This is a genomic window from Alkalibaculum sporogenes, assembly GCF_009362815.1.
GTDB lineage: Bacteria > Bacillota > Clostridia > Eubacteriales > Alkalibacteraceae > Alkalibaculum_A > Alkalibaculum_A sporogenes.
The window spans coordinates 57,672-112,484 of sequence record NZ_WHNX01000011.1; the positions used below are offsets into that span (position 1 = coordinate 57,672).

General features: G+C 32.4%; 47 protein-coding genes, 1 pseudogene and 1 other annotated feature. Of the genes and pseudogenes, 12 read left to right on the top strand and 36 right to left on the bottom strand.

What is annotated here, in order from left to right; genetic code table 11:
• Nucleotides 1-88 precede the first annotated feature (88 nt).
• From rpsB to GC105_RS08630, 8 genes are all read right to left on the bottom strand, one after another.
• Nucleotides 89-853, bottom strand: coding sequence for a 30S ribosomal protein S2 (rpsB, locus tag GC105_RS08595; protein WP_152803713.1), 765 nt, complete (start codon nucleotides 851-853; stop codon nucleotides 89-91).
• Nucleotides 854-1,107: 254 nt separating this feature from the next.
• Nucleotides 1,108-1,896 (bottom strand): GTP-sensing pleiotropic transcriptional regulator CodY, encoded by a 789-nt coding sequence (gene codY, locus GC105_RS08600; protein WP_152803715.1) that lies wholly within the window; start codon nucleotides 1,894-1,896, stop codon nucleotides 1,108-1,110.
• Between the two features lie 25 nt (nucleotides 1,897-1,921).
• Complete coding sequence (gene hslU / locus GC105_RS08605; RefSeq protein ID WP_152803717.1) at nucleotides 1,922-3,319, bottom strand: ATP-dependent protease ATPase subunit HslU; 1,398 nt, start codon at nucleotides 3,317-3,319, stop codon at nucleotides 1,922-1,924.
• An 11-nt stretch (nucleotides 3,320-3,330) separates the two neighbouring features.
• A complete protein-coding gene (gene hslV / locus GC105_RS08610) occupies nucleotides 3,331-3,861 on the bottom strand; it encodes an ATP-dependent protease subunit HslV (RefSeq protein WP_152803719.1) in 531 nt (176 codons plus the stop codon).
• Nucleotides 3,862-4,545: 684 nt separating this feature from the next.
• A complete protein-coding gene (locus tag GC105_RS08615; RefSeq protein WP_152803721.1) occupies nucleotides 4,546-5,937 on the bottom strand; it encodes an MFS transporter in 1,392 nt (463 codons plus the stop codon).
• 740 nt (nucleotides 5,938-6,677) lie between these two features.
• Entirely contained in the window at nucleotides 6,678-9,320 is a 2,643-nt protein-coding gene (locus GC105_RS08620) for a glycoside hydrolase family 3 protein (protein ID WP_152803723.1), read from the bottom strand.
• 125 nt (nucleotides 9,321-9,445) lie between these two features.
• Nucleotides 9,446-10,534, bottom strand: coding sequence for a DNA-processing protein DprA (gene dprA / locus GC105_RS08625; protein ID WP_152803725.1), 1,089 nt, complete (start codon nucleotides 10,532-10,534; stop codon nucleotides 9,446-9,448).
• 1 nt (nucleotide 10,535) lies between these two features.
• On the bottom strand, nucleotides 10,536-12,074 hold the full coding sequence (locus GC105_RS08630) for a YifB family Mg chelatase-like AAA ATPase (RefSeq protein ID WP_152803726.1): 1,539 nt from the start codon (nucleotides 12,072-12,074) through the stop codon (nucleotides 10,536-10,538).
• A 430-nt stretch (nucleotides 12,075-12,504) separates the two neighbouring features.
• Between GC105_RS08630 and GC105_RS08635 the strand changes: the two genes are divergently transcribed.
• Entirely contained in the window at nucleotides 12,505-13,896 is a 1,392-nt protein-coding gene (locus tag GC105_RS08635) for an MFS transporter (RefSeq protein ID WP_152803729.1), read from the top strand.
• Nucleotides 13,897-14,377: 481 nt separating this feature from the next.
• Here GC105_RS08635 and GC105_RS08640 read toward each other — a convergent pair whose 3' ends face one another.
• The 8 genes and pseudogenes from GC105_RS08640 to GC105_RS17235 form a co-directional block, all read right to left on the bottom strand.
• Complete coding sequence (locus GC105_RS08640; protein ID WP_193708338.1) at nucleotides 14,378-14,692, bottom strand: hypothetical protein; 315 nt, start codon at nucleotides 14,690-14,692, stop codon at nucleotides 14,378-14,380.
• Nucleotides 14,693-14,838: 146 nt separating this feature from the next.
• Nucleotides 14,839-16,809: a methyl-accepting chemotaxis protein gene (locus tag GC105_RS08645; protein ID WP_246169799.1), complete on the bottom strand. Its 1,971-nt coding sequence runs from the start codon at nucleotides 16,807-16,809 to the stop codon at nucleotides 14,839-14,841.
• A 906-nt stretch (nucleotides 16,810-17,715) separates the two neighbouring features.
• Nucleotides 17,716-17,871 carry a DUF2812 domain-containing protein gene (locus tag GC105_RS17715; RefSeq protein WP_425481527.1) on the bottom strand — a complete coding sequence of 52 codons (156 nt, stop codon included), beginning with the start codon at nucleotides 17,869-17,871 and terminating at the stop codon, nucleotides 17,716-17,718.
• Nucleotides 17,872-18,099: 228 nt separating this feature from the next.
• Nucleotides 18,100-19,326, bottom strand: coding sequence for an NAD(P)/FAD-dependent oxidoreductase (locus GC105_RS08655; protein ID WP_152803735.1), 1,227 nt, complete (start codon nucleotides 19,324-19,326; stop codon nucleotides 18,100-18,102).
• Nucleotides 19,323-19,778, bottom strand: a complete 456-nt coding sequence (locus GC105_RS08660) for a 4Fe-4S dicluster domain-containing protein (protein ID WP_152803737.1) — start codon at nucleotides 19,776-19,778, stop codon at nucleotides 19,323-19,325. The genes GC105_RS08655 and GC105_RS08660 overlap by 4 nt, the downstream gene beginning before the upstream one ends.
• Nucleotides 19,779-19,810: 32 nt before the next feature.
• Nucleotides 19,811-21,700 (bottom strand): anaerobic carbon-monoxide dehydrogenase catalytic subunit, encoded by a 1,890-nt coding sequence (gene cooS, locus GC105_RS08665; protein WP_152803739.1) that lies wholly within the window; start codon nucleotides 21,698-21,700, stop codon nucleotides 19,811-19,813.
• Nucleotides 21,701-21,783: 83 nt separating this feature from the next.
• On the bottom strand, nucleotides 21,784-22,191 hold the full coding sequence (locus tag GC105_RS08670; RefSeq protein ID WP_152803741.1) for an RrF2 family transcriptional regulator: 408 nt from the start codon (nucleotides 22,189-22,191) through the stop codon (nucleotides 21,784-21,786).
• A gap of 147 nt (nucleotides 22,192-22,338) precedes the next feature.
• Nucleotides 22,339-22,636, bottom strand: a pseudogene (locus GC105_RS17235) (DDE-type integrase/transposase/recombinase); the annotation flags it as partial.
• Nucleotides 22,637-22,908: 272 nt separating this feature from the next.
• On the opposite strand from GC105_RS17235, the gene GC105_RS08675 reads away from it, so the two are divergent.
• Nucleotides 22,909-24,096, top strand: a complete 1,188-nt coding sequence (locus GC105_RS08675; protein WP_152803743.1) for an HD-GYP domain-containing protein — start codon at nucleotides 22,909-22,911, stop codon at nucleotides 24,094-24,096.
• 118 nt (nucleotides 24,097-24,214) lie between these two features.
• Here the strand turns inward: GC105_RS08675 and tyrS are convergent, their stop codons facing one another.
• Nucleotides 24,215-25,438 carry a tyrosine--tRNA ligase gene (tyrS, locus tag GC105_RS08680; protein WP_152803745.1) on the bottom strand — a complete coding sequence of 408 codons (1,224 nt, stop codon included), beginning with the start codon at nucleotides 25,436-25,438 and terminating at the stop codon, nucleotides 24,215-24,217.
• A gap of 64 nt (nucleotides 25,439-25,502) precedes the next feature.
• Nucleotides 25,503-25,732: a binding site (T-box leader), on the bottom strand.
• 89 nt (nucleotides 25,733-25,821) lie between these two features.
• Nucleotides 25,822-26,352 (bottom strand): TetR/AcrR family transcriptional regulator C-terminal domain-containing protein, encoded by a 531-nt coding sequence (locus GC105_RS08685; protein WP_152803747.1) that lies wholly within the window; start codon nucleotides 26,350-26,352, stop codon nucleotides 25,822-25,824.
• Nucleotides 26,353-26,678: 326 nt separating this feature from the next.
• On the opposite strand from GC105_RS08685, the gene GC105_RS08690 reads away from it, so the two are divergent.
• Nucleotides 26,679-27,353, top strand: a complete 675-nt coding sequence (locus tag GC105_RS08690) for a DUF421 domain-containing protein (protein ID WP_207706964.1) — start codon at nucleotides 26,679-26,681, stop codon at nucleotides 27,351-27,353.
• 214 nt (nucleotides 27,354-27,567) lie between these two features.
• On the opposite strand, the gene GC105_RS08695 is transcribed toward GC105_RS08690, so the two are convergent.
• Both GC105_RS08695 and GC105_RS08700 read right to left on the bottom strand, forming a co-directional pair.
• Nucleotides 27,568-29,058, bottom strand: coding sequence for an MATE family efflux transporter (locus tag GC105_RS08695; protein WP_152803751.1), 1,491 nt, complete (start codon nucleotides 29,056-29,058; stop codon nucleotides 27,568-27,570).
• A gap of 164 nt (nucleotides 29,059-29,222) precedes the next feature.
• Nucleotides 29,223-29,660, bottom strand: a complete 438-nt coding sequence (locus GC105_RS08700; RefSeq protein WP_152803754.1) for a MarR family winged helix-turn-helix transcriptional regulator — start codon at nucleotides 29,658-29,660, stop codon at nucleotides 29,223-29,225.
• A gap of 239 nt (nucleotides 29,661-29,899) precedes the next feature.
• Here GC105_RS08700 and GC105_RS08705 point away from each other — a divergent pair, with 239 nt between their 5' ends.
• Together GC105_RS08705 and GC105_RS08710 are read left to right on the top strand one after the other, a co-directional pair.
• Nucleotides 29,900-30,832 (top strand): family 2A encapsulin nanocompartment shell protein, encoded by a 933-nt coding sequence (locus GC105_RS08705; RefSeq protein WP_152803756.1) that lies wholly within the window; start codon nucleotides 29,900-29,902, stop codon nucleotides 30,830-30,832.
• Complete coding sequence (locus GC105_RS08710; RefSeq protein ID WP_152803758.1) at nucleotides 30,819-32,150, top strand: cysteine desulfurase; 1,332 nt, start codon at nucleotides 30,819-30,821, stop codon at nucleotides 32,148-32,150. The genes GC105_RS08705 and GC105_RS08710 overlap by 14 nt, the downstream gene beginning before the upstream one ends.
• 129 nt (nucleotides 32,151-32,279) lie before the next feature.
• On the opposite strand, the gene GC105_RS08715 is transcribed toward GC105_RS08710, so the two are convergent.
• Nucleotides 32,280-33,680, bottom strand: coding sequence for a C40 family peptidase (locus GC105_RS08715; protein ID WP_193708339.1), 1,401 nt, complete (start codon nucleotides 33,678-33,680; stop codon nucleotides 32,280-32,282).
• 361 nt (nucleotides 33,681-34,041) lie between these two features.
• Between GC105_RS08715 and GC105_RS08720 the strand changes: the two genes are divergently transcribed.
• Entirely contained in the window at nucleotides 34,042-34,647 is a 606-nt protein-coding gene (locus tag GC105_RS08720; protein WP_152803762.1) for a class I SAM-dependent methyltransferase, read from the top strand.
• A 65-nt stretch (nucleotides 34,648-34,712) separates the two neighbouring features.
• Here GC105_RS08720 and GC105_RS08725 read toward each other — a convergent pair whose 3' ends face one another.
• The 3 genes from GC105_RS08725 to GC105_RS08735 all read right to left on the bottom strand — a co-directional run bounded on the left by GC105_RS08725 (nucleotide 34,713) and on the right by GC105_RS08735 (nucleotide 35,566).
• The gene (locus GC105_RS08725; protein WP_152803764.1) at nucleotides 34,713-34,949 is read right to left on the bottom strand and encodes a hypothetical protein; all 237 of its coding nucleotides are present in this window, start codon (nucleotides 34,947-34,949) and stop codon (nucleotides 34,713-34,715) included.
• Between the two features lie 100 nt (nucleotides 34,950-35,049).
• Nucleotides 35,050-35,361, bottom strand: coding sequence for a YbjQ family protein (locus tag GC105_RS08730; protein WP_152803766.1), 312 nt, complete (start codon nucleotides 35,359-35,361; stop codon nucleotides 35,050-35,052).
• The gene (locus GC105_RS08735; RefSeq protein WP_152803768.1) at nucleotides 35,342-35,566 is read right to left on the bottom strand and encodes a hypothetical protein; all 225 of its coding nucleotides are present in this window, start codon (nucleotides 35,564-35,566) and stop codon (nucleotides 35,342-35,344) included. The genes GC105_RS08730 and GC105_RS08735 overlap by 20 nt, the downstream gene beginning before the upstream one ends.
• 232 nt (nucleotides 35,567-35,798) lie before the next feature.
• Between GC105_RS08735 and GC105_RS17465 the strand changes: the two genes are divergently transcribed.
• Nucleotides 35,799-35,933, top strand: a complete 135-nt coding sequence (locus GC105_RS17465; RefSeq protein WP_281350101.1) for a hypothetical protein — start codon at nucleotides 35,799-35,801, stop codon at nucleotides 35,931-35,933.
• A 96-nt stretch (nucleotides 35,934-36,029) separates the two neighbouring features.
• On the opposite strand, the gene GC105_RS08740 is transcribed toward GC105_RS17465, so the two are convergent.
• The 5 genes from GC105_RS08740 to GC105_RS08760 form a co-directional block, all read right to left on the bottom strand.
• The gene (locus tag GC105_RS08740) at nucleotides 36,030-36,770 is read right to left on the bottom strand and encodes an ABC transporter permease (protein ID WP_152803770.1); all 741 of its coding nucleotides are present in this window, start codon (nucleotides 36,768-36,770) and stop codon (nucleotides 36,030-36,032) included.
• Between the two features lies 1 nt (nucleotide 36,771).
• Nucleotides 36,772-37,680 carry an ABC transporter ATP-binding protein gene (locus GC105_RS08745; RefSeq protein WP_246169801.1) on the bottom strand — a complete coding sequence of 303 codons (909 nt, stop codon included), beginning with the start codon at nucleotides 37,678-37,680 and terminating at the stop codon, nucleotides 36,772-36,774.
• A gap of 12 nt (nucleotides 37,681-37,692) precedes the next feature.
• Nucleotides 37,693-38,484 carry a MerR family transcriptional regulator gene (locus GC105_RS08750; RefSeq protein WP_152803772.1) on the bottom strand — a complete coding sequence of 264 codons (792 nt, stop codon included), beginning with the start codon at nucleotides 38,482-38,484 and terminating at the stop codon, nucleotides 37,693-37,695.
• A gap of 517 nt (nucleotides 38,485-39,001) precedes the next feature.
• Nucleotides 39,002-39,340: a hypothetical protein gene (locus tag GC105_RS08755; protein ID WP_152803775.1), complete on the bottom strand. Its 339-nt coding sequence runs from the start codon at nucleotides 39,338-39,340 to the stop codon at nucleotides 39,002-39,004.
• A gap of 1 nt (nucleotide 39,341) precedes the next feature.
• Nucleotides 39,342-40,625 (bottom strand): DUF1576 domain-containing protein, encoded by a 1,284-nt coding sequence (locus GC105_RS08760; protein ID WP_152803778.1) that lies wholly within the window; start codon nucleotides 40,623-40,625, stop codon nucleotides 39,342-39,344.
• Between the two features lie 320 nt (nucleotides 40,626-40,945).
• On the opposite strand from GC105_RS08760, the gene GC105_RS08765 reads away from it, so the two are divergent.
• Nucleotides 40,946-42,412, top strand: a complete 1,467-nt coding sequence (locus tag GC105_RS08765; RefSeq protein ID WP_152803780.1) for an alanine/glycine:cation symporter family protein — start codon at nucleotides 40,946-40,948, stop codon at nucleotides 42,410-42,412.
• A gap of 47 nt (nucleotides 42,413-42,459) precedes the next feature.
• On the opposite strand, the gene GC105_RS08770 is transcribed toward GC105_RS08765, so the two are convergent.
• The 3 genes from GC105_RS08770 to GC105_RS08780 all read right to left on the bottom strand — a co-directional run bounded on the left by GC105_RS08770 (nucleotide 42,460) and on the right by GC105_RS08780 (nucleotide 46,924).
• The gene (locus tag GC105_RS08770) at nucleotides 42,460-43,173 is read right to left on the bottom strand and encodes an alpha/beta hydrolase (protein WP_152803782.1); all 714 of its coding nucleotides are present in this window, start codon (nucleotides 43,171-43,173) and stop codon (nucleotides 42,460-42,462) included.
• Nucleotides 43,174-43,385: 212 nt separating this feature from the next.
• Nucleotides 43,386-45,473 carry a glutamine synthetase III family protein gene (locus tag GC105_RS08775; RefSeq protein ID WP_152803784.1) on the bottom strand — a complete coding sequence of 696 codons (2,088 nt, stop codon included), beginning with the start codon at nucleotides 45,471-45,473 and terminating at the stop codon, nucleotides 43,386-43,388.
• A 275-nt stretch (nucleotides 45,474-45,748) separates the two neighbouring features.
• Nucleotides 45,749-46,924, bottom strand: coding sequence for a cation:proton antiporter domain-containing protein (locus GC105_RS08780; protein ID WP_152803786.1), 1,176 nt, complete (start codon nucleotides 46,922-46,924; stop codon nucleotides 45,749-45,751).
• A gap of 349 nt (nucleotides 46,925-47,273) precedes the next feature.
• On the opposite strand from GC105_RS08780, the gene GC105_RS08785 reads away from it, so the two are divergent.
• From GC105_RS08785 to GC105_RS08795, 3 genes are read left to right on the top strand one after another with little or no spacing between them, the layout of a single operon-like run.
• Nucleotides 47,274-47,477 (top strand): 4Fe-4S binding protein, encoded by a 204-nt coding sequence (locus tag GC105_RS08785; RefSeq protein WP_193708340.1) that lies wholly within the window; start codon nucleotides 47,274-47,276, stop codon nucleotides 47,475-47,477.
• Complete coding sequence (locus GC105_RS08790; protein ID WP_152803790.1) at nucleotides 47,474-48,079, top strand: 4Fe-4S binding protein; 606 nt, start codon at nucleotides 47,474-47,476, stop codon at nucleotides 48,077-48,079. Before GC105_RS08785 ends, GC105_RS08790 begins: the two co-directional genes overlap by 4 nt.
• Nucleotides 48,051-48,329 (top strand): ArsR/SmtB family transcription factor, encoded by a 279-nt coding sequence (locus tag GC105_RS08795; protein ID WP_152803792.1) that lies wholly within the window; start codon nucleotides 48,051-48,053, stop codon nucleotides 48,327-48,329. Before GC105_RS08790 ends, GC105_RS08795 begins: the two co-directional genes overlap by 29 nt.
• 61 nt (nucleotides 48,330-48,390) lie before the next feature.
• Here the strand turns inward: GC105_RS08795 and GC105_RS08800 are convergent, their stop codons facing one another.
• From GC105_RS08800 to GC105_RS08815, 4 genes are all read right to left on the bottom strand, one after another.
• Nucleotides 48,391-49,518 (bottom strand): AI-2E family transporter, encoded by a 1,128-nt coding sequence (locus GC105_RS08800; protein ID WP_193708341.1) that lies wholly within the window; start codon nucleotides 49,516-49,518, stop codon nucleotides 48,391-48,393.
• Between the two features lie 363 nt (nucleotides 49,519-49,881).
• Nucleotides 49,882-50,730 (bottom strand): thiamine pyrophosphate-dependent enzyme, encoded by an 849-nt coding sequence (locus GC105_RS08805; RefSeq protein WP_152803796.1) that lies wholly within the window; start codon nucleotides 50,728-50,730, stop codon nucleotides 49,882-49,884.
• Nucleotides 50,717-52,420: a 2-oxoacid:acceptor oxidoreductase subunit alpha gene (locus GC105_RS08810; RefSeq protein WP_152803798.1), complete on the bottom strand. Its 1,704-nt coding sequence runs from the start codon at nucleotides 52,418-52,420 to the stop codon at nucleotides 50,717-50,719. Before GC105_RS08810 ends, GC105_RS08805 begins: the two co-directional genes overlap by 14 nt.
• A gap of 85 nt (nucleotides 52,421-52,505) precedes the next feature.
• Nucleotides 52,506-52,991: a ferritin-like domain-containing protein gene (locus tag GC105_RS08815; RefSeq protein WP_152803800.1), complete on the bottom strand. Its 486-nt coding sequence runs from the start codon at nucleotides 52,989-52,991 to the stop codon at nucleotides 52,506-52,508.
• 446 nt (nucleotides 52,992-53,437) lie between these two features.
• Between GC105_RS08815 and GC105_RS08820 the strand changes: the two genes are divergently transcribed.
• On the top strand, nucleotides 53,438-54,523 hold the full coding sequence (locus tag GC105_RS08820) for a GerMN domain-containing protein (RefSeq protein ID WP_152803802.1): 1,086 nt from the start codon (nucleotides 53,438-53,440) through the stop codon (nucleotides 54,521-54,523).
• Nucleotides 54,524-54,813 lie beyond the last annotated feature (290 nt).

Below are 54,813 nucleotides of genomic sequence, written 5' to 3' on the forward strand. Positions count from 1 at the left end.
CTTATAACAATTTTTATATAAAAAATGAATCACTATACGATAAAAAGAAAGAAGCAAGGTATTATAACCTGACTTCTCCCTCAGTTGACTACTTTAATGTAGAAGCAGCTATATCTTGTTCAGAAGAAACTTCTTTTTCTTCTTTAATTACAGAGGATTCTTCGATTATAGCACCTTGTTTTGCTTCTAATACTGAATTTGCCATAGCCTCAGTTAAAAGATTAACTGCTCTGATAGCGTCATCATTACCAGGGATTATATAATCTATTTCGTCAGGATCGCAATTTGTATCTACAATTGCAACTACAGGAATACCAAGTTTTTGAGCTTCCATTATTGCGATTCTTTCTTTTTTAGGATCAACTACGAAAAGCGCTCCTGGGAGTTTTTTCATATCCTTAATTCCGCCTAAAAACTTTTCTAACTTATCTCTTTCAGATTTAAGTTTGATTACTTCTTTTTTAGGAAGAACTTCAAATACTCCATCAGCTTCCATTGCTTCTAATTGATGTAATTTTTTGATTCTTTTGCTTATAGTATTGAAATTTGTTAAAGTACCACCTAACCATCTGTGATTAACGTAGAATCCACCACAACGAATTGCTTGGTTTTTAATAGCTTCTTGTGCTTGCTTTTTAGTACCTACAAATAAAATTTCTTTTCCTTCATCAACTACATCTCTTATAAATTCATAAGCTTTATCGATGAGTACTACAGTTTTTTGTAAGTCGATAATGTAAATTCCATTTCTTTCTGTGAAGATATATGGAGCCATTTTAGGATTCCATCTTCGTGTTTGGTGGCCAAAGTGTACACCAGCTTCTAATAATTGTTTCATTGATACATATGCCATTTTTAATACCCTCCTAGGTTTTTCCTCCATCTAAGTCATCTGCTACACTTACCATTACGGCACCATGTGGAACATCCTTAAGATGTGCGTTCTATTTGCATTAGCAATTTTAACATAGTTTTCTACTCAAAGCAAGAAAAAAAAGCTAATAGCTATTAGTAACTAGCTTTTTTAGATATACTTTGGGTCTTATCATTTTAAAATAAGTGTTATGTGAAACTCACTGATAAATTGTACACTCTATACGATTACTGCTAATTTAAGGCCTTATCTAATGTTTGGATAAGCTGGTTATTTAGTATTTTAATAAAAGTACCTTTCATTCCTAATGATCTTGTTTGAATTACACCTGCACTCTCTAATTTCCTTAGTGCATTTACAATAACTGAACGTGTTATACCAACTCTATCGGCTATTTTACTTGCAACTAACATACCCTCGGTACCATTTAATTCTTTGAAAATATGCCCCATAGCTTCTAGTTCAGAATAAGATAAAGTGCTAATAGCCATTTGAACAACATTTTTATGTCGAGATTCTTGTTCTAAATCACGATTTTTTATACGCATCATTTCCATACCCACAACAGTTGCAGATACCTCTGCCACAACTAAATCTTCTGTAAGAAAACTATTTTTAAATTTAGAGAGTACTAAAGTACCAAGTCTTTCTCCTCCTGCATTTATGGGAACATATGTAGAATATCGATTTCCATCAAATGGACATCGAATAGTACTATCGTACACACATAAAGGATCGATTTCTTTTTTATTAGATAAAGTCTCAGCATATAGATTAATTATATTTGTGAAGCTTTCGGGAAACATAGTTCCCTCAGCTTCTAATGTAGATATGTTTAATTCACAAGTGAATGTTTTTGTAAAGGAATGACCAAGTAACTTGCCATCTTTATCTGCAATATATACATTGCACTCCATTACTTCACTTAGAATATCACTTAGTCTTGAAAATGTTTGTGAGTCATTTCCTGACAATTGCAAAACTTTATTTACTTTTCGTATTTTTTCTAGAAGTATTAACATTTTATTTTATGATACCTCCAATTTATTATAAAATATACTTTCTCATGTCCTTGTAATGATTCGCTTTATTGAAAATAGTTTTTACATAATCTACTGTAATAGCAAACTCATCTTGATCATAATCTGGAGCAAAATATGAAATTTCTTCAACCAATTTTTCTATAACAGTATGAAGTCTTCTAGCGCCAATATTTTCTTGTTGTTCATTGAGATACATGGCAATATGAGATATTTCTATAATAGCATCTTCATCAAAAATAAGCTCTATATTTTCTGTTTTTAAAAGTTGCTTGTATTGTTTTATAACTGCATTTTCTGGCTTGGTTAAAATACTAATAAAGTGTTCTGATGTTAAATTAGTTAAGTTTACACTTATAGGAAATCTGCCTTGAAGTTCTGGAATTAGATCCGAAACTTTACTTACATGAAATGCACCTGCTCCAATAAATAATACATGATCTGTATTTACAGGTCCATACTTAGTTGTAACAGTTGATCCTTCTACAATTGGAAGAATATCACGCTGTACACCTTCTCTAGATACATCTGGACCACTTTTATTTCCTTGCCCAGCTATCTTATCTATCTCATCTAAAAATATAATTCCATTTTCTTCTGCTTCTCTTATACCTTCAGAAATTACTGTATCCATGTCTATTAAGTTTTGAGCTTCTTGTTGTATTAATATTTCTCTTGCTTCTTTAATCGGAAGTTTTCTTTTTTTAGTCTTCTTTGGCAAAATACCACCAAGCATATCGTTGATATTCGCAGACATATCATCTGTGTTCATTCCCGCTAAGATACCTATAGGTGACGATGAATTATCTTCAATTTCTACTTCAACAATTTCATTTTCTAATTCGCCATTTTTAAGTTTTTGGGCCATGCTTTTTTGCTCTTCTTTTATTACTTCGATATTCTCATCAGAAGTGTTAACTTCATCTGTATCATCATCATCGTTATTGAATAACATATCGAAAGGATTTTTGGTTTTTTTATTTTTTTTAGGCATTGGTCTTAATAATTCTATAATTCTATCTTCAGCATTCTCTTTTGCCTTACCTTTTACATTTTCCATGTGTTTTTCTTTAACATTTCTAATTGATGTATTGACTAGATCACGCACCATAGATTCAACATCTCTTCCAACATAACCTACCTCTGTAAATTTTGTAGCTTCTACTTTGACAAAAGGTGCATCTACTAGTTTGGCTAGTCTTCTAGCAATTTCAGTTTTTCCTACACCTGTAGGTCCAATTAGAATGATATTTTTAGGCGTAATTTCTTTTTGCATTTCTCTAGGCAATTTACTTCTTCTGTATCGATTTCTAAGAGCAATTGCTACCACTTTTTTAGCCTCTTCTTGGCCGATAATATATCTATCAAGTTCTTGGACAATTTGCCTTGGAGTTAAATTATTCATAGTCACACTCCTTATAATTCTTCTACTATTATATTAGCATTAGTATATACACAAATTTCTGAAGCAACTTTCAAACCTTCATAAGCAATCTCTCTTGCTTTTAAATTAGAATGAGCAAGTAATGCTCTTCCAGCAGAAAGTGCATAATTACCGCCAGAACCGATTGCCATAATACCATCATCGGGCTCTATTACCTCACCATTACCAGATATTAAAAACATATTGTCTTTATCCATTACAATTAAAAGAGCTTCTAGTTTTCTAAGCACCTTATCAGATCGCCATTCTTTTGCAAGTTCAACTGATGCTCTAAGAATATTTCCTGAGTATTCTTCTAGTTTTCCCTCGAATTTTTCGCTTAGAGTAAAGGCATCGGCGACTGAACCTGCGAATCCTAATAATACTTTATCGTTAAATATTCTCTTTATCTTTTTTGCAGAATTTTTCATAACTGTTTTTTCACCCATAGTCACTTGACCATCTCCAGCTATTGCACATTCTCCATCTTTTCTAACTGCTAAAATAGTGGTAGCATGAAACATAAAATTCACCTCATTTAATTATTAGTTTTAAGCCTAACATACTTTAGTTTAATTGGCAATAAGGAGTCGATACATAATGTTAAGGCCTATTTTGGTCATTCTAATGACTGGTTTTTGACCAAGTTTATTCTATAGTATGCTTTTGATCTAAGATTGATGTTATCAAAGCATTAAATAACAAAATAATAACTACTTTGACAAAATATTATAAGCAATTTTAAGATTTAATAAAAGAAACGCGAACATATAGTATTGTAGAGGGATACCGCGGAAAGTATTTTTTTTCTATGATGTTTAAAAGTTGCTTTAACACTTATTTTTTGCTGGAATCGAAGACTCAAAGTGAAGTACAAAGATTGATGGATTGCAGAATTGTTTGGAGAAGAATTATTTTGTAGTTGTTTGAGGTTACTCTTACAGATGGTGTGACTAAATTTCAAAATCCCATCATACTTAAATACACAAATCAAGGTATAATGAGTACTAATATCTTTTACCGTGATCCATACAGTTCTTGGCAAAATGCTTGAAAAGAATCATGAATACATCCCTGCTTGCTCAAATGAATAGGATTATTACTAAAGTAACAATCCTATTCGAAAAAACAATGATAATGGCTTTCAAATAATAGCAAAATATTAGAATCTCCAGAGGATATATGTATGTTTTATAAAACAATTAATATTATTCAGTGGTTATTGCTTTAGAAGTTTTTAATTTAGCCTCATTTTCTTTTGCGTACCTTTCACAGTCACTGTCTTTCAACTTATATCCAAAGAATAAAATTCCAGCTGCAATGAGCGCTAATACTCCCGGAAGCCCACCGAATAAATACATAAATTTAGTCGCAAATTCCGCAGTTGGTATCATGCCCGGAGTATACCCAATTAATGCGAGTCCGTATGCACCAAGCGCACCACCCAATGCCATGCCAATTTTGATAGGCATATTGCCCATGGCCAAGGCAACAGCTCTATTATCTTTATTGGTTTTCCAATATCCGTATTCGCCGCAATCTAGGAAATACAATTGCCCAAAACTCATAAAGAAGTACATACCCACCGTATAAGCACATGCTAAGATAATATAGATCGCGAAAGAGTTGGCTCCGAAAAATGCAATACCGAAGCACATGACTGCATATGTTAGCATTCCGACGACCATAGCAGTTTTTTTGCCTAACTTGGTACCAACTTTAGGGCCGATGAGACTACCCACAAATCCGAAAATTCCCGTAATGGTCATAGCTAGTGCCATTAGTGTTAAATTGCCAAGAACAAACATAAAGTAGAAGGCCATAATCGCCATGACAACTTGACCTGCCGTTTGGAATAATATCTGACCTAATAAAAGTATTAACAATTGTCCATTGGTAAAGACAGATTTGACCATATCGCCCAGCGTGACTACTGGCATACCTGGAGCATTTTTCAGTTGACCCTGATCGTAGGGTTTGGAAACATTGATAATCAGTGTTGCGCCTATGAAGAAAATTATAGCTCCAGTGGTTGCTACAATAGAAAAGGCGTAGGTAGGACCAACAATTGGTGTAATTAGATCGACTGCAGGAAGTGCCGCAGCAGAAATAACAATCGCACCTATTGCTGAAAATTGAGCGTTTCGAAATGAGAGTCTGTTACGATCTTCAAAGGATGGCCCTGCAATCATTGAAATAACTCCGAATTGTGCTGGAGCCAAATAATCCATTGATCCATGCAATCCTAAATATCCCACAAAAACTATAATAACACGTGCAGCCATTGGAAGTGCAGTTGTGTTTAAAAATTGCATGATGATACCCACAAGAACGACCCAACGAAGAATTTTAAACCAAGAACGGTATTTCCCGCTTTTCATTTTTGTTCTTTCGATGACTCCTCCAGCTGTTAGTCCAATAAAAAAATCAATGATTCGCGCTACCAAAAGAATCGTTCCCATCAGTGCTGCGCTCATCCCCAGATGTTCAGTCATAAAAAGTGTAATATACATCATTGGGACCATGATACCAAGCATTAATGTGAATCCATAACTACCAAATTTGTTGACTTCAGAATTAGTAAGTTTTTCTCGTTCCATAATATATTCCTACCTTTCAATTTTTTCTAATTTGATTTACTGCTATATTTTTTGAACCAAATTAGTATCTAATGAACTTCTCAGATCGATTAAATTAGTCCTTTAAATAAAAGCTTGTGCACAGCTTTTATTTTGCAAGATGAAAGTATCTATAGATAAAAATATGTATATGGATAATTAACTATCCCTAGATAATTGATTAAGTGGTACCACGATCACTGAATGCAAGACAATTATATATATGACGCTATTTACAAAATTATTCGTGTAAATTTCTAATATATATCACGGTTCAAAATGATAATCATGAAACCCACAGATTGTGATACAAACTTTTTAACTTCCTGAATATATAGTGGAGTGGTGTATTTTAATACATAGAAATTTCCCTCATATCACTTGTGATATGAGGGAAATATTTTTAGTCTCTTTTTTAAAAGTGTCCTTGACATAGAGGTCATTTTAAATTCCCCTTATGTACCTTTCTAGATTGTAACCCTGTCATCTTCGATTAATCTTTCAAATCGTCCATTTTTTTATGAGCTAAATCAGTTATCCCTGCCCAAATTATATAGATTATTATGCACCTGTCTATCACGTTGAATGGTTGGAAATGCTACTTCGCTATATATTCTACTATGAAATTCGCTTCAGAGTAAGATAGGTATATCTATGTAAATAAAACACGCTGCTAGTTGACACAAGGTAGGTTTTGTATCCCAGGCATTACTCAATGCAACTTACTGTTTTTTTACATTTACTGCATAAGGAAGTTCTGTAAATTGCTCACTATATGGCTTTGCTCCCTTGTACTGATGGCTTCGCATGATAATATTTAGAATGTGCTTCGCACATGCCTGAAGATCTCCAAGATTCAACTCACCAGATTGTACTCCTGCTATAATGCTATCAATATCATTGTCACTACCTGGCATAATCAAATCATTACCTGCATAGATGCACATCGTAGGTGATGAAATATCATATTTATTTTTCTTTCCTACCCCGCCAAATAACATATCCATATTTTGAGTAGTAAACCAATCAGTCATCACAATACCTGCAAAGCCCCATTCGTTTCTGGCAACTGTAGTCAATAAATCACGGCTATTTGCTGTGTGGATACCATTTAGAAGGTTATAAGAAGACATAATGGACATTGGTTGAGCTGTTTTTATTGCAATCTCAAAACTCTTAATATAAATTTCTCGTAGAGCCCTCTCGCTAACGTGGGAGCAACTAAGGAAGCGGTTATTTTCCTGATTATTCGCTGCAAAATGCTTAATCGTTGTTCCAATACCAGCAATGGATTGTGCTCCCTTTGTACTAGCGGCTGCACACATACCGCTTAATAGAGGATCCTCAGAATAATACTCAAAGTTGCGTCCGCAAAGTGGATTTCTATGATTGTTCATACCTGGTGCCAACCAAAGTGTAACATGCATTTCTTGCATTTCCTTGCCTACGATATATCCACACTCTTCAATCAGTTCCATATCCCAGGAAGATGCCAGTAAAGTAGCAATCGGTATAGCGGTACAGTATTGATAATAATGGGTGCCTTCTATCTCTTCTCCTACTTTTCTGATGTCCTTACCCTCCGTAGTAAAAGCACTTGACTCAGATAAGATCACGCCATCATCAGAAGCTACAAAATGTGGAACAAGTCGAAGTCCAGCAGGACCATCTGCTAGAATCACCTCATTAATATTACGGTCTTCTTTCATAATGGTTGTTGTATCACCGGCAGCACCAGGAACAGTGATTGAAGAAGAACCTACTGCGGACATAATTTCTAAACCTTTGGCTGTACCACAGCACAAATTCGCCATTTCCTCTACGGTAAGCTGTGCTGTAAGTTCATCCAGGGTGTATTTTCCGGAGATAACTTCATCCATTGTAATTTTGTGATTTGCGTTCATATCTATTAAAGCATCATTTGCCGGATGATATTCAATTATATTACATGAAAAATCTACTGATGAAAGAGTAATAACAGGTGCCCCTTCCTTTTCTGATACTTCCCCGTCGTAGGAATAGGATTGTATGCCAGAGATGCTCATATCTTTTACTGGATTTTCGTCTTTGAAAAGATTCATGACTTTTTCTGTCATTACTTCTTTATCGAGATTAATCTTTGCTACAACCTTAGTACTTCTTGAGCTGTTACCAACACGAATATAGTAACTACCTGCTTCCATAATCCAAGCAGATTTTTCCTCACTATAGGAAGCCATAGATGTAGTTTTAAAAGAAATAATTAAGGTTTCACTATCACCAGGTTTAAGCATGGAGGTCTTTCCAAATGCCGAAAGCTCTTGGTACGGTTTTTCCAGATGTTCTTGAGGAGCAGAACTATAAATTTGAACTACTTCCCTTCCCGGGTTCTCAGAGCCTGTATTGGTCACTTTAACTGCCACTGTAACCTCGTTGGAATCCGCCTTAACATCTTCTACTTGTATTTGAAACGTTGTGAGTGCTAAGCCATATCCAAAACAATAGGATGGGGTAATGTTAAAGGTATCAAAATAACGATATCCTGTGAAAATTCCTTCAGTATAATATTCATCATCCGTATTACCGTCATTACTGCTAAAGCCTTCGGAGGATGAATACTCGTTATAATTTTCTGCCCAAGTGGCCGTCAGCTTTCCTGAGGGAATAGTCGCTCCAACAAGCATATCAGCTACCGCATATCCTCCGATATTACCTGATTGGCTAATCAATACTAATGCATTAATGCCTGGGATGCTCTTTAATACTTTAGTATCAATAACACCTCCAACATTTAATAATACGATAAATTGTTCAAATTTCTCAGAAAGGTAAATTATAATTGATTTTTCATCTTCTGTGAGAAGATAATCCCCTTCTTTTTCACTACGATCAGCGCCTTCGCCAGAGTTTCTGGCAAGGACATAAATTGCAGTATTTGTATCAGCACTTTCTACATCTGATTCTTTAACCATGGGGAGCGGAGGTTCACTGAAAGGATTTGACATTCGGAGAGCAAAAGCAGGTACTCCCACTTCTTTTGCATCCTTCTCTAACTTTGTCCAATATTGAGTAAATGCATTGTGATAAATCTTCTCATATCTCTCAATCCATTTCTTTGATGTTACAGTATAACCCACTGCTTCCAGACCTTGCTCGATATTTACAACACTTCTAGAATTCACATCTCCAGATCCGGTTCCGCCTTTGATAGTTTTGCGTGCACCATTTCCATAGAGTGCAATATTTCCAATCTTTTTTTTAAATGGTAGAACACCATCATTTTCAAGTAACACCATACATTCAGCAGCCAGTTTACGTACTCTGATCATATGCTCAATTTCACGATTAGATACATCATTCTTTGTTGTTGCATAAAATTTTGCCATTTAATTTCCTCCTAGAATTATAATTCGTAATTGTTTCAGTGTCATTTTCCTTCCAAATGACACTATAAATATCGTTCTATACTTTATATATATTTAATTTTATTACTTTTAAGTAATAAAATTTACTATTTGACAAAATAATTACCCTTATAAATTACAATCTTATTCTTTATCTCTAAGGTGGTAAGCAAATAATTAATAGATTTTATAGGTAGATTGAGCTTTTGATGTAGTTTGTCTGAATCCCAATATCCCATTTTTATAAGTTTTAATATTTGTATCTCTTCATTTGTTAAATTTGTTAAATCAGTAACTTCTTTTTTTCTATCACTAGCCGAAAACATAGGAAATATATCTTCTAATATATCATTACAAGATGTTATTATCTTTGCACCTTCCTTTATAAGCAAATTTGTTCCTTTACTATTTGTATTATTTACATTACCAGGCAGTGCATAAACTTCTCTTCCCTGTTCTAAAGCATATTTAGCAGTAATTAAAGAACCACTTTTACAGGCTGCTTCTATAATAACAGTACCAAGAGAAAGTCCGCTGACAATTCGATTTCGTCTAGGAAAATTATAATTGATCGGCTTTGTTCCAGGTGGAAATTCAGACATAATAAGACCAATTTCAGTAATTTGTTTATATAGATATTTATTCTCTTTTGGATAAATAATATCTATACCATTTCCTAAAATTGCAATAGTTTTACCTTTAGCTTTTAAGGCTCCAACATGAGCCATAGAATCAATACCTCTAGCTAATCCGCTTACAATGGTAATATTCTTTGAAGCCAAATCTAGGGCAATTTTCTCACTAGATTTAAGTCCATAATACGAAGCATTTCTAGAACCTACAATAGAAATGCAGTTATCGAATATGGAATTTGAGATTTTTCCACGATAATAGATAATTGGTGGAGGTAAATGTATGTTTTTTAATATAGGAGGATATTGTTCATCTTGAATAGTTATATATTCTATATTTTTGTTTTTTAGGGTATCTAAATGCTGTTCAAGTAATAAATTACATTTACTCGATTTAATTTCTTCGATATTTTTATCATCTAATACAGGACACGCCGACAGTTGATCCTCGCTACATTGGTATAAAGATTCCATATTATCAAAATAATCATATAAGTCGTAGTAGTTTTTTACAGTAATAGTTTGTAGTAAGTTTATCCATAAAATATATTCTTTTTCTTTCATATTAATAAATCTCCCAGTATTTTCTATCTAAATTTCTATACTGTAAAGCTTCACCAATATGTACTTCATTGATTTTTTCTACTGTCTCTATATCTGCTATAGTTCTAGCGAGTTTAATGATTCTATGATATGCACGAGCGCTTAAATTCATATTTTCAAAGGCATTTCTCATTAAAGATTCTTCGCTTTTTCCTAAATGGCAATATTTTTTTATTTGGCTAGCAGATAATTGAGAATTGAAATATATACCAGCATTTTTATAACGTTCTAATTGGATATCTCTAGCCTCATTTACGCGACTACGGATATCATTAGAAGATTCACAAACCTCAATGTTTTGGAGATCGTCAATCTTAGTCTGCTTAACTTCAATATGTATATCAATTCGATCTAACAAAGGTCCAGATATTTTACTAAGATAATTTTTAATTTGGCGAGGAGTACATTGACAATTATGATCTTCATCAGAGTAGTACCCACATGGACATGGATTCATGGATGAAATCAACAAAAAAGACGCAGGATAGGTTATAGAGGCAGTGACTCTAGAGATATTAACGATATTATCTTCCATTGGTTGACGAAGCACTTCTAGCGCACTTTTTTTAAACTCTGGCATTTCATCTAAAAAGAGCACACCTAAATGAGACAAAGAAACTTCTCCTGGCTTTGGAAAAGTGCCTCCACCAATTAATGAAATAGTGGAGATTGTATGATGAGGACTTCTAAAAGGCCTTTCTGTTACGAGAGGTTGTCCTTTTAATAAACCCGAAATACTATAGATTTTAGTAACTTCTAGTGATTCTTCTGGAGTTAGTTTGGGCAAAATAGTAGCAAATCTTCTTGCTAGCATAGTTTTACCTGATCCTGGAGGACCTACCATAATCATATTGTGATAACCTACAGCTGCAATTTCCATAGCTCTTTTTACACTTTCTTGTCCTTTTACTTCATTAAAATCTACAGAGTGTTCAGGAACAAGGCTAAGGATATCATCTATATCTGTTACATACGGATCTATATCTGTTTTACCTGCAAAATATTCTATGACTTGATAAATGTGTTTTGCTGGAAGTACATTTATGCCACCTACTAAGGAAGCTTCCATAGCATTTTCTTGAGGAACAATAATTGTCTTGAAATTATTATCTCTAGCAGCTAATACCATTGGTAGTATTCCTTTGACCGGGCGAATATTACCCTTCAAAGATAATTCTCCAATTAATACACAATCCCGTATAGGTAGAACTGGAACTAGACTCTCAGAAGCACAAAGAATGCCTATTGCAATAGGTAAATCATAATAAGCACCTTCTTTTTTTATGTTTGCAGGTGCAAGATTTATGGTTATTTTTCTCATAGGGTATTTAAAACCATTATTTTTAATGGCGGAAAAAACCCTTTCTTTTGATTCTTTAATTGCAGTGTCAGGTAACCCGACTAAAGCATATGTGGGAAGACCACTAGAGATGTCAACTTCAACTTCTACAATAATTCCATCGATACCATTTATAGAACAGCTATAAATATTAGATAGCATATGTATCACCTCTAAATACAATTGTACCAAAATAACCCAAATGTTGCTATAATATATGGTATATTTTATAAGATTTATAGGTTAAGTGTTATATCTGATTAACTGTACAATATATCTTTGAGTTCTTATTTGTCTAAATAACTCGGATTATAATACATTTTGAAATAAATTGAACAAACATAAGTAAATACTAAATTGTATAAAAAAAAAGCTTTTCAGTTTTGCTCTTTTCTGCTAGAATGTAAATGTACTTAAATTATACTTTAGTAGAGACTCCCCCACAATTATTATACATAAATCAAATATTATATTTAAAGATAATTTGTGTGTATAGCCTTGCACTGATTGTTATCGTTATGAAATATCCAATCATGGGTATTTCATTTGATATAATTTTATTTTTAAAATAATTTAATAAAAGGAGGAAAAAATGGATAACAAAATTACAGTAAAAACGCAGTTGACCTTTGCCATATTTCAGTTTTGTTCGGTATTAGCAGTCACCATCCCAATGATGTACCTTACATTCTATATGACTGAAGGCCTTGGTATGACAGCGGCACTAATGGGTTCAGTATTATTAATTGCAAGAGTATTAGACTTTATTATTGGTCTTGCTTCTGGTGGTATCGTCGAAAAATCAAGAATGAAATGGGGAACTTATCGTTCTTGGCTCATAATTTTGAAATATGTGGTCTTTATAGGTATTGTATTACTTTTTTGGGACACAACTTCACTGCCTATGGGGCTCCGAGCAGCCGTTACTATCATCGGTTATGTCTTAATGCATGGTTCTATGAATTTTATTGCATTGTCTCAATACGGGTTGGTGGCACGTCGTGCAGGATCTGATATGGACGGTCGTAACAAGCTTTCAATCGCGTTTGCCCGTGGTATGACAGTCGCGAACATTATAATCTCAGCAGTTGCTCTGCCTGCAATTGTTTGGGTGGGTTCTTTTGCTCCTGGTCTTGGATATCTGATCACGGCAGCAGCTTTCGCGCTCTTCTTCTTTGCCGGTTCTATCGTGCTAGTAAAAGCTACCAAGGATCATGACCGTTTGGTGACAGAAGAAGAAGCGAAACTGATTCCACAGATCTCGTTTGGTGACATGATCAAAACAGCTGCTGGAAACGGACAATTGATGCTCGTTCTCTTAGCTTTTTGCTTAACTTATATCGGTATGTTTATTAGTCAGACGATTATGCAATACTATTTTGTTTTTGTTATTGGTGATATGTTGATGATGTCAGTTTCTTTAACAGTTGGTATGGTATTTGCTTTTGTGGGAAGCATATTTGGTCCGATACTTGGTCAGAAAGCAGGTAAAAAGACTGCAATGGTGACAGGTATGCTATTATGGGGTGTATTTACTGGACTTATTACAATTTTAGGAAAAGGAAATGTATGGGCATTCATCGTCCTTGGAGGTCTCGGACAGGTTGCATTCTATATGTTCTTCTCATTTGGCATGAACTACTTTTTGGATGCCGGCGAATACGGATTCTACAAAACAGGTAAAGACAACAGAAATGTTGCATTGGCAATGTTCAATATGCCGATGAAGGTCGGTATGGCAATTGGTGGTGCAATTGGTGGATATGGACTTAGTGTTATTGGTTATACTCCAGGCATGACTGAAGTTACTGACAGTTTTATTAACGGCTTTATGGCTTTGGCTGGTGTAGTCCCAGGAGCCTTTATGATTGTTGCAGGAGTCTCTGTTCTCTTCTTCTGGAAGATCACAGATAAGGATGCGCAAATGTATGCAACATCAAATGCTGAAAAAATTGCTGCTCAAAAAGCTGCTGCTGTAGAGTAATAGTACGATATTAATAATGAGGTTTAATTAGGTTTACAAACGATTAATAAGTGAAACACGTGCGAAATTTATTATTTTCGTACGTGTTTTTTATGATAGATTAGTATTATAAACTTGTAAATTTAAATCTACTTATCTTAAGCAAGCAAACACAATAGCATTGTATTCATCAGGTTGACATTCTTAAATTCATAAGACATTTTTTATGTCTATATGTTCCATTTGATTAAATAAATTTTTCTGAGGATCTTTATTCAGTTGCATACACTGTAACATCATCATTTTATGTAAGTATTTATAATTTCCCTTAATTATAAATAGAAAACTGTATAACATCTAAATTATTGTTATTTTTAATGAAGTGAAACTTTATTCAGTAGGGGTTTTTTCATCCCCTACTGAATATTAGTTTTAGCGAAACAACGAGCCAAGCGAAAATATATTTTCGTAGTACCTTAATGATTGATGAGATAAAAACAGCTCATCGAATGAACGCTAATTTTCTATTTGCCAAAGCATCTTTTAACCATCTCGGGCTCATTTTCAATATGTCATCTGGTAAGCTATAATGTTCAAAAAATTTATCTATATTACTGTTGCCTACGTTAAAATCTAAGTTCTGTTCTTGTATTTTTTCCGTTGTTATTAGAAGGGCTTTTAATTCACTATTAACCCTTTTAGCAAATCTATTAGACCACAAGACAATTATTGTAATAAGTTGAAGGAAAAACAAAAATATAATAGCTACTTCTGCATTAGGTAAAACTTTTTTCAATCTTTCACTTCTAAATTGCATAGTTAATGGATAGTTAATATATCCTTTTCTCTTACAATACTAATAATATAATTTGATAAACCTATTGACTTATCCCGTAAGCTGTCCCCTTGGTTACAAAAAACAACCTTGCTTAATATAGCAAAGTTGCTTTGAGTATTGCTTTATTAAATTTTAAATCTTTCAATAAGCGTTCTTAATTCTTCTGCAATATTAGACAAACCTTCACCTGAACTTGCAATTTCCATAATGGTTGCTGATTGTTCTTCCATAGATGCAGAGATTTCCTCGGTTCCAGCTGCATTTTCTTCTGATATTGCAGCTAGATTTTGAATAAGTTCGATAATATTATTTTTATTTTTGTTCATTAATTCTGCTGATTGATTAAGCTTTATTACAGATTTTTTAACCAATTCTGATCCTTCGGAAATACCTTCAAACTTCATCTCCGTAAGCTTTACGCTATCTCCTTGATCTTTAACAATCCCTTTTACATCATTCATGGTATTGACAGCCAATTGAGACTTTGATTTAAGTTCTTCAATCACAAGTTTTATATCTTGCGTAAAACGAGTAGAATCTTCAGCAAGCTTTCTAATTTCATCGGCAACAACAGCAAATCCACGACCAGCTTCACCTGCTCTAGCTGCTTCAATTGCAGCATTTAAAGCTAATAAGTTGGTTTGATCAGCGATGCTTTGAATCATAGCACTTGCATTTTCAATTTTTTCAGCGCTTTTGTCATTACTGATAATAATCTCATAGACATTATCAGCAGATGCATTTACACTTTCAGTTTTATTAATCAATTCTTTTAAAATTGTAAACCCTTCGTCTTTTTGAGAATCTATTTTTTCAGATGCTCCATTAAGTTCTATCATGTACTGAGCATTATCTTCCAGTAACTTGCCAAGATCTTCAATGTTATGAGCGGTGTTTTCCGTATCTTTTGCTTGGTCACTTGCACCTCTTGCAATATCTTCAATGGTATTTGACACTTCTTCAGAAGCCGTTGCTGCTTGATCTGACGTAGCAGTAAGTTCTTCGGAAGACGCCGCCACCTGTTCTGATTTATCCATGATTTCTTGTACTATCTCAGACACAGCGTTTTTCATAATCAAAATACCCTGTGAAATTTCACCAAGTTCATCATTTTTTTGTATTAAATGCTCTTCAATTTCAACACTAAAATCTCCATTTGACATATGATTAAGTTTTTCTTTTAACGTTTTAATCACCACAATGATTTGATGGGAAAAGAAATAGAGCAGTATCCCTAAGAAAACAAATATAGCTAGTCCCATCCCCGTTATTACTATAATATTTTGTCTTATTGCTTGTCGAACAGTGTCCATAGAATAGCCAATATTAATTGCACCTACATGTTCGCCATCTAAAACAATAGGATATACTATATCGAAAACAACTTCATCAATACTTTCTTCATAATACTCAGATGTGTAAGCTTTGCCGTGAACTGCTCCAGTTACGCTTCCGGTATCATCCAATTGTTCATCGATATCTTCTAAATCATTGCTAGCCAAAACAACTGCTTTATTGTTCATTACCGTTGCATAGACAATCGCCTCATCCGTAGCTAGTTGTTCAACTAAGCTCTGGTAGGAAAACTTTGTTGTTAGTTCATTGACAATATCGGCAGAAATACCAACTTGAACAAAATTCCCACCTCTATTTTTTACTGAACCATACTTTAAATAATTATCAGATTCTACATCCTTGCGCACATTTTCCATTAATTCATCTGCTCCCTGAATCATAACATTCAAAGAATGATCTTCAGGTACAGCCCACCCCACATAACTCGGTACAGTGGAATAAACGATAACCCCTTCTGGAGAATACCAGTATATTTCATTGACGCCAACATTTTTCATAACCTCAGTTAAAAACTTGTCGCTTAACTGATTTTCATTGTTGATTACCGATCTGGCAGCTGATCGAATTTTCTCTTCTAACATATCATTAATTGTATCAAGTGCTAAAGCGTTATCTGATATCCGATTAACCATTCTTTCTGATGTGAGTAAGCCTTGCAATTCCATTTCTTTCAACAAACTATTTCTTGTGGAAATTGTAGAGAATACACCAATAATCAAAATTCCTACAAATACGGCCAACAGTGGATATATCAAAACTTTTGTTCTAATTGATCCTTTTTTCTTTTCTTTCTTCATCCTTTTCTCCCGTCCATTCTATCGTATGTAATCAAAAAACAATTTTTAACTCCTCTGTTTAATTTTCTTAACCACCAAACAATTTATCTGCATTTACAGGCTTACTTATAATAGTACCCCTAAACTATATCCCCCCCCACATTTTTTAGCATTGAAATTCATAATTTCATCTTTAACACCTTATGCAATAAAAGATAAATTAAAACATTTAGAGAACTCAATCAAGCTTTTAATCTCATCCTCTTTGTGCTCATTTGTATATTTTCATTCATGGATTTGTATAACTTCACTTATCTATTACAACTATCCCTATTTTTAGTACTCTTGATAACGTCTATTACTTGCACCAATAGTCTATTTTATCCCTGTAAGTAAATTGTCCCTCAATTGTTTATCTAAAATTTTTAGTAGACAAATATCATCTGTTAACAAAAATATTGTTTCTCATAATCCTTTATCAGTGTATCCTTTTTTTAGGCTATACGTTTAGCACTAATCCACTGTTTTTTCTTTCATATAAGTTTTAAGTGTTGTATGTATTAAAAAATCCTAAGGCAGAATTGATCAGATAAACTTGGGTATCATTCTTTATATATTCATTATAACTACTCAACTTATTTTCTTGTAGTTTATCTACCATTATTGCTTTAATCGGATTTTAAGGAATATTTTTATCCTATCATATGAGCAGGTGCATGGCAATGAAAATGTCCCCTTGGCTTCATAAAAAGTCAATATAAAAGACCTTTTATATACTCTCAAATTCATTCTTTAAGCCAAAAAAAAATCTTTACGTTGAAAGGATCTTTTAATTTCGATATAATACTTTCCCCCAATTATTAGACATACTTAATTCATGCTTCCGGCTTTTTCAAAGGTAAATAAGTAGTCCTCATCTATTTCGTCACGGTAATCCACTGTAAAGTCTAAATCTTTGGGTTCTCTTTTTTTAAAGCGGTAACTCAAAAACTTTGATCCATCTAGTAACCATCCCTGCTTAGCAATTTACTCAAAGATTAATGGAAAAGTCATTCCTTTATATTTAATATGACAAATTAATACCACTTATGGAGATACCTTGAAATCTTACGGTTATGAAGACTTTGACATAGCGGTAGATGAAATATTTGAGAGTTAGCTTCATCAAAATCACCAATAGTCTAACACTTAAAAAAGCAAGGATGTTTTTAACACATCACTTGCTTTTAGACCTTGTTTAATACAATACTATTTTTACACTACATACTCATAAGACCCATCTTCCGCCACTGAGAAGAAGTCTGCATAATTTATATCAAATACATTTTTATTTACCTTTGAGATATCAACTTTATTTTTAATCAAAGTAGTGATTACTCCGCAATAAGAAATATCTCCTTGTAGTATGGCTCCTTGAATGATCCCATCCTTTACAATGATCTTCTTATACTCTATTCCATCCTCTTCAATGTGTTCTTCATAAGTATCATCAACAGGTTCAATTATTCCTATAGATACCGTTTGGAGATCCATAAAATTGAGGGAATTTCTAAATCCAAAATGATCCTCTAGCTTTTTTTCTTTTCCAACCATATTATGCCCTGCTGTTATCCCTTGCTTTACAGCTAAGGGCCAAATAGGATGAGTTCCACACACATCACCTGCTGCGAATACGTCAGCAATATTGGTGGCGCAATATTCATCGACGACTATTCCCTTGTCAATATTTACTGTATTCTCAGAAATGAAGGAAAGATTAGGTCGTACACCTGTAGCCACAATGATCATTTCACAAGGAATGACTTCTCCACTACTAATCTTTAAACCTTTCACATTGTTACTCTCATCCAATAATACCTCTTCTGCCTTAACCCCCGTGTGAATATGTACTCCATTATCCTTAAACAAATCTTCATAAGTTGTTGCAGATCTTTTATCTAATTGTAATGGTAGAATTCTATCTGCAAACTCAACCAAAGATATGTTCACCTTTTTTGCCATGAGTCCAGAGACCACATCAATTCCCACTAATCCCCCACCTAAGACCACAATATCTTTTACATGAGAATACTCCTGTAGGATCATTTCAACGTCTTCAGCGTCACGAAACCCGACAACCTGATTTCCTTCCCTTAAGTTTTTAATAGGTGGAATAAAAGAGGAGGCTCCTGTAGCAATAAGAAGTTTATCATAAGAGAGAATCGATTCATCATCCAGAACCACTTTTTTGTCTTCTATATGAAGTTTCTTAGCATTTTTCCCTTTCATCCAATGTATGTCTAACTTTTCAAAGAAATCCTCACTAACAAAGTTGAGATTCTCTATAGTCCTACTACCACTAACAACATGATGAAGCATACACCTAGAGTATACTTTATCATCTTTAGAGACCACTGTAATTTCCCCTTCTTTATCTAACGAACGAATGGTTTTGGCACAGTTGATCCCAGCTGCACTAGCTCCTAATACAAGATATTTCATAAACAAACACCTACCTCTTCAACATAGAGACACCCTGTTGGGCAATTTTCAACACATCTTGGTATTTCTCTTCCATCACACACGTCGCATTTAATGACCACACTATTACGCAATTCATCTGTTTTTAATACCCCATAAGGACATGACATCACACACATAAAACAGGATGAACATTTATCTTCATTATAAGATACAATCCCTGTTTCACTATCTTTTGTCATGGCGCCGCTCATACAGGTAAATACACATTCAGGTTCATCACAGTGTCTACAGAAAATAGGTGCTGGTTTCTTCTGACTATCTAGTGAGATATGGTTTCTAGATTCATTTTTCAAATCCGTTAGATCTAGATCGAAGATCCCCTTTCCTTGTTCGTTATGCTCTGCCATACAAGCTATGGTACAATTCATACATGCCATGCATAGGTCTTGTTTTATTTTTATCCGTTTCATAATACCCTCCCTAATTCAAAATATTCAATTTCCTATGCATTGACAGGTACTAATTCCACTGCTAGGCCCAAAGACTTTCTTCTTTCAATAATGATTTTTTCCAACACATCTGCTGTACTGATCACATCATCATTTACGATTAATTGGCCTCCTGTAATGTCAGGCATAGCATTCATTAATACGTTTGAGACCACCTCACTGCCCCCAATAAATGGTGAAATAGCTAAATGCAATGGTAACCCTAACGCTAAACCAAAAGCACCATCTGCTAACGCTTGTTCTTCTAACCACTGAGGTGCAGATAGAATAAGAGGTAGTTGTGGAATATCAATATTTAAGGCCTCAGCTAGTTCTGTAGCGACAATTTCTAAGCGCCCTATAGCTAAGCATGGTCCAAAATTCAGAACTGGTGGTATCCCTAAACTTTCACAAACTTCTCTTAATGAATCCCCTGCTAAACTAGCCGCCTTAGGAGACATCAACCCAACATTTTCTAATCCGCCACTAGAGCATCCTGCTGAAAGGACAAGAATATCTTTCTTGATAAGTTCCTTTGTAAGCTCTACAGTAAATACATCATGGCCTTTTGCTGTTAAATTGGAACACCCTACGATAGCAGCAACACCTTTAATTTTACCTGAAGCAATGAGATCAATAAGGGGAGCCCAAGTGCCTCCAAGAAAACCTTTTAATGATTTTTCACTAACCCCTGTAATGACATCATCATGTCCATGAATGGGTATATCTATGGTTACATTTCCTCTTCTTTTTACATAACTATCTTTGGCTTTCTCGATAATTGTTTGGGAAATTTCTACTTCCTTATCTTTACTAAAGGGAATATGTTCTGCACTGGTTTTTTTAGCTACATCATCTAGACATACCATATCTACCATAAATTCCTCAACAATGGGTTCTATTCCAGGGAGCGTACAGTTAAATTCCGATACGATGAAATCTATCCCACCTGTTGTTAACAGACTTTCACTGGTAAAGTTATTCCCTGCATGGCCAGAAAACACTTCTTGATAATGTTCTCCTCTTAACTGCAAATCTTGCCCTACACAAGTACAACCTACTAATCTAAAACCTTTAGCTCCTACACTTTTTGCAATTTCAATTACGTCATCATCTATTAGCCTATCTTGCAAATGAGCAAATACAGAATGTTGATGCCCTGTAATCATAATATTGATATAGTTTGTATCTACCACCTTAAATCCTACTGAAGCTTGCCTGATAACAGGCTCCCCTAACATGACATCGTTTAACAAATTGGTAAGTGTCAATCCATACAACCCAGTGGAGATCCCCAAATTTAAACTATGTAATAACATATCTACAGGATCACTACTTAAATTAGTGGATGTCTTGACAATGGCATCAAAAACTTCTGATTTTGCTCCCCCTGGAAGGATGTTCAATTCTTTCCACTTCTTATATCGTGGAGCATAGGCCATTTTCTCGACCAATTCCATTTTTTCAAATCTTGGCTTATAGAGGTCTGCCAGAACCTTATCTGCCACAGCGATTGCTTTGTCATATAGGTCTTTAGCTTCGATTCCGAAAGTGTTCGCTAAGTCATTTAACGCCTTTTCACTTTTAATTTTTCCTTTGTTTTGTCCTATTGATTTTAAATTACGAGCAGTAGTTTCTACAATATGCAAGTAACACGCTGCTCCCGAAGCTACAGCCCTCAAGAAATTTCTTGATACAATAACATCTGCTGTAGCACCACAAACCCCTTTAGGTGCTTGGGGAGTAATACGACATGGACCATTGGAACATAGTCTACAACATACTCCTAACTGCCCAAACCCACACTTTATCTTTTGCTTTTCTACCCGGTTAAATGAGGTCTCTTGGCTCTTTCCTGCTGCAAACTCCTGTAAAACTACATCTGCTGAATTACACATTTTCATATTCTCAATTCCTCCTTATATTAGCTGCTTTATGTAAATAGTTTAATGTTCACTATTTTAGTATACTTTTGTTTAAAATTTTTTTACTTCTCCAAAAGATCTTTAAAATTAACACTTTCTAATTTATCTGTTAACAGATCTTTTACCTCTCCTAAAACATGATGTATGCTACAATGATTCGTCCTTTTTAAATTGCAAAACTCTTTGTCATAGACACATCTATTCACGCAAATAGGACCATCGATTAGCTCAATGACAATTTTTAAATTTAAATCCTGAGGATTTTGATTTAGTGCATACCCTCCATGAACGCCTCTATACGCCCTGGTAATCCCACCTTGAGTAAGTTTTCTCAATATTTTCAGAGTAAATCTAGTTGGAATCCTTTCTTCTTCAGATAAGCTTTTGGCATCTATCCGATTGTCCATACCTAATTTTGATAAGTTTAATACAATTCTTAGTGCATAATCCGCTTCTTGCGTTATTTTCATAGTTTTTTCCACCGGTGTGCTTAATTTATACCTATTTGGTATAGTTTTATAATAAACCCTTGACTTTATCTTGTCAATAAATTATTTGATTATCTTACCATTTTTTTAATTTTTGTAAGCTTTCAAAGTGATAGTCCTTAGTAAATGTTTAAAGGTAGCTTCAGCTACAGCATTGTCATAGTGGCATCTCTTAAAGCTTAATGAACTCCCGATTTTAAAGGTTTCCAAGACTTTATTTTGTTTTTGAATTCGCTACCTCTATCTGTATGAAAAAGAGTAATGTTATCAAGTCTAGTTTTAACACTCTGTAAACAAGATGTGCATCCTTATGTAGACCAGCACTATAACGAATTTTTTCCCTGTTAAATAGATCGACTAATATACACACATAATTCCACTGCTTGTTTACTTTTACGTATGTTAGGTCACTAACTACAGCTGCATAAATGAAAGCAAACTTTCATTTGCGTAACTTAATAACTATACAGTTACTAGGAAAATATATTTTTGCTTGGCTAGTTGTTTCGAGAAAACTAATATTCAGTAGAGGATGAAGAAAATCCCTACTGAATAAAGTTTCACTTTATTTTAAGTTTAAACAGCTAAAAATACAGATTTGTCCTCTATAGCTTTTTAAAATGTTTTGTAATTCTATTAATAATTTAAACTTGCCATACGATACTATATAGTATGAGTTATTAAAAAGGTGGATTAAACATGAATCTAAAAACAATCTATATTAAAAAGCAAGTTAAAAATATACTTCCTGGGGATATCATATTACATCCAATTTATCGCACCGATGGATTAATGTTAATTAATAAAAACAAAGAACTATTACCAAAAACAATAGAAATCATAAAAAAGCAAATATCAGAAAATGCCATGGTTCTAGTTGTGAATAATACGAGTGATTTTTATAATTTTGTTAATAATAAAGTTTTTCAAACAGATAATTTTATTGAGGACATTCAAGAAATTTTCAGAATATTTAACAAATATCACTATATGCAAAATATAGAGATTGATTCGTATATGCCTACAGAATATAAAAATCACTCTTCTTTCCAAGAAGAAAATACTACTAATGTAAATCGTTTGTTTTCAGAGATTTTCTCTAAGATGCCCTTGTGGAATAATATGGAAAATGTTTTAGAATCAGAGTATTTAAAAAGACGTACAAAAAAAATTAAAAATGATTTCTTAGATTTGTTAATTACAGAAGAATCCTTTCATATCTGGTTAGAAGAGATAAGAAATACCGATAATACTTTAATGATCCATAGTATTAACGTTACTTGTATTGCTTTATTAATGGGGTTAGTATTAGAATTAAATGATAATGATTTAATTGACTTGTGTATTGCCTCTTTATTTTCAAATGCAGGATTCATTAACATCAAAGAAACTGTTTCGAAAATATATCACTCTGAGAATAGCACTTCAATTGTAAAAAAGCATTTAGAAACATTCTCCGATATCACATCTAGCTCTCCCTATTTACGAAGAACATCTATTATATACGGCATATTAGATAGTCATGAGTTCTACAACGGTACAGGATACCCAAATAAAAAGGTAGGTCAAGAAATAAGCCTATATGGTAGAATTCTTCATATATGTCATCATTATGATGTTATAATAAATGGATATTTTTCTGATACTTATCTTTCTCCTCAACAAGCGGTGAATGCTATTCTTGAAAATACAGAAGGTAGATTTGATAAGGATATAGTAAAATTATTTATATATCGAACCAATTATTTGAAATTAGGTCAGACCTATAGCCTTACAAATAATCAAACAGGCGTTATTATTGGTTTCACTGATTATATTGATTCACCTCACTTACCCATTGTACAACTAGAAAATGGCAAAGTAGTTGATTTATCTATAAAGGATTAATTTCTTACCATAGACACAAGATTAATTACACTACCAAAAAAACAATTAACTAGATTTATTTTAGTATAGTACTTTAGAATATTATATCTTGTTTTTCTATGTTAAAATTTCCTAATTGTTAAATCATAAACGCCTTATGGTATTTCTTCTTTCCTTTACGTATTTTAATTCCTTTTTCTAATGCTAATGATGAGATACATAGATCAACAGAGTCGACTTTAATATCATTTATTGATAATCCACCTTGTTGGATCACGCGCCTTGCTTCACTCTTAGAAGTGGTTAATTTACATTCAACCATCAATTCTATAACGTTAATAACACCATGAACCAATTGATTTTTGCTTATCTCAGTAGATGGCATATTAGAATCATCTGTTCCTGTTATAAATAGAGAATGAGAAGAACTTTTCGCATCTTTTGCTTTCTCTTCACTGTGGACCAACTTGGTCAATTCAAAAGCCAAGATCTCCTTAGCTTCGTTTAATTGACTGCCTTCCCATTTACTCATTTCATTAATTTGATCAAGAGGTAAAAATGTGAGCATACGTATGCACTTTAATACATCAGCATCATTAATATTTCGCCAGTATTGGTAGAATTCGAAAGGAGACGTCTTGTTAGGATCCAGCCAAACTGCACCCTTTGCTGTTTTACCCATTTTACTACCTTCAGAATTCATTAGTAGAGTATTTGTCATTGCGTAAGAATTCTTGCCCAATTTACGACGAATCAATTCCCTGCCGCCAAGCATATTAGACCATTGGTCATCACCGCCAAACTGCATATTACAACCATGATTTATAAACAGATGATAAAAATCAAACGACTGCATAATCATATAGTTCAATTCCAAAAATGAGAGGCCTTTTTCCATTCTTTGTTTATAGCATTCGGCACGCAACATGTTATTAATAGAAAAATGTGATCCAACTTCACGAAGTAATTCGACATAGTTCAAATCTAAGAGCCAATCTATGTTATTAACCATGATTGCTTTATCTTCATCTAATTCTATGAATTTTTCTATCTGATTTTTAAAACAATCACAGTTATGTTGAATTGTTTCAGGAGTCATCATGGAACGTAAATCTGTTCTACCTGAAGGATCACCGATATATCCTGTCCCACCACCTAACAGAACTACAGGTTTGTTTCCAGCCATCTGCAAGCGCTTCATTAGGCATAAGGCTACAAAATGACCAACATGCAAAGAATCTGCTGTTGGATCAAATCCGATATAAAATGTCGCATTGCCATCATTGACGAGTTCCCTAATTTCTTTTTCGTCGGTAACCTGAGCGATCAAGCCGCGTGATATCAGTTCTTCATAAATTTTCATTACTACAACTCCTTTTTATAACTTTTTATTTTATAAATAAAAATGCCCTCTGTTCCCAATAGGAATAGAGGGCAAAATAGCGATACCACCTCTGATTTAGAAATTCCTCACAGAATTTCCCTTTACGAGTGAAAATACACTCCTGTGCTATATTGGGCACGTCCATCATTCCTTACTAAAAGTTCAGGTAGCGGCTCCAGGATGTATTCGTTCAGTGCGTCAACAACCTCCCACCAACTGGTTGCTCTCTGAATAACGTTATTGTGAACTACTACTTCCCTTCATAACCTTAATTGATTTAATTTAATGTAAAGTATAATATAGGTACATTTGAATGTAAAGTCACAGAATGACACATGTGTGACATGAAATGGAGGTTATATTTAATTAATATGCTTTAAGATATCTATTGGTAAGGTCCTCTTAAGTAATTCCACAAGTTTTTTCTTGTCCATTTTCATACCACTGTGCAGCCATTCGATAACCATGTCAGTACCACCACGAGAAGCAATATCGATTGCAAATTGCATTATTTCAGATGTTATATCAACACTTCTAGAAAATAGATATTTTTCATATGTTATTCTGGTAACATTAATATCAAAATTTCGAAGCCCATTAGTATCTCTGCTTTCATAAGCGTTTTTTAAAATATGATATTTATCTTCAAAAATCTCAAGATAACGCAGTAATGCTTCCTCCCAATTAAGATTGTCTGTAATACGACCAAAGCTGTCCTCGTAAAATTGAGAAAAGTACCAGCTAGTAAGGTCATATTTATCTCTAAAATGACGGTAAAATGTTTTCCTTGAGAGAGATGTTGCTGATACTATCTCACTAACTTGAATATCATCAAGGTTATTTTTTTTCAGCAACCTCTCAAGGGATTCTGCAAATATATTTTTTGTATTCATTTAAAATCTCTCCATAAGTAAATTTAATAATATCTTTCTAATTAATCTGCAAAACTCATCCCATTCGTCTGGGAGCTTGTTTTTACCATACTTCTTAATATTCCTACACTTCTTGTTATTTTAGATAATTATATCGTTAACTGATTGATATAGATATTAAATTTATAATAATTGTATAAACATATCTACTTAGACGATACTTATAATAATCAAAGTTTGAACTTGATGCAAATCTAATGAATATCAAACCTACTTTAATTACGTACTTGTTCAAACTTGACTTATTTAAGAAGGTGAAAATCGTGACTGAGTCGCCATTTTTTCAATTGACAATTGAATTGACATTTGGATTTTTTGCTTTGCTTGTTGTTACAAGAATTCTGAGGAAGACGCAAATTAATGAGATTACTCCATTTGATTTCATATCAGCCATTGTAATGGGTGAGTTACTAGGTAATGCCGTTTTTGATGATAAAATTAAAATAGGTATGATTGTTTATGCTTTATCACTGTGGGCATTTTTAATAATGATCGTTGAAAAAATTACACAAAAATTTAGAAGAACAAGAAAAATTATAGAAGGAGAACCTGCAATAATTATCAGAAATGGACAAATAGATTTTAACGTTATTAAAAGAGAACATATTGATATTAATGAATTGTTAAGTATTTTAAGGCAGAAAGATGCATTCTCTATACGGGAAATAGAATTTGCTATTTTAGAGCAAAGTGGAAATATAAGCGTATTAAAAAAATCTAAATACGACAATCCTACATCTGAAGATTTTAGTTTACCTTATAAATCAGTATATTTACCAATAAATTTAATACTTGATGGAGAAATTTTAGATGATAATTTACAGAGTATTGGATTTAATAGAGAGTGGTTGATAAACGAGATGAATATGTTTGGTGTTGAGAAAGTAAAGGATATTTTTTATGCTGAATGGAAGCAAGATGAAGGATTGCATATAGTACCCAAAACAAAAAAGACTAGTTGATATAATATTGAAAATGCATTATTGAACATGTAAAAAAATGCAAAAGACATAAAAGGATACAAATTATTTATAAATGAGGTGGTAATTACCGCTATGTAGAAATCTATAGCGGCCTTGTATCATAACTTATACTTTGTGAATTCTATTATTCCACCTACATTTTTAACATATAGCTTCTCTATAATTCTAAATAACTATTTCATCTTATAATCTATTATTCGTTCCCTTCTAATAATACTCCAGGTTTTGGACTCGTATTTTTCTCAGTTACATGATCGTTTATATTATCTAGATTATTATCATTAACATTTACAACTAGATCATCTTCTATAATATCGTTAGATGTCATGTGAAGTTTTTTCCTCATAAAGAAGAACAGTGAAAGTGAAAGTATGGTAGTAGCAATATCTGCTATTGGTTGAGCAAAGATAAATCCTTCAAATCCCCATAGTGAACTAAAGATTATTAATGCAGGTATAAAAAATAAACCTTGCCTACCTAGAGATACAACTAATGATTCAACTGTTTTGCCAAGGGATTGAAACATGGTCATTAGTACCATCTGCAAACCTAAGAAAGGCATAGACAATACAAATACTCTTATAATTTTGACTCCTAAATCTATAACTACAGGATCGTTTATAAATATCCTTATAGTTGTATCTGCAAATACAAAGAATACTACTGCAAATACGGTGCAAATAATCGTGCCAGCTGTTATTGCTTTTTTCACAGTCTCAAATAAACGTTTATAATTTTTAGCACCATAGCTGTATCCCATAAGAGGTTGACAGCCTTGTGCTAAACCTATAGCAAGCATAACTGAAATATTTGTAGATCTCATTACCACTCCACTTGCAGCGATTACTTCATCTCCAAAACTAGCTGCAAACATATTTGATATAGCAAAGCCTATACTCATTAAAACCATACCAATAGAGGCAGGTATACCTATTTTGAAAATTCCAGTATAGATTTTTTTATCAAAGCTAAATAGTTTCGGTGAAATTGATATTACTCCACGTTTTTTAAAGTAAAAGCTTATGTAATACATAAATCCACAAATGTTACCTATAGTTGTAGCTAGAGCAGCACCTGCAACTCCCATGTTTAATAATAAAATAAATATTGGATCTAATGCTATATTTATTATAGATCCAGCCATCATTCCAATCATCGATTCTTTTGTTGCACCTTCTGAACGCAATAATCCACCCATAGCCATTTGCATACCAATAAATGGGCTTCCAATTAACATTATTGATAAATAACCTTTTGCAAAGCCAATTGTATTTGCACTTGCACCACAGAAAATCAAAATAGGTTCCATAAAGAAAAAGCCTATTATCGAAACAATTGTACATGTAACAAAGGAAGACCAAAAAGCAATTGAACCTGCTTTACTTGCCGTTTCTTTTTCACCCTCCCCCAGGAATCTAGATATAACAGAAGCGCCTCCTATAGCAAATATATTACCAAATGCTTGAATAATCATAAAAATTGGCATAGATAAAGATATAGCAGCTATCATATTAGGGTCATTTAATTTTCCAATAAAAAACGTATCAGTCATATTATAGATTACTTGTATTAACATTGCCACCATAGTTGGGATAGCCAACATTCTAATAGCTTTATTAACTGGCATGGAATCTAATATGAATGTGCGATCATGTTTCATGTCAGTATTTTTTACTTTTTTCATTAAATCAAATCCTTTCAAAAGAATAGCGTCTTCGACGCTTTAATCAAGTATGATAATAAAGTTTGATCATAAGCGCTAGTCGAACTTTCCTATCATAAAATAAAGTGAAGTTAGAAGCCCGCAACCTAAGGCAGGAGTCTTAGTGCCTGTTAATGCGGGATAAATCATTTTAACATATCCAAAGTATTATTAATTATCTCTAATGCATATAATAATTCTGAAATTGACTCGTCATTTAAAGCTGCTACTTTTTGTGAAATATGCTTTTTATACTCTGTATCAATTTTTTGGGCCACACCCTTCCCTTTTTTAGTAAGTACTAAAGCATATTTTCTTCTATCGTTACACATAGATATTCTTTCTACTAATTCTTTATTGACTAATAGATCTACTACGCTAGTAAACGAGCCTTTTGTAAGTCCAACTTTTTTGCAATAGTCTGTCATTTGATTGCCTTCGTGTTTGTTTAGGAAAAGTAGCGTCTTTTCTTCACTATAGTTTAATTTGACTTCACTTTTAATATCAGACCCTTCTAACAATACACTGATAAACATTGGTAAAATTTCGGACAATTCAGCTATTTTAGTTTCTTTTGTAGGCATAGTATTCTCCTTAAAGGTATTTAGTTTGAATTATAACATTTTGTTTTATGATAGTCAATATTCTAATTAAATAATGTAATTTAAATGTCAATTTTGTAATAATATTTATTTTTTATATTGTCTCATAAAATGTACTGTTTTAATCACAAATACAACATGATAAGAGTATATTGTATAGAACTCGAAGTTTATCTAGAGTAGGATGAAATGCTCTAAAATTATACATGAGAGGTGTTAATATGAGTTTACTTGATAATACATTTAATCAATATAGTTTAAGCCCTAGTGCGGCTAAACGATTGTCTAACAAAACAATTTCTGTACCTATGATGGAGGCGATAACTCCTAGATGGCTCCTTACTTTTCTTCCGTGGGTTTCCACAGAGGCAGGAATATATCGAGTTAATAAGGTGACAAGAGAAGCAAAACCAGAGGTATTTACAAATAATCTAGAGGAACATAATATTCCTCACTCTTTTCCAGATTATGATCCTAGACCAAGAGAGTATACTTTAAGCATTGTACAAACTGTACTAAAGTTAAATGGACAGGTGACAGATTTATTTAACTCTCCTATTAATCAAAAACAAGAACAAATGAGACTTACTATTGAAGCAATGAGAGAACAGCAAGAATGGGAAATAATTAATAACAGCGAGTTTGGTCTAGTTGCTTCTGTAGACCCATCTATGAAAATTAGTTCTAGAAACGGGTCAGCTAGCCCTGATGATATGGACGAATTGCTTACTAAAGTATGGAAAAAGCCAGCATTTTTTGTGGCTCACCCTAGATCAATAGCAGCCTTTGGCCGAGAATGTACTAGAAGAGGAGTACCTCCAGTAGCTATAAATTTATATGGTTCACCATTTTTGACATGGAGAGGTGTGCCTATATTACCTTGTGATAAATTAGAGATAGATAAGAACACAGGAACGACAAATATATTATTAATGCGAGTTGGTGAAAGAGAACAAGGAGTAATTGGTTTACATCAACAAGGTTTGCCTGGAGAATGTCATATTCCAAGCTTATCAGTTCACTTTGGTGGAATAGATAGTATGGGTATTGCATCTTATATTATGACTTTATATTTTGGAGCTGCCGTATTAACAGATGATTCCTTAGGTATGTTGGAAAACGTAGATGTAGGAAGATATCATGATTACGACTAATTACAATGAGGGTACTATTAAATTAAAAAGTAACGACTATTATTTTTTACCTGAGTATAGATCTTCAAAGTATACTAAAAAGATAAACGGTCCATATGGGAATCAAGAACTTGACATTAATCTTATTCGAAAAGATTTTCCTATTCTTCAAAAAAGGGTAAATGGAAAACCATTAGTGTGGCTAGATAATTCAGCTACTACGCAAAAACCTAATTGTGTAATAAAAGCTATTGATAACTATTATAGCGAATATAATTCCAATATTCATCGTGGAGCGCATACTTTGGCAAAGATCGCTACAGAAGCATATGAAGGAGCAAGAGAAAAAATAAGATCATTTATTAATGCGGATTCTTGTGAAGAAATAATATTTGTTAGAGGTACAACAGAGGCTATAAATTTAGTAGCAGAAACCTTTGGAGACGACAAAATACAAAAAGAAGATGAAATAATAATAAGTGTTATGGAGCACCATTCAAACATTGTACCTTGGCAAAAACTTGCACAAAAAAAAGGAGCTATTATCAAGGTTGTTCCAATAGATGATTGTGGTGAAATAATCATGGAAGAATATGCAAAATTATTGACTTCTCGTACTAAAATAGTTGCGATTACTCACCTGTCAAATGTTCTAGGAACGATTAATCCAATCAAAAAAATGATTGAGATGGCACATCATATAGATGTTCCTGTATTAATAGATGGAGCACAATCTATTCCTCATATTGGAGTAAATGTGAAAGAATTAGATGCAGACTTTTTCGTTTTTTCTGGGCATAAAATATATGCACCTACCGGTATAGGTGTATTGTATGGTAAAAAAGCTATATTAGAAGAAATGACCCCTTGGCAAAGAGGTGGTGGCATGATTAAAGATGTTAACTTTGAAACCACAACTTATAATGACTTGCCTTACAAATTTGAAGCTGGAACAGGAAATATTGCGGATGCTATAGGTTTAGGGGAAGCTATAGCATATATTAATAATATAGGAATTGAGCGTGTTCAGTTACATGAAAAAAAATTAACATCTTATGCAATGGATCAACTTTCTCAAATACCTTCTATTCGATTAATAGGTACTTCTTCGAATAAGTCTAGTGTTTTATCGTATATATTAGAAGGTGTAACACCAGAAGATGTGGCGAAGTTTCTTAATAACGATGGTATTGCAGTAAGAGCAGGACATCACTGCGCTCAACCTGTTTTAAAACGATACGGATTAAATAGTGCTGTACGTGCATCAATAGGTATTTATAACACAATAGAAGAGATAAATGCACTCGTTGGATCTACGCTTAAAATTGCAAGGTATTAGATCAGTAATTTATATTGTTATAATGTAAAAATAGCCTAGGACTCATTGATGATGATATCAATATGCTCCTAGGCTATTTATTGTAAATATTTTATTTTTATTCTTTACTAATACATAATTTATTTAGAATTAGTAAACTCTTCTACCTGAGATATATTTTGAACGCCAATAAGCGCTATTTAACGATGTAATTTGTACACGTTTTCCGTGGGTAGGTGCGTGAATAAAGCTATTATTCCCTACATATATACCTACATGACCTGAGAAAACTACTAAATCTCCAGGTTTCAAATCACTTCGTGCTACAAATCCTCCGACACTTCCTTGTCCTCCACTTGTTCTAGGTAGACTAATACCATATTGTCTATATACATACTGAGTAAAACCTGAACAATCAAATCCAGAAGGTGATGAACCTCCGCTTACATAAGGAACACCAATATAATGTCTAGCTGTTGAAACGATAGCTGATCCAACATTACCTTTGTACGTTGGTGCTGAACTTCTTGAAGTTGACACTGATTTTGATCTCGCAACAACTGGTCGAGATTTTGTACCAACTAGAACAATTTTTTTGGTTGGCTTAGTTATTACTTTCTCGTCTATAACCTTTTGACTGTCGATTGCTCCGTTTAAATAAGTTATTTCTTTGGTTATTTCTTTTTCACCTTTTTTACCTTCTTGTTTTACTTTAGTCTCACCAGTATATAAAGATGATGAATTTTCATTTTCGGTTTCAAAAGCAATTGCTTCTTGAGTAATCTGTTTTACAGTAGCAGTTACATCAATATATGGCTTTTCAACTACTAAATTTATTTTATCTCCTGGCATTAAATCTTCAAGGCTTTTATCTGGATTAGCTTCCTGTAACTTATTAACTGCTGTATTAAAAGATCTTGAAACATTCCAGGCATTATCACCTGAGGCAATCTCATATGTTTGAACTTGTTCTTTACTTTTTTCTATCTCATTTAAAGCTTTTTCAGTAGAAAAAATTTCTTCTATAGGAACATCCTTCATAGCGATTTCAATATCTTGATTAAAAGAGATATCTAATACTTCCACATTACCTTTAATTTGATCTATTTTCTCTACAAAAGGTTCTTTAATATGATTTAGTATACTTTCAGCCTGTTCTTTTGTTTCTAAAGCTAATATTTCTTTACCATCTAGGAAAATAACAGCAGCAGGTTTATAAATTTGCAAGTTATCATAAATAAGATTTTCAAGTTCCTCTTGATCTATAATTTGATCTTTAGGTACTCTAACTTCTTTTATAGTAGTTTCAAATTCATAATTTGCTTCTGCTCCAAATTCAGCTGATATCTGTTCTTCTATTGAAATCAAAGCATCTTCTGCAATAGACATTTCACTAATTGTTCCAATCAACTCATCGTTGAGATGGAGTTGGTATGAAAAAGTATTCTGATATATCAAAAGTGCCATTGTCATAATGATTGTAACAACACCATAGATGATTAATACTTTGCGATTGTTAATTTTCCCAATATAACTTTTCAAATGATCCATTGGCATTAACCCCTTTTCATTAATTCTTCGAGCTAATATTTTCTGATATAAATATTGTAACATTATAGATAGATATATACAATCACTTTTTTACAACTTAGTTACAAATCCTATATTATTGTAAATATAGTGAAACATTATTCAGTAGAAGTTTGCTTCATCCCCTATTGAATATTAGTTCACGTGATACAACGTGTCGAAAATATGTTTTCGCAATACCTTAATGACGAAGCAGTTAAATAGCTTGCTAATTTTGTAGTTTTAAAATTAAACTATTTAATAACTTGAATGGTATAGAAAAGTTACGTATAATACTATTTAATTAACAATATAAAGTTTGTAACTGAGAAGGAGAAAAAAAATGGAGTACACTGGAGAACGAGTCATTCCAAAGTTAATGAATTCAAATAATGGGATGTTAATTGAACATATTAATAGATATAAGTTTGCAAAAAAATATGGAAAAGGAAGAGTATTAGATATTGCATGTGGAGTAGGCTATGGAAGTAAGGTGCTTTTAGATGATAACGAGAATATTTCTTCTTTAATCGGGATTGATATTTGCAAAGATAGCATTGAGTATGCAAAAGCAAATTATTCTTACCCAAATACTTCATACTATATTGATAATGCATTACACTTAGACTTACAACAAAAATATGGTACTTTTGACACTATAACTAGTTTTGAGACTATAGAGCATTTTAGAGAAGATCAACAATTTATTAATAATCTATATAACTTATTAAATGAAGATGGAACTTTAATCATATCTACACCTTTTGGTAAAGGTAAATCTGTTCCATGTTCAAGCCCTTTCCATGTTTATCAATATAAAGAAGAAGAATTTCTAGAGGTACTTCAACCTTTTTCATCTATCACTATGTATCATCAAGATAATTATTCCATTGAAATCCCAAAGCCTAATAAGAAATATTATTTAATGGTAGCAGTGTGTAAGAAATAAGTTTTGAAAGGAAGATAAAGTAGTAGGAAGCATAAACAATATACTCCCTACTTTATCTTATCACGTTAAATATTAGATATTAAGTATTTACGACCTTCTTTAGTAATAGAAATATCTTTAAGTAAACCTTCAAAATTCTGCGTATCCTCAACTGGTGTATAACAAATCAGATTATTATTTGCCATTTCTTCTAGAATTTTAAATAGATAATCATTCTCAACTTTATGCATATTCTTATACCTTTTAGGTGATATAGCTAAATTTAAATCTAAGTCATGTAAAACTTGCAATCTCGCTTCCATATCAAACACTCCTTTAGTTTATATTACATAGTAATAAAATATGAGAATCTTGTCTTTATTTATCCAGTTATTAAATACCTACATAAAAAATTGGTGTTGTTTATTTAAATTTTACTGCTGTTCCATATGCCATTACTTCGGCAGCTCCTGTCATAATTGCTGCTGAAGCATAACGAATATTGACAATAGCGTCGGCATTCATTGATTCTGCTTCTTCAACCATTCGCTTCGTAGCCAGAGCTCGAGCACTATTCATCATTTCATTATATGCTTTTAATTCACCACCTACTAAAGTCTTAAAGCCTTGAGTAATATCTCTACCAACGTTTTTGCTTTGTATAGTACTTCCCTTTACAATTCCAAGCATTTCAAATTCTTTTCCAGAAATATAATCAGTATTTACTAAGATCATCTTCTTCACCACTCCTTATTTCTTTTATTCTTTCAATTAATACATAAATGCTAACACCCATAAGTACAAGTAAAATAAGGGAACCTAATAGTCTCAAAAACATTTGGCTTATATAAGACCATGTTATAAATAAAGCGATCATATATATTATTATTAGTAGTGTAATAATAATTGGAGCAACTAATTTTTTTGATGAATTACTCATAGGCATATCTCCTCTTCTAAATATTATATTTGTTTACTAGCATAAAAAAAGTATATATTTTAATTATATATTTTATGGTAAATATATTCAATTAATATCTTATAATAATTATATATAGGATTTTAATAATCTAAAGTTTCACTTTATTAAAGCGAATTATAATAGATTATGATAAAATGAATATAAATCATAATGATATTAATTTATCAAATTAGTAGGAGGTGTATAAATATTGAGTTGCCCTTTAGAAATAGCTGCTTGTCCAATTTGTGGAAGTGATATTAATTTTAAAAAATCAACTAAAGAATTTTGTAATTGTAAAAAATGCGATTGGTCATGTTATGGAGAGTGTGAAAAACAAAATTAACATAATTTACAAAGTATAAGTCAAAAGAAAAATTTCTTTTGACTTATACTTATAATTGAGAGATACCTGAAACATAATTTAGATATTATTTTATCATTAGAGAGAACGAGCTATAGTTTTATATCTAATGATAGAACATATTATGGCTATAAATCCAATTCCAAGTGTAATGATTAAGGCTGGAATAGTCGATAAAGTAGTATGTAAATTGTAAGCAGAGTCAGTAAAAGCTTGCATAATATATGTTGCTGGCAATAGTTGACCTAAAATACGCAAAGGTTCTGGCAACAATTCAGCTGGAAACATAATGCCCCCTAACATCATAGTAGGAAGAAATACTACTTGTGATAGCATCATCGCTACAGATTGACTACGAGCTAAAACCCCTATCAATAAACCGATTGCCAACATCGTAAATAGTAAAACAGTAAGGGTGACAAAATATGCAGGTATATTTACTACTATATTTGCTCCGTAAAATAAAGGTGCAGTAAAGAAAATAACAAGGGATACTATCGTTAAATGTAATCCAGTACTAATCCCTTGTATGAAAAAGACAGCCCAAGCAGGTATACCATAAACTTTAAAACCTCGTAGAACACCAGATTCATACATTCGTACAATTGGCGCAGGCATACCAAGGACAGCTCCCATTGTTACAGAAAATATAGTCATGCTGGCAGCTAGTGTTTCTCGAGATATTGGGTTTACTGATGAAAAAACTGCGCCCATTACGAAATAAAAAAGTAAAGGGACAAAATAATAAGTCATAAGTGTTCCATTGTCTCGTATATCAATTTTAAACTGTATTATCAGATGACGAAATAGAATATTCATACTATTGGCCTCCTTCTATTAAATCTAGAAAAGCTTCTTCTAATGATGGACGCTCTACACGTAGATCTATTACTTTATCTTCATTATGTCTTACATTGTTAAGTAAAGCTATTACTGCATTTGCTGTGTCTTTACTAGTCCAAACACCGTAGCCATCTTTTTCTTTTGAGAAATGTGCATCACCTATGTCATGTCCTGGTAATAAGCTATTATTTTGTGTTAGTAGTGTGATTCTAGTTTCACGTCGTGCAGCAGAGGTAATTTGTGCTGGTGTACCAATTGTGGCTATTTGACCTTGGATCATAATTGCTATTCTGTCACATAGTGATTCGGCTTCTGACATATCGTGGGTAGCTAAAATAATCGTTGTGTTTTTGTCTTTAAGTTCTCTTACTGCTTCATGTAGTTCTGCCCTACCTTGAACATCTAGACCTGCAGTTGGTTCATCAAGAATTACAATAGTTGGATTGCATGCTAATGCAAGTGCTAAGTGCAAACGACGTTTTTGTCCAGTTGACATTTGTCCATATTGTTTGTTTGAAAGACTTTCTAAACCAAATCGTTTAAGCAGATCTAAACGAACTTGTTGACCATTCCAACCACATATTAATTGCATTGCTTCTTTAGGATGTAAGTTCTCTGGTAGCGAGGCTACTTGTAATTGTATACCAAGTATTTTACGAATCTCTTTTTCTTGTTGTTGAATATTAAATCCTGAAATGTTTATTTCTCCACCATCAGATTTTCGCATACCCTCAATACATTCAAGAGTTGTTGTCTTACCTGCACCATTAGGTCCTAGTAAGCCAAATACCTCTCCCTTTTGCACAGAGAAATTTAGATTGTTAACTACTGGAACTCCATTATATTTTTTTAGTAGATTATTTACTGAAATCATTGTTTCAATCATGAATTTCACTCCTCATTCTTTCATATAACTAGAAATATCTATGTTTTGCTTTTCAAAATATACATTGAGGGCATACCCTAGCAGGTTCATAGCTTCTTTTAGTTCTACAGAATCTTCAGGCCATAGCTTTTCATTTGAACCAACATTAAATATTTTCTGTATTTGATGTTGGTCACCATTTGTTATTTCTAGTATTATATTCCACCATCTTTTTGCTAAACTTTGCATTCGTAATTCCTTTGGATCGGATTTTTTTTTATAAAGTTCAATTAATTCGTTAGTAAGTTCCTTTAGTAATTCATTAAACTCATGGAATTTTTTATCTCCATTTGCTTGTTCTATATAGTAATCCATTTGATTTTCATCCATGTGTCTAACCATGAAAGTATAGGGATTATTCTGTTGAGTTGAGCCTATTACTGCAATAAGTCTCTTAATATCAATATTTTGATTATGGGATAATTCTTCAATTACCTGCTCAAGAGTTTTCATGTTAAGCTGCATGTGTTGAATTTGTTGGTTTATGATGTCCTTCTGACGAATAAAAACTTTTATTAATTGTTCTGAGGAGTCTGTTGGCAATAGTTGATCTCTAATTTCTTCAAGTGAAAATCCTAGTGATTTAAGAAATAATATCTGTTGTAGGCATACAACATCCTTTAAGGAATACATTCTCCTACCACCTTCGCTATACTTGCTGGGTTTAAGCAATCCTTGTGTATCATAGTACTGAAGCGTCCGAACAGTAACCCCACACTTAGATGCTAATTCCCCGACACTTAATAGTTCTTTGTTAGAATCCATAATTTGTTCACCTCTTAAACTGATTGTATAATATAACGTAGCGTAACGAGCAAGAATTTTTAAGTTATTTAAAAAAACTTACCTTTACTCATTACTTAGGCAAAAATAATAAGATGTAAGGAAATCATAATCTATTAAGTTTAACTTAATGAAACTTTAAATTAATATGAATAATTATCTGCAAGTAAATAATAATATTATTATCTAAATTACTATCAATAAATAATAAGATGTTAATTGTGGCGATAAAATACAACAATAAAAATGAGTAAAGGAGGAGGATTTAAAGTGGAAATAGCAAATCTTACAAAAGAAGAACAAGAAAAGCTTAAGGAAATAGAATCTGAATTAGGTTGTGTTTTAGTGGCTTATGAAGGTTAATATTCTATTAATTTCTAATCAATTTTTTTAGCAAATAAAAATACTCTATCTTAGAATTATAATAGGTTTATAAGAAAGAGTATTTTTGTATATGTGTTTTTTCAGTTTTCACGACTGATCTTTAAGTAAATGAAGATTATGTATATAATCTTATTAATTCTATATACAAATTCCCATCTTGTTTTTCTACTGTAGCATGGTCTACCATGGCACTAACAAGTACGAGTTCATCACTTTCAGTTTCACCGGCTAACTGCCAATAGTATTCTTCTACTTCAGCCTGTCGTTGCTTGTTTAATATTATTTTCAACGTATCAATATACTCGTCATCAAATTTAGTATTATATCCTAATATATGTATAATTACTTTTTCATCTCTATTGATTATTTTAAAATCTACTTCAGTTGTATCATGTAGCAGCAGTGTTAACATCTCATCTACAATTCGGCATACCTTCTTTAACTCATGTTTCATCTTATTGGCTCTCCTTTTTAAATGCATCTATCATTGGCACTACAAAACTTGCAACGATACCACCTGAAAATCCATTATTATATAGATTCATACCACCGTGAATAATACCAACATTATTTACAAGGGTTAAATGTAACCCACCTGATAAAATTCCTATAATTACACCGTAAGTTCCAGCTATAGGAGCAATTGTTGTAGAAAATAAAACTGTTATTATAAAACTAGTACTTGAGTAGTCCATCTGATATAATAATCCACATAATAATACACCAATAATAATGGGATAACAATTTTTAGGGTGTTTACCAAAAGCTCCAAAACCTACAATAGTAAAGATACCTGCAATTACAGGACCGTTAACAGTACCACCTAATAATAAAACTAGAGTTAGACTTAGTAAACCAAGAATCCCCATATTAAAGAATGTCACACCATAACCGTCTAATACTGTAAAATCTGTAATCAGTCTTCCCTTGCTTCTTAATATCCTAGGATATTGTTTTACTACATCTTTATTAATAAAATAACCAATTAAAACTAAATAAATAAATAAAGCAAGTAATAATAAAATTATAAATATGTTCTGTTGTTCATAAATAATACTGACTGGAAGTATATCTCTATTAAAATTCTTAAGAAAACTTGTGAAAACTGTTCCTATAATTCCCGCAGTAAATCCGATGTTATATAAATTAAAACCATCATGAAATTTTAGCATATGGGAAGAAAGTGGAACTATAATAAAACCTATCAATACACCGATAATTGTACCCATAATGTAATTATAACCTGGTAGAAAAAATCCCCCAAATGTAATCTCGCTTACGATAGGCGACAATGCAGTACTAAACATAATAACCAACACAATGTTTTTTACGGGGATTCTTTGGTAACGACTATATAGATATCCTCCTAAAAATATCGGCATTATATTTAATACATTTTTACCAAAAAAAGAAAATCCTATGACAGTCAAGAATGCTGCAATTAATAATCCATTTATTCTTAACTTAAAGTGCTTAAGAATGTAAAGATTAAAAAAACCGATCATAGCTACATTTAGAAATGTAGCTCCTATACCACCTACTTTTAGAAAATCTGTTAGGAGAGTTGTAGGTGAAATAAAGATAAATAGTAGTCCTTCTATTACCCCGTCAATTCCTGTGTACTCATAAAAAGAATAAACAATACCAAATATTAAAAATGAAATTGGAAATATACTTAATATTAATAATTTATTCTCTTTATGTAAATCTTTTTCTATAAATTCATTATATTCTTCCATTAGTCACCACCTTATTAATAGTTATTTTTATAATTATTTATAGAATAACATATAATTTCATATTAAGTTAAACTGTTTTATATGTAATGGTTTTCATGATCTAGTTGTTTAAATTAACTATGAATATTCACTACACTGAATATAAGTAATTCATAGTCAAAAAAAACGAATATTTTACTAAATTAATTAGCAAAATTTTATCAAATTTGAAGAAAATTTTACCACAATAATGTCTATTATACATATTGTATGTCTAATATGGTATAATTAATAGTATTTTTACTTTATACGAAAAATTTAAATTATATGGTGGAGGTAAAATGGACAATTTATTTGAATCAGTTAAATTAGTAAACGAACAAGTAAACAACCTAGTTTGGGGTATTCCAATGTTGGTTCTTATTATAAGTACTGGTGTTTACATGACAGTTAGGACCAATTTTTTTCAAGTTACAAAAGCAAAGCTCGTAAATCAAGAGACGTTTTTAGCAATATTTACTAAGAGATCTGTAACGAAAACAGATGATAAAAAATCTATTTCTCAGTTTCAAGCTCTTTCTACGGCACTTGCAGCCACTATTGGAACTGGAAATATCGCAGGTGTAGCTGCTGCTATAACTGTAGGGGGACCTGGAGCAATATTTTGGATGTGGATATCAGCTTTCTTTGGAATGATGACTAATTTCTCTGAAAATGTTTTGGGAATTTATTATCGTAAAAGAAATTCGTCTAATGAATGGGCTGGTGGCCCAATGTATTACATAGAACATGGATTGAAAGACAAAAAAGGATTACATTATGTTGCTAAACCACTTGCAGTTATCTTTGCTATTTTTTGTATGCTTGCATCTTTTGGCATAGGAAATATGACGCAAGTTAATTCTATCTCTGGTGCACTCTTAAGTTCTTTTAACATTCCACCATTAGTTACTGGACTTACATTAGCATTACTTGCAAGTCTCGTAATTGTAGGCGGAATAAAAAGGATTGGACAAGTTACAGAAAGAATCGTTCCTTTTATGGCATTAGCATATATTATTGGAGGTATTATAATAATGGTAGTTAATGTTAGTCAAATTCCAAGTATATTTACAAATATATTTACTAGTGCATTTGGTTTTGATGCAGTAGCAGGAGGAATTAGTGGAACGCTTATTAAAAAAGCTATAACAATGGGTTTTAAAAGAGGAGTGTTCTCTAATGAAGCTGGTTTGGGTTCATCGGTAATGGTTCATTCAGCTTCAGACGTAAAAGAGCCGGTTGTTCAAGGTATGTGGGGGATCTTCGAAGTGTTCTTTGACACCATGATAGTATGTACTCTGACTGCATTTGCGATTCTTTCCACTGGCGTCCATGAAACAGGATTAGAAGGTGTTCCACTCGTAAGTGCCGCTTTTGCCGATGGATTTGGTAATTTTGCTGGACAGTTTGTTTCTCTTGCAATCTTGCTATTTGCTTTTTCTACCGTATTAGGCTGGTCATTTTACGGTACAAAGGCTACAGAGTATTTATTTGGTGCAAAATCAACTATTATCTATAAATCAATTTTTATCGTGTTTATTGTAATAGGAGCAACCATGAACTTAGATTTAGCGTGGGCTATTTCAGATACACTAAATGGACTTATGGCAATACCTAACCTAATTGCTGTTCTATTACTTTCAGGTACGGTCATCAAAATTACTAAAGACTATATTAATAGAAATATTAAAAATGATAATAGTCAAGGAAAGCCGTTACTTTCGGTATACCCTGATATAAACAAAGAACAGGCTAAAAATTTATAATCTTCTAATTAAAACTGGTGTAATAATATTTATGCCAGTTTTCTTAATTATATATACTTATCTAATGTATTTACATCTTCAAAAAAAGCATAGATATCTTTAATGACATTATTAGCAGCTTTACTCCATAAAATTAGGTGTCCCGATTCATTATAAAATTTTATATTTGTATCTTCTGAAGACACGTGCTCATAAATATAATTTGCGCTTATAGCTTTTACTGCGTCATCTTTTAAAGATTGTATAATAAGTAATGGACACTTAACATTACTTAAACTTCTTTTAGTATTAAATAATAATAGTCTAAAATTAATCAATGATTTAATTGGGAAACTAGTGCAAGATTGTATATATCGAATAGTATTGTTTAGTTTTAAATTTTTAATATCATGAAAAATATACAAAAGAATATTCTTGAAATCCCAAAAATAGATAGGTGTATTTAATGTTACGATGGCATTTACTGAAAGTTGACTTGAAAGCTCTAAGGCAATAAGCCCACCCATTGAAAAACCTACCATATATATTTCTTCACAACTTATAGAAAGCTCATCATAGCTGTTTTTAACAGAAAGAATCCAATCTTGGTATGAATATTTAGACAAATCACTTCGTTTACCTGTGTGCCCTTTTAATACAGGACATAAAACTATATACCCTCCTTCTTTTAAAAAGTCTGCTAAAGGTGCAACCTCATTAATGTTTCCGCCGAAACCATGGATTAACAGATATCCAGTTTTACTATTCATTCTTTTATTCATTGTGATTTCTCCATATTCATTATTCTTTTATCTACATTCTAAGCTTTTATTACTGTAAATTTTATTAGATTATTATTAAGTATTCATTAATTCTTCTTATAGATATCCATGTTCACTCGTTTTTTTCATGATAAAAAAATAAGCTTGGAGATACTTTTATAGTATCTTCAAGCTTAGAAAAATTATAATATTTAAATAAATATTTATACATATTAAACTCTAAATAGTAAATCACCGTATGAAGGGTATGGCCAGAAATCTTCAGCAACTAGTTCTTCTAGAGCATCACATGGCTCACGTAATGCTTGCATTGCTTCAAATACTTCGAACTTATAAGCTTTAGCTTGCTCTCCTACCTCTTTAATTTCTTGAACTTTCTTTAGATCTTTTTCTAATACAGCTAATGCTTTGCTTGCCTCTGCATATAAGTTATTAATTTTAACAACAATATCTATTTGCGCAGACACATCTGCATCACTAACCACTGACTTTATATTAGTAATAGATTCTGCTACAGAGCTAACATACTCTAATACAGCAGGAAGAATCTCTTTCTTAGCAATCTGAATACTTGCTAAGGCTTCTATATTTATAGTTTTTGCATATTCTTCGAACATTATTTCTTGTCGTGCACATACTTCACCTTTAGTAAACACGCCAAATTTTTCAAATAATGCTACATATTCAGGTTTATTAAATATTTCAATAGCTTCTACAGATGTTTTAATGTTTGGAAGTCCACGTTTCTCAGCTTCATCAACCCAGCTAGGATCATATCCATCACCGTCAAAGATAACATTAAAGTTTTCTTGAACCAATTCTTCGATTATTTTGCTTAAGCTACTCTTAAAGTCTTCTGCTTTCTCAAGTTTGTCAGCCATATCTTTTAGTATATCTGCAACAATTGTATTCAATATAATATTAGGACCGGAAATAGACATTGTTGAACCAACCATTCTAAATTCAAATTTATTGCCGGTAAAAGCAAATGGAGAAGTCCTGTTACGGTCGGTTACGTCTTTAGGAAACTTAGGTAATGTTGTAACACCTAGATCCATATGAGTTTGTTTTGTAGAAGAAGTCAAAGCTCCATTTTTAATTTGATTAATTATATCTGTTAATTGCTCGCCTAAAAATATAGATATAATCGCTGGAGGTGCTTCATTAGCACCTAAGCGGTGGTCATTTCCTGGTGATGCAGCAGATAATCTTAATAGTGGTGCATATTTTCCTACAGCTGCAATGGTAGCTACTAAAAATGTTAAAAATTGTGCATTTTCATGTGGTGTCACTCCAGGTTCAAGTAGATTCATTTTATCTGTACCTAAAGACCAGTTATTATGCTTACCTGAACCATTTATGCCTGCAAATGGTTTTTCGTGTAGCAAGCAAGTTAAGTCATGACGATTTGCTACCTTTACTAATGTATCCATAACAAGTTGATTGTGATCTGTTGCTATATTAGTAGTTGAGAAAATTGGAGCCATTTCGTGCTGTGCAGGGGCTACTTCATTATGTTTTGTTTTTGAAGAAATACCTAATTTCCATAGTTCTTCATCCAAATCTTTCATGAAATCGGATACTCTATCTTTTAGAGAGCCAAAGTAGTGGTCATCCAACTCTTGCCCTTTAGGCGGTAATGCGCCAAATAAGGTTCTACCAGTAAACATAAGGTCTTTTCTTTGTTGAGATAAAGTTTTATCAATAATAAAATATTCTTGCTCAGGTCCTACAGTAGAAGTAACTTTTTTTGTTTCTTTATCGCCAAATAATTTTAAAATACGTACGGCTTGCTCGGATACGGCTTGCATAGAACGTAGTAAAGGTGTTTTTTTATCTAATGCCTCACCAGAGTATGAACAAAACGCTGTAGGTATGTATAAAGTGCCGTCTTTTACAAAAGCTGGTGAAGTAGCATCCCATGCTGTATAACCTCTTGCTTCAAAAGTAGCTCTCAAACCACCATTAGGGAAAGAAGAAGCATCTGGTTCACCTTGAATTAATTGTTTGCCTGAAAATTCTAAATTAACTCTTCCATCACCAGTAGGTTCTATAAAAGAATCGTGTTTTTCAGCTGTTTTACCAGTCATTGGATGGAACCAATGAGTATAATGTGTAGCACCTTTCTCTACAGCCCAATCTTTCATAGTGCTAGCTACTACTTCAGCAACATCAGGAGATAATCCCTCGCCTAAGTCAAGTGTCCTTTTTAATCTTTTAAAAGTATCTTTGGGAAGTCTTTGTTTCATCACTTCTTCACTAAACACATTAGTTCCAAAAATTTGCGTTAGATTTTCCATTTTTTTATTCCTCCTTAAATGAGCAATGCTCTATTAATAAATTTATATATTTTTAGCTACAAAAAAAGCGTTACTCAAATGAATCTTGAGAACGCTATGTTCAAAAAGATTATATAATTCAGGCGACAATGCCCTCTTTTTTTACTGTTAATATACTATAGCATAAATTTAATTTATTTTCAAGAGCAACTGTTTAAAATATTGTTTTTTTTCAATTAGAAATAAATTTATAGTATACAGTAGTAAAATTTATTTTCGAAACGGAGTCTATCAATTCATTCTAGAACCTTTTCGCCCATCACTTTAATTGCAATTGCGCCTAGAGGTGCTGTAATAATAATAGCTAATACAGCTAATGCTAATATAATTTCACCTGAAGGCGCTCCAATGGATAGTGGTACTGCGCCAATAGCAGCTTGAACTGTTGCTTTAGGTAGATAAGAAACGATACAAAACATCTTCTCTTTTAACAATAGATTTGTCCCTAATAACGACAGGTATACACCGACAGATCTTGCTATGAGTCCTATGGAAATAATTAGCATGCCAATCCATCCTGTTTGTGCTGCAAGGTGTATATCTACCTGGGCTCCTACTAGAACAAATAAAATAATTTCAGCAAATATCCATAGTTTATTGAATTTATCAGACAAGTCTATTGCTAAATCCTTTTTTTTCTCTAATATTATGAAACCTATTATCATAACGCCTAATAGTGCGGCGATAGGAATTATATCGTGAAGAATATCTTCTAAAGTTGTAAGTAAAATAGCTGAAGCTAGAATCATTAATACTTTCTTTGTATCTCTAATAATATAGTGATTAAATAAATAGAGTAGTATAAAACTTAGAATGATGCCTATTAGTACTCCTGTCAAAATAGATAAAGGAATGTTTAACAATTGACTAGAAAATTTCATATTTTGTCCACCATACATTCCTACAAAACTTGAAAATATAGTAATTGCGACTACATCATCTACAGAGGCTCCAGCTAGTATCATAGTTGGAATTCCCTTTTTCTCCCCTTTTCCTCTATCAATAAAAGAAAGCATTTGAGGAACAATAACAGCTGGTGATACTGCCGCAATGATAAATCCAAGCATTCCTGCCTCTATCTTACTAATATCCAAAAAGTACTGTGCTATTATCATAATAGTGACACCTTCAAAGATTACAGGAATAAAGCTTAACTTTAAAGCTGATATCCCTACTTTAGTTAAAGTATCACGATTGATACCAAAACCTGCACGTATTAAAATGATTATCAAAGCTATTTTTCTTAAATCTTCTGAAATAAATAGTATGTCTTGATGCAACCAATTTAGACCATAGGGACCAATTAATACTCCTAGTAACAACATTCCTATTAAGCCAGTAAGTTTTAACTTAGTAAATATTTCATTGCAAAGTAAACCTAATAATATAATTATTGCTAGACTAAATGCCAATATTATTCCTCCAAATTATTATAATCAATTTCTTGATATTTTCAAGTGCTGATAATCTATCTAGCATAATGACTCCTGTAAAACAATTGATTGTAATGTCTTACAGAAGTCATTAACGGAATATTTAATAGTTAAAGGTGAACTACATCACTCTTATTTTTAAATATAATATAAAAAAATTATATCATAGCATATTTTATTTGCAAACTTAATGCTAAATTCGTAATAATGTGCTGTATTTAATATAAAATTATACTATATGTAACAGAAATGCTATTGACTAATATACTATAATAAAGTATATTAGTAATTACTTAATTACTTAATTACATGGAGGTTTATGTTTGTTATGAAAAACATCAAGAAAGCAGTAATTTCGAATCAATGTGTAGCATGTGGTACATGTGTTAGCATTTGTCCATTTAATGCTATTAATATTTTTAAAGGAATAAGAGCTGTAGTAGATGTAGAACTATGTGTAGGGTGTGGGAAATGTAAGTCTGCTTGCCCTGGATCTATTATAGAAATACAAGAAATGGAGGAGAGCCAATGAAACGCTGGAATAATTATCTTTGGATATTTTCTTTAACTTATCTTCTTCTAGGATTTGTAAATATACTTTTTGCATGGCTAGGTTTAATATGTTTTATCACTCCCCTTCTTATTTCAGTATTTGGTGGAGGAAAAGCTTACTGTAATAATTATTGTGGTAGAGGACAATTGTTTCAGCTTTTAGGTAAAAAGTTAAGACTATCAAGAAATAGAGATATACCAAATTTTCTTAGAACGAAATGGTTTCGTTATGGATTTTTAACTTTTTTTATGATAATGTTTATGAACATGTTATTTGCGACGTACTTGGTATTTGAAGGGACTAATGGATTACAAGAAGTAATTACTTTGCTTTGGACTTTTAAGGTTCCATGGCAATGGGCAAATTCTACAACTATTAGTCCTTGGATTACTCAATTTGCTTTTGGTTTTTACAGTGTTATGCTTACATCTACTATACTAGGTATAATAACTATGGTTCTTTTTAAACCACGTTCTTGGTGTATATACTGTCCAATGGGTACGATGACACAAGGAATATGTAAACTAAAGGAAATAAGAAAGGATGAATCAGATGGAAGAGAAAGCAAAACAAGTAGCTGAATTACTAAAAGTACTAGCAAATGAAAATAGGCTTTTAATTCTTTGTCTACTTATTGAAGGGCCTATGACAGTTGGAGAACTTTCTACAAATATATCTAATATTACTCAGTCTGCCATATCACAACATCTATCAATGTTAAAAGCACATGGTATACTTGATTCAACTAAAAAAGGACAAAATATAACTTATTTTATACATGATGATAGAATTTTAAGTGTTATTGAGATATTAAAAGAGAAGTACTGCTAATAGAATTGATAAAAATTAGCTACAGAGAAACACGCATCACAAGTTTCGCTGTAGCTACATATTACTTCTTCTTATCAATATCATCTTCTAGTCTGATATTTACCTCATCGCGTAAAATGGAGTATATTAATGCAAAAGTTGGAACTCCTATGATCATACCAGGAATACCTAATAATCCTCCACCAACTAGGATTGATATCAGTACCCATAAACTTGGTAAACCTACTCTATCTCCGAATATTCGTGGTTTGATAATATTCCCGTCAAACTGTTGAAGTGCAAGAATAAAAATTGTAAATAACAATGCTTGAAAAGGATCGACTATTAAAATAATAAAGACACCGGGAATTGCTCCAATAAATGGTCCAACTATTGGTATTATGTTAAAAACTCCTACGATAATACTTACTAATAGTGCATAGGGCATTTTGAAAATACTCATTCCTAAAAAGCAAAGAATACCAACGATGACTGAATCTATAACATTGCCTGTAATAAAACCTATAAACATTCGATTTGTACGAGTAGCAAGTTCCATTATACGTTGATTATGTTTTTGAGGTCCAAATGCATATAATACTCTCGTCATCTGTCGAAGCAAATGTTCCTTTGCGTTAAGAATATAAATTGAAACAATTAATCCTATAATCCAATTATAAATTCCAGATGTTAAACTCACAATATAATTTGCAATGTGAGGTATCATATCAGCTAATATTGAATTTAGTCTCTCTAACCAATCAGTCCATATATTAGCAAATTGTTCCTCATATAAGGCACCAGGACCAAAATCGTCAATTTGATTAATTAATAACTCAAGTGAATGGATATAAGATGGAACGTTTTGAACTAATTGTGTAACACTACTTACTAATTGTGGTACTATAAACCAGAACATAAGTGTAAATAAAATGATTACCGTAATATACGAAGTTAACAAGGAAAGATTTTTAGCACTCTTAGGCGATATTGCGTTTTTTCTTTCAATTGAATAAAATAATTTTTCTCTAAACCATTTATAGGGTATATTAAGAACATATGCAATAATAAATCCATAAAGAAATGGTTTTATTATTGAAAACACTTTACTAAGCATATTTAACACACTAGAAAGATTCATCAATGCTAAAAATAATATTATACCATAGGTAACTATAAGTATATTTTGTTTGAAACTTTTACTGTTCATGATTTCCTCCATTGAATAATAATGTTAGTCAATATATTGTATTTTTTAGATAAATGCTACAAATTTTTTTCATATAGTATATTTCTATGTTTATTATAACACTGGAAAGATAGTAGAACAACCACAAGAAACACGCTATGCGAGTTTCTCGCGGTTACGCGGTAGTCGCCAAATGTCTGCAAGCAGCCACTTGGCTCCTTACTTCGCGATAATTAAAAAAAACCACAGATAAATACCCTAAGCGAGATTCTCTGTGGTTTTTCAGACAGTTGTCAAATGCATTACATCCCTTTGACTCATTGTCTTTCTAAATTTCATGGTCACTATTTTAATAATTATATCTATACAATTAAGCTAGGTAAATTAATCGATTAATTCATTTACACTAGTTAAATCCCTCTTTCGAAAGGATATGGGAGTTAAGTTGTTCTGATAAACTGCTAACTGCTTTTCAAATGTTAATTGCTCTTTTCCTTTATAGATTATACCAAGTGCCATTTTTTCTGTATCCATAGCGACTTTCATAGAATCCATAAGATTTGAATTGTCATAGTTTTCTTCTAAAATATAAGTGTTATTTTTGTACCAAGCAAAATTATTAATTTTATTAAAACTCACACAGGGATGCAAAATGTCTACTAAAGCATATCCTTTATGATTTATTGCCTGTTTTATAATTTCTTTTGTTAATTCTTTTTCATCTGAAAATGTTCTGGCAACAAAAGTAGCTCCTAATGTTAATGCAACTGATAATGGGTTAAAGGGCTCATTAGTTACGCCACTAACTTGTACAGGAGTTGTAAAATCTTTTTTGCTAGTAGGTGATGCTTGACCTTTAGTTAGTCCGTAAACCATATTATTATGAACGAGATGGGTGATATCAGAGTTTCTCCTTATATTATGTATAAAATGATTTCCTCCTTCTCCATACATATCTCCGTCCCCACCTTCGGCAATAACAGTCAAGTTAGGGTTAGTTGCCTTAATAGCAACAGCAACTGGTAATGCTCTGCCGTGTAATCCATTAAAGTAGCTTGCGTTAATATATTGAGGCATCTTTGCAGCTTGACCAATTCCTGATGAGAATACAACATCAGTTTGATTAATATCCAATTCTTGAAGAGCATCAATTAATGTGTCTCTTATAGAAAAATTACCACAACCTGGACACCACGCTATATCAATTGGATAGTCAAAATCAAATTTTTTCATTTAGAACCTCCTCTAAACTTCTTTCTATTTCTTCAATAGAAAAAGGTTCACCACTGTATTTATTTACTCTATGTTGTATGTTAATACCAAGTTCCTGTTGTAATAGGTTAGCAAATTGTCCCGTAGAGTTATTTTCTATTACTATAATAGTCTTATTCGAGCTAAAATAGTCTAAAAGCCTCTTATCTAGCGGAAATACCTGTTTTACATATAAGAAAGCTGTGTCTTGTTTCTCTCGACCTTCTATAAATTCTTTTAATACTCCGTAAGTAGAACCCCAACCTACAATCAGATGCTTGTAAGTCTTTGGTCCTATTAAATCAGCATCGACGTAATCGGATAAAATTAGCTGTTTTCTAGCAAGTCGTTTTTTATTCATTTTAACACGCATGTCAAAATCCTCTGTTATGGAACCATTCTCATCGTGTTCGTCACTATCCACCTTCACAAATCCTTCACCATAGCCCGGTATTCCTCTGTCGGAAATGCCAGATTCATTTAACTCGTATCTTTTATAATCTTTATTAGTTTTAACAATATAAGATTTAAGATACTTTTCATTGAGAGTAAATTTTTTCATCTGACCAATTGATTCTAAGAAATGTTGATCAGTAAGAATAATAACTGGTACTTGATACTTGTCAGCAAAATAAAAAGCTTTTTGAGTTAAAAGAACTCCATCTTCAAGTTTACCTGGTGCTAAAACGATTCGCGAAAACTCTCCATGCCCTGCATATACTGCATTAGTTAAATCTGCTTGTTCAGTTCTAGTAGGTAATCCCGTTGCAGGACCAGGTCTTTGTGCAAGATGTATGACACATGGTGTTTCTGTCATGGCTGAGAGACTAACAGCTTCATGCATGAGGGAAAAACCACCACCTGATGTAGTAGTAATTGCCCTAGCCCCTCCATACCATGCACCAATAACCATATTCAAAGCTGCAATTTCATCTTCTGCTTGTTCAACTATTACTTCAAAATCTTGTGATTTTTCAGCTAAATATTCTAGTAGACCAGTTCCAGGTGACATTGGATAGGCACTTATAAAATTACAACCTCCTGCCAAAGCTCCTATCCCTACTGCAGTGTTTCCGTGTAATACTTTATAATTTTTTGCTTCTTCAGATTTAGTAACCTTAATTTGAATATTATTTTTTTTCAGATCTTGATAACCTATATCAAATGCTTTTTTATTATCGGATATTATATTATCATTAAGTTTTTTAAATCTATCCTCAATTTGTCTGTGGCATTTATCAGAGTCAAGATCTAGTAAACCTGCAGTAAACCCATATAAAATAGTATTAGTAAATAATTTGCTGCCAGCTTTTTTTGCTAAATATTCTAAATTAAGTTCTATAAATTTACCATTTTTGTTTTCTATAAAACTTCTAGAAGCAAAGCTTTCTTCACCAAAAACTATTGTATTATCCCCTATTCTATTTTTAAGCCTATCAAAAGAATGATCATTAAGTAAGAATAAAATATCTATCTTATTCTTATATGCGTATACATGGAAGTTACTAACTCGTATCTCAACGGTGTTATTACCTCCTCTTACTCTGCTCATCACGTCGCTACATGAGTATACGTAATATTGTTTTGATGATGAGTTCATGATCAAATCTTCACAAGTTTGTAATCCTTGTCCTGCCTCTCCTGAGATAACAATTGTCAATGATTCTCTCATTCCTTTTCCCCTTCCTTGTGTAAACAAGTATTGTTGTACTTAGAAGCTGTTAAACTTGCTACATTCATAGTATGTATCTTTAACGTTAATAATCTTTTCTTATGCCAAATTCGGCTGATTCAATCCATTCCTCAGGCCTTGTCAAAAGAATTATTAGCTCATTTAATATTTTATAGTGCTCTTCTTCTTGTTCTACAAGGAATTCGAAAACTTCTTTTTCTCTTTCATCTTCTGTTTGATCTAATAAATCCTTGTATAAATCAATGCTTCGCTTTTCGGTATCTAATGCCGATTTGTATACGTCTAACTGAAGTGCTGTGTCATTGATTATAGATTTACCTTCCCCTAACTGTTTGAAAATTCCTTTTGATTCAGTTAAGACATTACTTTTATTTAATTCAAATGGCAAGTTTTTTGATTTATTTCTTAGGATATCAGCATGGTCTCTTTCGTCTTTTGCTAATATAAGAAATACAGTACTTAGATTGTTGTCTCTGTTTAATTCAGCTTGCTCTGTGTAATATTTTTCTCCCTCAAGTTCCATATTAATTGCAAATTCTATACTATTCATTATATAACCTCCTAAAAAATTTCTGTATAATATACTTTCTATAATACTATTATTACCTTTTAGTAATTTAATCAAACAGTTTTATTTTTTTCTCTTAACTTTCAAGCTAGATAAATTAGGTATTGCTCTCGCCGTAATTTGCGGACTTCTAGCTCCTTTCAGCCGCTAAATACCTCGCCAACCCTGACAGTGGCAACAAAAAAAGAGAAGCACTACATCATGTTTTTAAAGAACGATATGTTTAACGATGCACACAATATATAGTGATATTAGATTAATTAATTAGAATCTGGGTATCTATATTATAATCAAAAGAAAATCATTTAAGGAGGTTATTATAGCTAGAATCGAATAAAATAAGTTCATAAATTTGAAGTGTTACTAATTTACAGTATTATGATATTCTGATTTATAGATAATAATAATAGACAAGGAAGGTGGAAGTCATGAAGAAAAGTATAATAATTGTTATTCTAATTTTTGTTCTAATACTGGCTATAGGTTGTACAAATAATATAGGCACTTCCCCAGAAGATCCTAATGAAGTTGATACACCTAGTGAATTGCCTGGTGATGAAAGTCCTTCAGAAAAAGAGCTATTAGCCATAGAAGATTACATTTCCTTTGAATCAGATCAAAATTATATCTATGTTGGTGAAGGAAATGAGTACGCCTCATATACTGTATTTACAGACTACATAGATAATAATACAAATAGAATACAAACTAGAATTAATAATGGAGGAACAGAATCTATAGATGTAATAGAGATAAAAGAGGGAAAATTATCGGTATTGCTATCTAAAAAAGAAAGCTATTATAGGGATAATCTATTAAATGTTGTAGATTCAGATGATGTAGATCATGAAATTTTATTGATGGAACCTTTAGAAAAAGGTACACAGTGGACACTTTCTGAAAATAGAATACGTTATATTTCACAAATCAATGTAGAAATACAAACATCTTTAGATAATTACAAAGCTATTGAAGTTACAACAGAAGGACCACATAGTGTTATAAAAGACTATTATGCACCGAGAGTGGGATTAGTAAAGACAGTATTTTCATCTGAAGGCTTAGAGGTAACATCGACTCTAAGTGAAATAAAGATAGATGCACCTTTTACAAAAGAACTAGACGTTTTTTACCCCCATGAAGATGGAAAAATTTACAAAGAACATAATTCCTTAAATTTTTATACAAACGATATTTCAAGAATAAAAATTCAAGAATTACTTAGAAAAGAAGCTCCTAAGGAGAGCTACATCAATTTAATAAGTGCTAATACACAAATTAACACTTTGTATTTAGGACAAGATGATATTGCTTATATAGACTTATCGAAGGAATTCATAGATGATATGAATTTAGGTGCATCATATGAATCAATGGTTCTACAAAGTATTACAAATACCATAGGTAACTACTATGGCGTACAGAGAGTTTATTTAACGGTAGAAAATAATCCCTATGAATCAGGTCATATTCTTTTAAGACAGGGAGAAACCATAAGCGTAAATATGGATTAAATAGTAAGATAACCAACGAAATTCGAGTAACCACAAGAAATTTCAATAGTATTTCTTGTGGTTACTCGCGAATATAAGGTACTTCAAGTATAACACGAGAATTACGAAACACAGTATGGGGTCAATTCTATTGGGTCTCAGGTCGCTGTGGGCAGCGACCCCTAGTTTGCGAGGCATGATACCGAGCTGATGGTTTGAAAGAAAACCTGCCACCTAGCTAATGGGAAGGCAAGCTGTAAGCAAGGGCGTTTGTGGCGACACAAGGGTCTGAAGGAAGCTGATGGCGGTTA

Bases quoted from the DNA above. Each gene is read 5' to 3' on its own strand.
- rpsB (WP_152803713.1), bottom strand. From the start codon at position 853: ATGGCATATGTATCAATGAAACAATTATTAGAAGCTGGTGTACACTTT.
- codY (WP_152803715.1), bottom strand. From the start codon at position 1,896: ATGTTAATACTTCTAGAAAAAATACGAAAAGTAAATAAAGTTTTGCAA.
- hslU (WP_152803717.1), bottom strand. From the start codon at position 3,319: ATGAATAATTTAACTCCAAGGCAAATTGTCCAAGAACTTGATAGATAT.
- hslV (WP_152803719.1), bottom strand. From the start codon at position 3,861: ATGTTTCATGCTACCACTATTTTAGCAGTTAGAAAAGATGGAGAATGT.
- GC105_RS08615 (WP_152803721.1), bottom strand. From the start codon at position 5,937: ATGGAACGAGAAAAACTTACTAATTCTGAAGTCAACAAATTTGGTAGT.
- GC105_RS08620 (WP_152803723.1), bottom strand. From the start codon at position 9,320: ATGGCAAAATTTTATGCAACAACAAAGAATGATGTATCTAATCGTGAA.
- dprA (WP_152803725.1), bottom strand. From the start codon at position 10,534: ATGAAAGAAAAAGAATATATTTTATGGATAAACTTACTACAAACTATT.
- GC105_RS08630 (WP_152803726.1), bottom strand. From the start codon at position 12,074: ATGCTATCTAATATTTATAGCTGTTCTATAAATGGTATCGATGGAATT.
- GC105_RS08635 (WP_152803729.1), top strand. From the start codon at position 12,505: ATGGATAACAAAATTACAGTAAAAACGCAGTTGACCTTTGCCATATTT.
- GC105_RS08640 (WP_193708338.1), bottom strand. From the start codon at position 14,692: ATGCAATTTAGAAGTGAAAGATTGAAAAAAGTTTTACCTAATGCAGAA.
- GC105_RS08655 (WP_152803735.1), bottom strand. From the start codon at position 19,326: ATGAAATATCTTGTATTAGGAGCTAGTGCAGCTGGGATCAACTGTGCC.
- GC105_RS08660 (WP_152803737.1), bottom strand. From the start codon at position 19,778: ATGAAACGGATAAAAATAAAACAAGACCTATGCATGGCATGTATGAAT.
- cooS (WP_152803739.1), bottom strand. From the start codon at position 21,700: ATGAAAATGTGTAATTCAGCAGATGTAGTTTTACAGGAGTTTGCAGCA.
- GC105_RS08670 (WP_152803741.1), bottom strand. From the start codon at position 22,191: ATGAAAATAACGCAAGAAGCGGATTATGCACTAAGAATTGTATTAAAC.
- GC105_RS08675 (WP_152803743.1), top strand. From the start codon at position 22,909: ATGAATCTAAAAACAATCTATATTAAAAAGCAAGTTAAAAATATACTT.
- tyrS (WP_152803745.1), bottom strand. From the start codon at position 25,438: ATGAAAATTTATGAAGAACTGATATCACGCGGCTTGATCGCTCAGGTT.
- GC105_RS08685 (WP_152803747.1), bottom strand. From the start codon at position 26,352: ATGAATACAAAAAATATATTTGCAGAATCCCTTGAGAGGTTGCTGAAA.
- GC105_RS08695 (WP_152803751.1), bottom strand. From the start codon at position 29,058: ATGAAAAAAGTAAAAAATACTGACATGAAACATGATCGCACATTCATA.
- GC105_RS08700 (WP_152803754.1), bottom strand. From the start codon at position 29,660: ATGCCTACAAAAGAAACTAAAATAGCTGAATTGTCCGAAATTTTACCA.
- GC105_RS08705 (WP_152803756.1), top strand. From the start codon at position 29,900: ATGAGTTTACTTGATAATACATTTAATCAATATAGTTTAAGCCCTAGT.
- GC105_RS08710 (WP_152803758.1), top strand. From the start codon at position 30,819: ATGATTACGACTAATTACAATGAGGGTACTATTAAATTAAAAAGTAAC.
- GC105_RS08715 (WP_193708339.1), bottom strand. From the start codon at position 33,680: ATGGATCATTTGAAAAGTTATATTGGGAAAATTAACAATCGCAAAGTA.
- GC105_RS08720 (WP_152803762.1), top strand. From the start codon at position 34,042: ATGGAGTACACTGGAGAACGAGTCATTCCAAAGTTAATGAATTCAAAT.
- GC105_RS08725 (WP_152803764.1), bottom strand. From the start codon at position 34,949: ATGGAAGCGAGATTGCAAGTTTTACATGACTTAGATTTAAATTTAGCT.
- GC105_RS08730 (WP_152803766.1), bottom strand. From the start codon at position 35,361: ATGATCTTAGTAAATACTGATTATATTTCTGGAAAAGAATTTGAAATG.
- GC105_RS08735 (WP_152803768.1), bottom strand. From the start codon at position 35,566: ATGAGTAATTCATCAAAAAAATTAGTTGCTCCAATTATTATTACACTA.
- GC105_RS08740 (WP_152803770.1), bottom strand. From the start codon at position 36,770: ATGAATATTCTATTTCGTCATCTGATAATACAGTTTAAAATTGATATA.
- GC105_RS08745 (WP_246169801.1), bottom strand. From the start codon at position 37,680: ATGATTGAAACAATGATTTCAGTAAATAATCTACTAAAAAAATATAAT.
- GC105_RS08750 (WP_152803772.1), bottom strand. From the start codon at position 38,484: ATGGATTCTAACAAAGAACTATTAAGTGTCGGGGAATTAGCATCTAAG.
- GC105_RS08755 (WP_152803775.1), bottom strand. From the start codon at position 39,340: ATGAAACATGAGTTAAAGAAGGTATGCCGAATTGTAGATGAGATGTTA.
- GC105_RS08760 (WP_152803778.1), bottom strand. From the start codon at position 40,625: ATGGAAGAATATAATGAATTTATAGAAAAAGATTTACATAAAGAGAAT.
- GC105_RS08765 (WP_152803780.1), top strand. From the start codon at position 40,946: ATGGACAATTTATTTGAATCAGTTAAATTAGTAAACGAACAAGTAAAC.
- GC105_RS08770 (WP_152803782.1), bottom strand. From the start codon at position 43,173: ATGAATAAAAGAATGAATAGTAAAACTGGATATCTGTTAATCCATGGT.
- GC105_RS08775 (WP_152803784.1), bottom strand. From the start codon at position 45,473: ATGGAAAATCTAACGCAAATTTTTGGAACTAATGTGTTTAGTGAAGAA.
- GC105_RS08785 (WP_193708340.1), top strand. From the start codon at position 47,274: ATGAAAAACATCAAGAAAGCAGTAATTTCGAATCAATGTGTAGCATGT.
- GC105_RS08790 (WP_152803790.1), top strand. From the start codon at position 47,474: ATGAAACGCTGGAATAATTATCTTTGGATATTTTCTTTAACTTATCTT.
- GC105_RS08795 (WP_152803792.1), top strand. From the start codon at position 48,051: ATGGAAGAGAAAGCAAAACAAGTAGCTGAATTACTAAAAGTACTAGCA.
- GC105_RS08800 (WP_193708341.1), bottom strand. From the start codon at position 49,518: ATGAACAGTAAAAGTTTCAAACAAAATATACTTATAGTTACCTATGGT.
- GC105_RS08805 (WP_152803796.1), bottom strand. From the start codon at position 50,730: ATGAAAAAATTTGATTTTGACTATCCAATTGATATAGCGTGGTGTCCA.
- GC105_RS08810 (WP_152803798.1), bottom strand. From the start codon at position 52,420: ATGAGAGAATCATTGACAATTGTTATCTCAGGAGAGGCAGGACAAGGA.
- GC105_RS08815 (WP_152803800.1), bottom strand. From the start codon at position 52,991: ATGAATAGTATAGAATTTGCAATTAATATGGAACTTGAGGGAGAAAAA.
- GC105_RS08820 (WP_152803802.1), top strand. From the start codon at position 53,438: ATGAAGAAAAGTATAATAATTGTTATTCTAATTTTTGTTCTAATACTG.